Genomic DNA, 57,392 nt, shown 5'->3' with positions numbered 1-57,392 from the left:
TGCCGGACACCGCCACTGGCAATAATGCTGCCGCCAGTGACGATATTCCGCGCGCCGCTAGCGATACCAGCGCACCTGCCGAAACACCGGTAGCCGCCAGCAAGGATCTGATCCAGATCAAAACGGACGTGCTCGATCTCGCGATCGATCCACAAGGTGGTGACGTTGCTCAACTGACCTTGCCTCTGTATCCACGTCGTCAGGATCGTCCGGACGTTCCGTTCCAGCTGTTCGATAACGGCGGCGAACGCGTTTATCTGGCGCAAAGCGGTCTGATCGGCACCAACGGCCCGGACGCAAATCCGGCTGGTCGCCCGGTCTACTCCTCGGAGAAGAAGACTTATCAACTGGCTGACGGTCAGGACCAACTGGTCGTCGACCTGAAGTTCAGCAAGGACGGCGTCAATTACATCAAGCGTTTCACCCTGAAACGCGGCCTGTATGACGTAGCCGTTTCGTACATTGTGGATAACCAGAGCGCTCAGCCGTGGAATGGCGCGATGTTCGCCCAGTTGAAGCGTGATAGCAGCGCCGATCCTTCGTCCACAACCGCTACTGGCACCGCCACTTACCTGGGCGCCGCCCTGTGGACAAGTTCGGAGCCGTACAAGAAAGTGTCCATGAAGGACATGGACAAGGCCCAACTCAAAGAAACCGTTACCGGTGGTTGGGTAGCCTGGCTGCAACACTACTTCGTGACTGCATGGATTCCGGTCAAGGGCGAAAACAACATCGTCCAGACCCGTAAAGACAGCAAAGGCAACTACATCATCGGTTACACAGGTCCTACGCTGACCGCAGCACCGGGTGCCAAAGTTGAAACCAGTGCTGTGCTGTACGCCGGTCCGAAAAGCCAGGCTGTGCTGAAAGAGTTGTCCCCAGGTCTGGAACTGACCGTCGACTACGGCATTCTGTGGTTCATTGCCCAGCCAATCTTCTGGCTGCTGCAACATATCCACGCCATTGTCGGTAACTGGGGCTGGTCGATCATCTTCCTGACCATGCTGATCAAGGGTATTTTCTTCCCTCTGTCGGCTGCCAGCTACAAATCGATGGCGCGCATGCGTGCCGTTGCGCCGAAACTGGCTGCACTGAAAGAGCAACATGGCGATGACCGGCAGAAAATGTCGCAAGCCATGATGGAGCTGTACAAGAAAGAGAAGATCAATCCGCTGGGCGGCTGCTTGCCGATCCTCGTGCAGATGCCGGTTTTCCTTTCGCTGTACTGGGTTCTGCTGGAAAGCGTGGAAATGCGTCAGGCGCCGTTCATGCTTTGGATCACTGACTTGTCGATCAAGGATCCGTTCTTCATTCTGCCGATCATCATGGGCGCAACCATGTTCATCCAGCAGCAGTTGAACCCGACTCCTCCGGATCCGATGCAGGCGAAGGTCATGAAAATGATGCCAATCATCTTCACCTTCTTCTTCCTGTGGTTCCCGGCTGGTCTGGTGCTGTACTGGGTTGTGAACAACTGCCTGTCGATTGCACAACAGTGGTACATCACGCGTAAGATCGAAGCGGCGACGAAAAAAGCCGAGGCGTAACTTGCTCTGTGGATAACACCACTCAAAACGCCCCCTAGTGGGGCGTTTTGCTATCTGCCACTTTTGTATGGATTCCGGTTTATGAGCGCACCTCGTGAAACCATCGCAGCTGTTGCCACCGCCCAAGGTCGCGGAGGTGTGGGCATCGTCCGTGTTTCCGGCCCGTTGGCCAGTGTTGCTGCCAAAGCAATCAGCGGCCGCGAACTGAAACCACGCTACGCCCATTACGGCCCTTTTTTCAGCGACGATCAGCAAGTACTCGACGAAGGTCTGGCGCTGTACTTTCCTGGGCCTAATTCATTCACCGGTGAAGACGTGCTGGAACTGCAGGGTCACGGTGGCCCGATCGTTCTGGACATGTTGCTCAAGCGTTGTCTGGAACTGGGCTGCCGATTGGCGCGTCCGGGCGAGTTCAGCGAACGCGCCTTCCTCAACGACAAACTCGACCTGGCCCAGGCCGAGGCGATTGCCGATTTGATCGAAGCGAGTTCTGCACAAGCTGCGCGCAATGCCCTGCGTTCTTTGCAGGGTGCGTTTTCCCAGCGTGTGCATAACCTCACCGAACAATTGATCGGCCTGCGCATCTACGTCGAAGCGGCCATAGACTTCCCGGAGGAAGAAATCGACTTCCTCGCCGATGGCCATGTGTTGAGCATGCTCGACAAGGTGCGCGATGAATTATCCACAGTGCTACGCGAGGCCGGGCAGGGTGCTTTGCTGCGCGATGGCATGACGGTGGTCATTGCCGGTCGGCCGAATGCCGGCAAGTCCAGCCTGTTGAACGCCTTGGCCGGGCGCGAAGCGGCGATCGTTACCGAGATCGCCGGCACCACTCGCGACATCCTGCGTGAACATATCCACATCGACGGGATGCCACTGCACGTTGTCGATACCGCGGGTCTGCGCGACACCGATGATCAAGTAGAAAAGATCGGCGTCGAACGGGCACTGAAAGCCATCGGTGAAGCGGATCGAGTATTGCTGGTCGTCGATGCGACCGCGCCAGAAGCCTTGGACCCGTTCGCCTTGTGGCCGGAGTTTCTTGAAGTACGCCCGGATCCGGCGAAAGTCACCTTGATTCGTAACAAAGCTGATCTTACGGGCGAGGACATTGCCCTGGAAGTCAGCGATGACGGCCACGTGACCATCAGCCTGAGCGCCAAATCGGCAGGTGAAGGACTGGAACTACTGCGTGATCATCTCAAGGCCTGCATGGGTTACGAGCAAACGTCGGAAAGCAGTTTCAGTGCTCGTCGCCGGCATCTGGAAGCCTTGCGCCACGCCAGCGCAGCCCTGGAACATGGGCGCGCGCAGCTGACTCTGGCGGGGGCAGGTGAGCTTCTGGCCGAAGATCTGCGCCAAGCCCAGCACTCTTTGGGTGAAATCACCGGGGCCTTCAGCTCTGATGATCTGCTGGGACGGATCTTTTCCAGCTTCTGCATCGGTAAGTAACCCGCCGGTACGTTCAAACGGGCCCGTTCGTGGCCCGTTTTTGTTTCTTCTTTCTGAATATCAGCCTGAAGTGCCCGACTGACTCTCCAGTTCGAGCGGTTTCTTCGTGCCCGAAATTTATCCGATGATCGAATTTCTGTGGATTAAGCCCTGTGAATAACTGCCATTGAGGTCAGTTGATAACAGGGCCTGAAAACTGGATATAAACCCCTCTGTGGATAACCACCCCTTTCATCCACAGGCTTACACCGGTTATCCAAGGGCCTCATTGGTACATGGGCACAGGGTTTTGAATCTCTGTACATATTGAATATAAAGGCCTGTAGAGATCTATCCACAGAAAGGTAGGGCAGTAAGAATAAACATAAAAACAAAGATTCTATAAATTTCTTTCTTTTTTATTTTTTTAACCGCGAGTTCTCCACAGCTGGTTAAATTTTGTGCAAAGGGTTCTTTAGGAAGGGCGAAGTCCCTATACTTGCCGACCAGGTTCAGAAACCTGATCTCAAACTATTCCTGAATTACCTACTTAAGCAGGCACGAGGTGCGTGGTGGATTTCCCTTCCCGTTTTGAAGTGATCGTCATCGGCGGCGGTCATGCCGGTACCGAGGCAGCACTGGCGTCAGCACGTATGGGGGCAAAAACCCTGTTGCTGACGCATAACGTGGAAACCCTCGGTGCCATGAGTTGCAACCCGGCCATCGGTGGCATCGGCAAAAGCCATCTGGTCAAGGAAATCGATGCCCTCGGCGGCGCGATGGCCATGGCTACCGATAAAGGCGGCATCCAGTTTCGCGTTTTGAACAGCCGCAAAGGCCCGGCCGTACGGGCAACCCGTGCACAAGCCGACCGCATTCTTTACAAAGCTGCTGTCCGCGAAATTCTGGAAAACCAGCCGAACCTGTGGATATTTCAACAGGCTGCTGATGACCTGATCGTCGAGCAAGAACAAGTCCGTGGTGTTGTCACCCAGATGGGTCTGCGTTTCTTCGCCGATTCCGTGGTGTTGGCCACGGGTACCTTCCTCGGCGGACTTATCCACATCGGTTTGCAGAATTTTTCCGGCGGTCGCGCCGGTGATCCGCCGTCGATTGCCCTGGCTCACCGTCTGCGTGAAATGCCACTGCGTGTCGGTCGCCTGAAAACCGGTACGCCACCGCGTATCGACGGCAAGTCTGTGGATTTCTCGGTGATGACCGAGCAGCCAGGTGACACGCCGATCCCGGTGATGTCGTTCATGGGCAACAAAGAACAGCATCCACGCCAGGTCAGTTGCTGGATTACCCACACCAACGCCCGAACCCACGAAATCATTGCCGCAAACCTTGATCGCTCGCCGATGTATTCCGCTGCCGGCGAGATCGAAGGCATTGGCCCGCGTTATTGCCCGTCGATCGAAGACAAGATTCATCGCTTTGCCGACAAGGAAAGCCATCAGGTGTTCATCGAACCGGAAGGTTTGACCACCCATGAGCTGTATCCGAACGGGATATCCACCAGCTTGCCGTTCGATGTGCAATTGCAGATCGTGCAATCGATTCGGGGTATGGAAAACGCGCACATCGTGCGTCCGGGTTATGCGATCGAGTACGACTACTTCGATCCGCGCGACCTGAAGTACAGCCTCGAAACCAAAGTCATCGGCGGTCTGTTCTTCGCCGGGCAAATCAACGGCACCACCGGTTACGAAGAAGCCGGCGCCCAGGGTTTGCTCGCCGGAGCCAACGCCGCATTGCGCGCGAAGGGCAAAGAAGCCTGGTGCCCGCGCCGCGATGAAGCCTACATCGGCGTGTTGGTCGACGATCTGATCACCCTCGGTACCCAAGAGCCGTACCGAATGTTCACTTCCCGTGCCGAGTACCGCCTGATCCTGCGCGAGGACAACGCCGACCTGCGTCTGACCGAAAAAGGTCGTGAACTGGGACTGGTCGATGACGCGCGTTGGGCGGCCTTCTGCAAGAAACGCGAAAGCATCGAACTCGAAGAGCAACGCCTGAAAAGCACCTGGGTTCGCCCGAGCACGCCTCAGGGTGATGCGATTGCGGAGAAATTCGGCACGCCGCTGACCCACGAATACAACTTGCTCAACCTCTTGAGCCGTCCGGAAATCGACTACGCTGGTTTGGTCGAAGTGACCGGGAACGGCGCCGAAGATCCACAGGTCGCCGAACAGGTTGAGATCAAAACCAAGTACGCCGGTTACATCGACCGTCAACAGGACGAAATCGCCCGTCTGCGCGCCAGTGAAGACACGAAACTGCCTGTGGATATCGATTACACCAACATTTCCGGTCTCTCCAAGGAGATCCAGAGCAAGCTCGGCGCGACGCGTCCAGAGACGCTGGGCCAGGCTTCGCGGATCCCGGGCGTGACCCCGGCAGCGATTTCGCTGTTGATGATTCATTTGAAAAAACGCGGCGCGGGCCGTCAGTTGGAGCAAAGCGCTTGAGTTCTAAGGTCACTTCGCAACACGCCGAAGAGTTATCCACAGGAGCCCGCGAGCTCGGTGTCCATCTCAGCGAAACCCAGCACGAATTGCTGCTGGGTTATCTGGCCCTGTTGATCAAATGGAACCAGGCCTACAACCTGACTGCGGTTCGTGATCCGGACGAGATGGTCTCGCGTCATCTGCTCGATAGTCTGAGTGTCATGTCGTTCATCGAAAACGGTCGCTGGCTCGACGTTGGCAGCGGCGGCGGCATGCCGGGGATCCCGTTGGCGATCCTGTATCCGGACTCGCAAGTGACCTGTCTGGACAGTAACGGCAAGAAAACCCGCTTCCTGACCCAGGTAAAACTCGAACTCAAACTGGATAACCTGCAAGTTATCCACAGTCGCGTCGAAGCGTTTCAGCCCGCACAGCCATTCAACGGGATCATCTCCCGGGCGTTCAGCAGCATGGAAAACTTCACCAACTGGACTCGCCATCTGGGCGACGCCGATACGCGCTGGCTGGCAATGAAGGGCGTTCATCCGGCCGATGAGCTGGTAGCATTGCCGGCAGACTTCAAACTCGATAGCGAACACGCCCTGGCCGTACCCGGTTGCCAAGGCCAACGCCATCTGCTGATACTGCGCCGCACGGCATGATTGGGAACACAAGCAAGAATGGCTAAGGTATTCGCGATAGCGAACCAGAAGGGTGGTGTGGGCAAGACCACCACCTGCATCAACCTCGCAGCATCCCTGGTCGCGACCAAGCGTCGGGTGCTGTTGATCGATCTCGATCCACAGGGCAACGCCACCATGGGTAGCGGTGTGGATAAACATGGCCTGGAAAACTCGGTCTATGACCTGCTGATCGGCGAATGCGATCTGGCTCAGGCCATGCACTATTCCGAGCACGGCGGTTATCAATTGCTGCCGGCCAACCGCGACTTGACGGCCGCCGAAGTGGTTCTGCTGGAAATGCAGATGAAGGAAAGCCGCCTGCGCAGTGCGTTGGCGCCGATCCGTGAAAACTACGATTACATTTTGATCGACTGCCCGCCGTCGCTGTCGATGCTCACGCTGAACGCATTGGTGGCTGCTGATGGGGTGATTATCCCCATGCAGTGCGAATACTTTGCGCTGGAAGGTTTGAGCGACCTTGTGGATAACATCAAGCGTATCGCCGAACTGTTGAACCCGAACCTGAAAGTCGAAGGTTTGCTGCGGACCATGTATGACCCGCGCCTGAGCCTGATGAACGACGTTTCGGCCCAGCTCAAGGAACACTTCGGCGATCAGCTGTATGACACCGTGATCCCGCGCAACATCCGCCTGGCCGAAGCGCCGAGCTACGGCATGCCGGCGCTGGCCTACGACAAGCAATCGCGTGGCGCACTGGCCTATCTGGCCCTGGCGGGCGAGATGGTTCGTCGTCAGCGCAAAAATTCACGCATCGCCGCCGCTCAGGCAACTTAAGGAATCCCCATGGCCGTCAAGAAACGAGGTCTCGGACGTGGACTGGATGCACTGCTGAGTGGTCCGACCGTCAGCTCGCTTGAAGAACAAGCCGCGCAAGCGGATACCCGCGAGTTGCAACACCTGCCGCTGGACCTGCTCCAGCGCGGCAAGTATCAACCACGTCGGGACATGGATCCGCAGGCGCTGGAAGAGCTGGCGCAGTCGATCAAGGCACAAGGTGTCATGCAACCGATCGTGGTGCGCCCGATCGGTGGTGGCCGGTTTGAGATCATTGCCGGTGAACGTCGCTGGCGCGCTAGTCAACAAGCCGGGCAGGAAACCATCCCGGCGATGGTCCGCGATGTCCCGGATGAAACCGCAATTGCCATTGCGCTGATCGAGAACATTCAGCGCGAGGACCTCAACCCGATTGAAGAAGCGGTGGCCTTGCAGCGTTTGCAGCAGGAATTCCAGCTGACTCAGCAACAAGTCGCCGAGGCTGTTGGTAAGTCCCGCGTCACTGTGGCTAACCTGTTGCGGCTTATTGCGCTGCCGGAAGTCATCAAGACCATGCTGTCCCACGGCGACCTGGAAATGGGTCATGCCCGTGCTTTGCTCGGTCTCCCGGACAATCAGCAGGTTGAAGGGGCGCGACATGTTGTCGCACGCGGTCTTACCGTGCGCCAAACTGAGGCACTGGTTCGCCAGTGGTTGAGTGGTAAACCGGAGCCTGTAGAAGCCACCAAACCCGACCCGGATATCGCCCGCCTCGAACAGCGTCTGGCCGAGCGCCTAGGCTCTGCGGTGCAGATTCGCCACGGGAAGAAGGGAAAGGGGCAGTTGGTGATCGGTTACAACTCCCTCGATGAGCTCCAAGGTGTGCTCGCGCACATCCGCTGAAACATTTCCACATGTAGCGAGCAGTCGGAAATCACTACCTGACAGTTGAATAGGGGCAGAACCGCCCCTATACTCTGCGCGCATTTTGTCGGCACAAATTATGCCAAGTTATTGAATTCTGGCAGCCGACCATTGGAGAGCAAACGTGATGGAAACCCGCAAGCCAAACCGCCTGCCGTTCCATCGCCTGGCGGTTTTTCCGGTGTTAATGGCTCAATTTGTCATTTTGCTCATTGCCGCTTTGGCGCTCTGGCAATGGCATGGAGTCGTTGCCGGATACTCGGGACTTTGCGGAGGCCTGATAGCCTTGCTGCCCAATGTTTATTTCGCTCACAAGGCATTTCGGTTTTCCGGCGCCCGAGCAGCCCAGTCCATCGTCCGGTCTTTTTACGCCGGCGAGGCAGGCAAACTGATTTTGACGGCAGTGCTCTTTGCACTGGTGTTTGCAGGTGTGAAGCCACTGGCGCCGATAGCTGTATTCGGCGCGTTCGTGCTGACTCAGTCGGTCAGCTGGTTCGCTCCCCTGCTGATGAGAACAAGACTTTCGAGACCTTAGGGCGTTTGAGGCAACCATGGCAGAAACAACCGCTTCGGGCTATATCCAGCACCACTTGCAGAACCTGACCTTCGGTCAGCTACCTAACGGCGGCTGGGGCTTTGCCCATACCGCAGCAGAAGCCAAAGAAATGGGCTTCTGGGCTTTCCACGTCGATACCCTCGGCTGGTCGGTTGCGTTGGGTCTGATCTTCGTCCTTCTTTTCCGCATGGCGGCAAAAAAGGCAACGTCGGGTCAGCCGGGTGCTTTGCAGAACTTCGTTGAAGTATTGGTCGAATTCGTCGATGGCAGCGTGAAAGACAGCTTCCATGGCCGTAGCCCGGTGATTGCACCGCTGGCACTGACCATCTTCGTCTGGGTGTTCCTGATGAACGCAGTCGACCTGATTCCGGTCGACTGGATTCCTCAACTGGCCATCCTGATCTCCGGCGACCAGCACATCCCGTTCCGCGCCGTGTCGACTACTGACCCGAACGCGACCCTGGGCATGGCGCTCTCGGTTTTCGCACTGATCATTTTCTATAGCATCAAGGTCAAGGGCATCGGCGGCTTCATCGGCGAACTGACCCTGCACCCGTTCGGCAGCAAGAACATCTTCGTTCAGGCCCTGCTGATCCCGGTGAACTTCCTGCTGGAATTCGTGACCCTGATCGCCAAGCCGATCTCCCTGGCTCTGCGTCTGTTCGGCAACATGTATGCCGGCGAGCTGGTGTTCATTCTGATCGCTGTGATGTTCGGCAGCGGCCTGCTCTGGCTGAGCGGCCTGGGCGTTGTTCTGCAGTGGGCGTGGGCTGTGTTCCACATCCTGATCATCACACTGCAGGCGTTCATCTTCATGATGCTGACCATCGTTTACCTGTCGATGGCGCACGAAGAAAACCATTAAGACCAGTCTCGACTAGTCTGATGTCCTTCCCGGTCAAACGGGAAGGGGCTCTTCACAGGGCACCTGAAACGATTTGTTTTACCGCTTTAATCTAAAAAACCTAAACCATACGACGTAAAAGTCGGGAGGAAAGATGGAAACTGTAGTTGGTCTAACCGCTATCGCTGTTGCACTGTTGATCGGCCTGGGCGCACTGGGTACCGCAATTGGTTTCGGCCTGCTGGGCGGCAAGTTCCTGGAAGGCGCAGCGCGTCAGCCAGAAATGGTTCCAATGCTGCAAGTTAAAATGTTCATCGTTGCCGGTCTGCTCGACGCCGTAACCATGATCGGTGTTGGTATCGCTCTGTTCTTCACCTTTGCGAACCCGTTCGTTGGTCAGATCGCTGGCTAATTACCCGGAGTTTTCCGAGTAATTTGATGTGATGGACAACGTAACTGCGAGGTGTTGGCGTGAACATTAATGCGACCCTGATTGGCCAGTCCGTTGCGTTCCTGATTTTTGTACTGTTCTGCATGAAGTATGTATGGCCTCCGGTCATCGCTGCTCTGCACGAACGTCAAAAGAAGATCGCTGATGGTCTGGACGCTGCCAGCCGTGCAGCTCGCGACCTGGAGTTGGCCCAAGAAAAAGCGGGTCAGCAACTGCGCGAAGCGAAAGCTCAGGCAGCTGAAATCATCGAGCAAGCCAAGAAACGCGGTAACCAGATTGTCGAAGAGGCCGTTGAAAAGGCCCGTGTCGACGCTGACCGTGTGAAGGTTCAGGCTCAAGCCGAGATCGAACAGGAACTGAACAGTGTCAAAGACAAGCTGCGCGCCCAAGTGGGTATGCTGGCTGTCGGCGGCGCCGAGAAGATCCTGGGTGCCACAATCGATCAAAACGCGCACGCAGAGCTGGTTAACCAACTGGCTGCTGAAATCTAAGCGAGGGCGATCATGGCAGAACTGACCACGTTGGCCCGACCTTACGCTAAGGCGGCCTTCGAGCACGCTCAGGCCCACCAGCAACTGGCCAATTGGTCAGCCATGCTCGGCCTGGCTGCAGCGGTGTCGCAAAACGACACCATGCAGCGCGTGCTCAAGGCCCCGCGACTGACGAGCGCAGAAAAGGCCGCCACGTTTATTGACGTGTGCGGCGACAAGTTTGATGCCAAGGCACAGAACTTCATCAACGTCGTTGCCGAAAACGACCGTCTCCTGCTTCTGCCGGAGATCGCCGCTCTTTTCGACCTGTACAAGGCCGAACAAGAGAAATCGGTAGACGTGGAAGTAACCAGTGCATTTGCATTGAACCAAGAACAGCAAGACAAACTCGCCAAGGTTCTCAGTGCACGACTCAACCGGGAAGTGCGCCTGCAAGTTGCGGAGGATGCTGCCCTTATAGGTGGTGTCGTTATCCGCGCCGGCGACCTGGTTATCGATGGCTCGATTCGCGGCAAAATCGCGAAACTTGCCGAAGCATTGAAATCTTGAGTTTGAAGGGGCAGCAGAGCAATGCAGCAACTCAATCCTTCCGAAATAAGTGAAATTATCAAGGGCCGCATCGACAAGCTCGATGTGACCTCCCAAGCCCGTAACGAAGGCACTGTCGTCAGCGTATCTGACGGCATCGTGCGGATTCACGGTCTGGCCGACGTAATGTACGGCGAGATGATCGAGTTTCCGGGCGGCGTCTACGGTATGGCCCTCAACCTGGAGCAAGACTCCGTAGGTGCCGTTGTATTGGGCTCCTACCAGTCTCTGGCTGAAGGCATGAGCGCCAAGTGCACTGGCCGCATCCTCGAAGTTCCGGTTGGTAAGGAACTGCTGGGTCGCGTAGTCGACGCACTGGGTAACCCTGTTGACGGCAAAGGTCCACTGGGCAACACCGAGACCGACGCGGTCGAGAAAGTTGCTCCAGGCGTGATCTGGCGTAAGTCGGTAGACCAGCCTGTACAGACTGGCTACAAGGCTGTCGATGCCATGATTCCTGTCGGCCGTGGCCAGCGTGAGCTGATCATCGGTGACCGTCAGATCGGTAAAACCGCTCTGGCGATCGACGCGATCATCAACCAGAAAGACAGCGGCATTTTCTGCGTCTACGTAGCTATCGGTCAGAAGCAATCGACCATCGCCAACGTGGTTCGCAAGCTGGAAGAAAACGGCGCCCTGGCCAACACGATCATCGTGGCTGCCAGTGCTTCGGAATCTCCTGCGCTGCAATTCCTGGCACCGTACTCCGGTTGCACCATGGGTGAATTCTTCCGCGACCGCGGTGAAGACGCGCTGATCGTTTATGACGATCTGTCCAAGCAAGCAGTGGCTTACCGCCAGATTTCCCTGCTGCTGCGCCGTCCACCAGGACGTGAAGCTTACCCAGGCGACGTGTTCTATCTCCACTCCCGTCTGCTGGAGCGCGCATCCCGCGTTTCGGAAGAGTACGTAGAGAAGTTCACCAACGGCGCAGTGACCGGCAAAACCGGTTCCCTGACCGCACTGCCGATCATCGAAACCCAGGCTGGCGACGTTTCCGCGTTCGTTCCGACCAACGTGATTTCCATCACCGACGGTCAGATCTTCCTGGAATCGGCCATGTTCAACTCGGGCATCCGCCCTGCAGTGAACGCCGGTGTTTCGGTATCCCGTGTGGGTGGTGCCGCTCAGACCAAGATCATCAAGAAGCTGTCCGGTGGTATCCGTACCGCTCTGGCTCAGTACCGTGAACTGGCGGCATTCGCCCAGTTCGCTTCTGACCTGGACGAAGCGACCCGTAAGCAACTTGAGCATGGTCAGCGCGTTACCGAGCTGATGAAGCAGAAGCAATACGCACCAATGTCGATTGCTGACATGGCGCTGTCGCTGTATGCCGCTGAGCGTGGGTTCCTGACTGACATTGAAATCGCCAAGATCGGCAGCTTCGAACAAGCGCTGATCGCTTTCTTCAACCGCGATCACGCCGATTTGATGGCCAAGATCAACGTTAAAGGTGACTTCAATGACGAAATCGACGCTGGCATGAAAGCCGGTATCGAGAAGTTCAAGGCCACCCAAACCTGGTAAGCCGCAGCGGGAGCCGCGAGGCTCCCGCTTGCTAACCTGATAGGTGTTACATGGCAGGCGCAAAAGAGATTCGCAGTAAGATTGCGAGCATCAAAAGCACGCAAAAGATTACCAGCGCCATGGAAAAAGTGGCGGTAAGCAAAATGCGCAAGGCACAAATGCGCATGGCTGCTAGCCGTCCTTATGCGGAGCGTATCCGCCAGGTAATTGGGCATCTGGCCAACGCCAACCCGGAATACCGCCACCCGTTCATGATCGACCGCGAAATCAAGCGTGTTGGTTATGTCGTCGTGAGCAGTGACCGTGGTTTGTGCGGCGGCTTGAACACCAACCTGTTCAAGGCCCTGGTCAAGGACATGGCGGTAAACCGCGAAAACGGCGTCGAGATTGATCTGTGTGTCGTTGGTAGCAAGGGTGCGGCCTTTTTCCGCAACTTCGGCGGTAACGTCGTTGCAGCTATCAGCCACCTGGGTGAAGAGCCGTCGATCAATGATCTGATCGGCAGCGTCAAGGTGATGCTGGATGCCTACCTGGACGGCCGTATTGACCGCCTGTCCGTGGTGTCCAACAAGTTCATCAACACCATGACGCAACAGCCTACCGTGGAGCAGTTGATTCCATTGGTGGCGACCCCTGATCAGGATCTCAAGCACCACTGGGACTATCTCTACGAACCGGATGCCAAAGAGCTGCTTGATGGCTTGATGGTCCGTTACGTCGAGTCGCAGGTCTACCAGGCGGTGGTCGAGAACAACGCGGCTGAACAAGCTGCGCGGATGATCGCGATGAAGAACGCTACCGACAACGCCGGTGATTTGATCAGCGATTTGCAGCTGATCTACAACAAGGCGCGTCAGGCTGCGATCACCCAAGAGATCTCGGAAATCGTCGGCGGCGCTGCCGCGGTTTAACGGTTCAAATATTCAGAGGATCCAGCTATGAGTAGCGGACGTATCGTTCAAATCATCGGCGCCGTTATCGACGTGGAATTTCCACGCGACAGCGTACCGAGCATCTACAACGCGCTGACAGTTCAAAGCGCGGCCGCAACCACTCTGGAAGTTCAGCAACAGCTGGGCGACGGCGTGGTTCGCACCATTGCGATGGGTTCCACCGAGGGCTTGAAGCGCGGTCTGGAAGTTACCGACTCTGGCGCAGCCATCTCCGTACCGGTCGGTAAAGCGACTCTGGGCCGGATCATGGACGTCCTCGGTAACCCGATCGACGAAGCTGGCCCGATCGACACCGAAGAGCGTTGGGGCATTCACCGTCCAGCGCCTTCGTTCGCTGAACAGGCAGGCGGCAACGACCTGCTGGAAACCGGCATCAAGGTTATCGACCTGGTTTGCCCGTTTGCCAAAGGCGGTAAAGTCGGTCTGTTCGGTGGTGCCGGTGTAGGCAAAACCGTAAACATGATGGAACTGATCCGTAACATCGCCATCGAGCACAGCGGTTATTCCGTGTTCGCCGGTGTGGGTGAGCGTACTCGTGAGGGTAACGACTTCTACCACGAGATGAAGGACTCCAACGTTCTGGACAAAGTGGCACTGGTTTACGGTCAGATGAACGAGCCGCCGGGTAACCGTCTGCGCGTAGCACTGACCGGCCTGACCATGGCCGAGAAGTTCCGTGACGAAGGTAACGACGTTCTGCTGTTCGTCGACAACATCTATCGTTACACCCTGGCCGGTACTGAAGTATCCGCACTGCTGGGCCGTATGCCTTCGGCAGTAGGTTACCAGCCGACCCTGGCTGAAGAGATGGGCGTTCTGCAAGAACGTATCACTTCGACCAAGGAAGGTTCGATCACCTCGATCCAAGCGGTATACGTACCTGCGGACGACTTGACCGACCCGTCGCCAGCGACCACCTTCGCCCACTTGGACGCCACTGTCGTTCTGTCCCGTGACATCGCTTCCCTGGGTATCTACCCAGCAGTGGATCCACTGGACTCGACTTCGCGCCAACTGGATCCGAACGTAATCGGCCAGGACCACTACGACACCGCTCGCGGCGTCCAGTACGTTCTGCAACGTTACAAAGAGCTGAAAGACATCATCGCGATCCTGGGGATGGACGAGCTGTCGGAAGCCGACAAACAGTTGGTTAACCGTGCTCGTAAGATCCAGCGCTTCTTGTCGCAGCCGTTCTTCGTGGCTGAAGTCTTCACCGGTGCTTCGGGTAAATACGTTTCCCTGAAAGACACCATTGCTGGCTTCAAAGGCATCCTCAACGGTGACTACGACCACCTGCCAGAACAAGCGTTCTACATGGTTGGCGGCATCGAAGAAGCGATCGAGAAAGCCAAGAAACTGTAATCCCGGCGCCCGGCAACGGGCGCTAATTTAGGTTGAGGCAATCAGATGGCTATGACAGTCCATTGCGATATCGTCAGCGCGGAAGGGGAAATCTTTTCCGGCCTGGTCGAGATGGTGATTGCGCACGGTGCACTGGGTGATCTTGGTATCGCTCTGGGTCACGCGCCGCTGATCACTAATCTCAAGCCGGGTCCTATCCGCCTGATCAAGCAAGGCGGGGAAGCCGAGGTGTTCTACATCTCCGGCGGTTTCCTCGAGGTTCAGCCGAACATGGTCAAGGTTCTTGCCGACACCGTGCAACGTGCTGCAGACCTGGATGAAGCTCAGGCTCAAGCAGCTCTCAAGGCTGCCGAGAATGCCCTGAACGAAAAAGGCGCGGACTTCGATTACGGCGCCGCTGCCACACGTCTGGCCGAGGCTGCAGCTCAGCTGCGCACCGTCCAGCAGATCCGCAAGAAGTTTGGCGGTTAATCCGTCAGCCACTTGTTGTGTGATTGATAAAAAAGGGTAGCCTCGGCTACCCTTTTTTCTTTTCCGATTTTAACAACCCCGGTCGCAGTTGCTGACCACCCAGGATTGGTAGCCAGTCATGTCTCTCGAAATCGTTATCCTCGCGGCCGGTCAAGGCACTCGTATGCGCTCGGCATTGCCGAAAGTGCTACATCCGATTGCCGGCGATTCCATGCTGGGTCATGTTATCCACAGCGCCCGCCAGCTTGATCCACTGCGTATTCACGTAGTTATTGGTCACGGTGCCGATGTGGTGCGTGAACGTCTGGCGGCCGACGATTTGAATTTCGTGCTGCAGGACAAACAATTGGGCACGGGTCACGCCACTGCTCAGGCCGTGCCGTTCATTACTGCCGACACCGTGCTGATTCTTTACGGTGACGTGCCGCTGATCGAAGTCGAAACCCTGCAACGCCTGCTCAAACACGTTGTGCCAGGGCAGATGGGTTTGCTGACTGTCGAACTGGACGATCCAACGGGCTACGGCCGCATCGTCCGAGACGCTGAGGGCAAGGTCGCTGCAATCGTTGAGCATAAAGATGCCAGCGAAGCGCAACGCGCGATCACCGAAGGCAACACCGGCATTCTCGCGGTACCGGCCAATCGTCTGGACGACTGGATGAGCCGCCTGTCGAACAACAACGCACAGGGCGAGTACTACCTTACCGACGTCATCGAAATGGCGGTCAGTGACGGTCTGGTGGTAGCCACCGAGCAACCGCACGATCCGATGGAAGTGCAGGGTGCCAACGACCGCAAGCAACTGGCCGAACTGGAGCGTCATTACCAATTGCGCGCCGGTCGTCGCCTGATGGCACAAGGCGTCACTCTGCGTGACCCGGCGCGCTTCGACGTGCGCGGCGAAGTCACCGTTGGTCGCGACGTGCTGATCGATATCAACGTGATCCTCGAAGGCAATGTGGTCATTGAAGACGACGTGATCATTGGCCCTAACTGCGTGATCAAGGACAGTACCCTGCGCAAAGGCGTGGTGATCAAGGCGAATTCTCACATCGAAGGCGCGGTTCTGGGTGAGGGCAGTGATGCCGGTCCGTTTGCTCGCCTGCGTCCTGGTACTGTGCTGGATGCCCGTGCCCATGTGGGTAACTTTGTTGAGCTTAAAAACGCCCACATGGGCGAAGGCGCCAAGGCCGGACACCTGACTTACTTGGGTGACGCCGAAATCGGTGCGCGCACCAACATTGGCGCTGGCACCATCACCTGCAACTACGATGGCGCCAATAAGTGGAAAACCGTGCTGGGCGAGGATGTCTTCATTGGTTCAAACAACTCGTTGGTAGCACCTGTGGATATCTCCAACGGTGCGACCACCGCGGCCGGTTCGACCATCACCCAGAATGTGGATAACGCACAGTTGGCCGTCGGTCGCGCACGGCAGAAGAATATTGATGGCTGGAAGCGGCCTGAGAAGATCAAGAAGGGCTGAGTTATCCACAGCCGTTTAAAGATCAATAGATCGCAGCGTTCGGCAGCTCTTCAACGGAGCTGACCGGTGGCTGCGATTTTTTTTGTCTTCCGGGTTGACGATTCATAGCCGATAGGTTTTGATTGCTTCCGTTATCTTTCGAATCGAAACTTAAGCCGCCGCTATGTCGAAACGCAACACACCGCAACGCCGCCACAACATTCTCGCCTTGCTCAACGAGCAGGGCGAAGTCAGTGTGGATGAGCTGGCAAAGCGATTCGAAACCTCGGAAGTTACGATTCGCAAGGATCTCGCCGCGCTTGAGAGCCATGGTCTGTTGCTGCGCCGCTACGGCGGGGCGATCACCATGCCTCAGGAACTGGTCGCGGAGACTGCCCAAAGCGTTTCCAAGTACAAACAGGCCATCGCCCGCGCAGCGGTGAAACGCATCCGCGAACACGCGCGCATCATCATCGACAGCGGCAGCACCACCGCTGCCATGATTCCCGAACTCGGCCAGCAGCCGGGCCTGGTGGTCATGACCAACTCCCTGCATGTGGCCAATGCCTTGAGCGAACTCGAACACGAGCCCGTGCTGCTGATGACCGGCGGCACCTGGGACCCGCATTCGGAATCCTTCCAGGGCCAGGTTGCAGAGCAGGTACTACGCTCCTACGACTTCGATCAATTGTTTATCGGCGCCGATGGCATCGATCTGGTGCGCGGTACCACCACGTTCAACGAATTGCTTGGCCTGAGCCGAGTGATGGCTGAAGTGGCGCGGGAAGTGATCGTGATGGTCGAAGCCGACAAGATCGGCCGCAAGATTCCCAACCTGGAACTGCCATGGAGCAGCGTCCATACCCTCATTACCGATGATCGCCTGCCCATTGATGCACGCGATCAGATTCAGGCCCGCGGTATCAACGTGATTTGCGCGGCTGTCAGTCAGGAGAAATAAGCATGTGTGGAATTGTCGGCGCAGTTGCTGAACGTAATATCACCGCCATCCTGCTCGAAGGCCTCAAGCGCCTTGAATATCGCGGCTATGACAGCGCCGGTGTGGCGGTGTACACCAACGACGAAACCCTTGAGCGCATGCGCCGTCCGGGCAAGGTCAGCGAGTTGGAAGCGGCATTGGCCGAGCATCCGTTGGTTGGCCGTCTCGGTATTGCCCACACCCGTTGGGCAACCCACGGCGCCCCGTGCGAGCGCAACGCACACCCGCATTTTTCCGGCGACATCGCGGTGGTGCACAACGGCATCATCGAAAACCATGAAGCCCTGCGTGAGCAACTGAAAGCCTTGGGCTACGTATTCACTTCGGACACCGATACCGAAGTCATCGCCCACCTGCTCACCGAAAAACTCAAGACGCAGCCTGACCTCAGCGTCGCCCTCAAAGCCACCGTCAAAGAACTGCACGGTGCATACGGTCTGGCGGTGATCAATGCCAAGCAACCTGATCGCCTGGTCGCCGCCCGCAGCGGCAGTCCGCTGGTGATCGGTCTGGGTCTGGGTGAGAACTTCCTCGCTTCCGATCAACTGGCTCTGCGTCAGGTCACAGACCGCTTCATGTATCTGGAAGAAGGCGATATCGCCGAAATTCGCCGCGATAACGTGCAGATCTGGGACGTGAACGGCAACGCCGTAGAGCGCCAGACTGTGCAATACAACGACGGTGCTGAAGCCGCCGACAAAGGCGAATTCCGCCACTACATGCTCAAGGAAATCCACGAGCAACCGGCGGTGGTGCAGCGCACCCTTGAAGGTCGTCTGAGCAACGATCAAGTCTTGGTGCAAGCCTTCGGCCCGCAAGCCGCCGAGCTGTTCGCCAAAGTACGCAACGTGCAGATCGTCGCCTGTGGCACCAGTTACCACGCCGGCATGGTTGCGCGTTACTGGCTTGAAGAACTGGCCGGCATCCCTTGCCAGGTCGAAGTCGCCAGCGAATTCCGCTACCGCAAAGTGGTGGTGCAGCCGGACACCCTGTTCGTCACCATCTCCCAGTCCGGCGAAACCGCCGACACCCTGGCCGCGTTGCGCAACGCTAAAGAGCTGGGCTTCCTCGCCAGTCTGGCGATCTGCAACGTTGGCATCAGTTCGCTGGTGCGCGAATCCGATCTGACCCTGCTGACCCAGGCCGGTCGCGAAATCGGCGTGGCTTCAACCAAGGCCTTCACCACGCAACTGGTTGGCCTGTTGTTGCTGACCCTGTCGTTGGGCCAAGTACGTGGCAGTCTGGCAAAAGGCGTTGAAGCCACTCTGGTGGAAGAGCTACGTCGCCTGCCGACCCGTCTGGGCGAAGCGCTGGCGATGGACAGTACTGTGGAAAAAGTCGCCGAACTGTTCGCCGAGAAGAACCACACCCTGTTCCTCGGTCGCGGCGCACAATTCCCGGTGGCGATGGAAGGTGCCTTGAAACTCAAGGAGATCTCCTACATCCACGCCGAAGCCTACCCGGCGGGCGAGTTGAAACACGGCCCGCTGGCACTTGTGGATAACGACATGCCAGTAGTCACTGTGGCGCCGAACAACGAACTGTTGGAGAAGCTCAAGTCCAACCTGCAGGAAGTCCGCGCCCGTGGTGGCGAACTGATCGTGTTCGCTGACGAAAAAGCCGGGATGACCAACGGCGAAGGCACCCACGTCGTGCAAATGCCGCATATCCACAACATCCTCTCGCCGATCCTCTACACCATTCCGCTGCAACTGCTGTCGTACTACGTTGCTGTGCTCAAGGGGACGGACGTTGATCAGCCGCGTAACCTGGCGAAGTCGGTGACGGTGGAATAAGTTATCCACAGTTAAATTCGACCCAAAAAATCGCAGCTTCGGCTGCGATTTTTGTATCTGATTCGAGGTATCCATGGATCGCTTCCAGGAAATGCAGGTATTCGCCGCCGTCGCCCAGGACCAGGGTTTTTCCGCAGCCGCGCGGCGCCTCGGCCTGTCGGCCGCCAGTGTCACCCGCGCGGTAGCAGCGCTGGAGCAGCGGATCGGTACGCAGTTGCTGATCCGTACCACCCGCAGTGTGCATCTGAGCGAAGCGGGGCAGCGTTATCTGGAGGACTGTCGACGAATTCTCGCCGAGGTGCAGGAAGCCGAGGATTCCGCGGCGGGCAGTCACGCCCAGCCCCGTGGGCAATTGACGGTGACGGCGCCGGTGTTGTTCGGCGAGTTGTTCGTTACCCCGGTGATGGCGGGTTATCTGGCGCAGTATCCGGACGTTTCGATCAACGCCGTGTTGGTTGACCGGGTCGTCAGCATGGTTGAAGAGGGCATCGATGTAGCCGTGCGTATCGGCGAGCTCGCGGACAGCAATCAGCATGCGATTCGCGTGGGTGAAGTCCGGAGAGTGGTCTGTGGTTCGCCGCAATACTTGGCAGAGCACGGCCGGCCCAACCATCCCCAGGCGTTGGCCGGTTTGTCCGTGGTGGCGACTTCGGCCACCGGCCAGATGCGGAACTGGCCGTTTCTGGAACAAGGTGAACCGCTGATCGTGCGTCCCGAGCCGCGCTTGGTGGTCACCGCCAATCAGGCCGCGATCACGGCTGCGTGTCTGGGGCTGGGGCTGACTCGAGTGTTGTCCTATCAAGTGGCGAGCAAGGTCGCGGCCGGCGAACTGGAAATCGTCCTCGCGGAATTCGAACTGCCACCGCTGCCGATCCATGTGGTGTATCAGGGCGGGCGAAAGGCGCCGGCGCGGGTGCGCAGTTTTGTTGATTTCACCGTGAACGCTCTGCGTGAGCATCCGGCGCTGAAAAACACAGCGTTATTGCACGAGAAGAAATAATCGATTGCGAATGCTGGTGATTCTGTTGCTTCGAAGATAGGTGGAAGATGGCTTCCATCGGCGCTGCCACCCTCGGGCAGTGCGATCATCCAGCGGAGTCGACCATGCAAGCGATCAAACTCTACAACTTTCCCCGTTCCGGCCATGCCCACCGGGTAGAGCTGATGTTGTCCCTGTTGCAACTGCCGACCGAGCTGATCTTTGTTGATCTGGCCAAAGGTGAGCACAAACAACCGGCCTATCTCGCCATCAACAGTTTCGGTCAGGTGCCGGCCATTGATGACAATGGCGTGGTGCTGGCTGACTCCAACGCGATTCTGGTCTATCTGGCGCAAAAGTACGGTGAAGGTCGTTGGTTGCCAAGCGATCCGGTGGGTGCCGCGCGGGTACAGCGCTGGTTGTCGGCAGCGGCCGGGCCGATTGCTTTTGGCCCGGCGGCGGCGCGGTTGATCACGGTGTTCGGTGCGAAATTCAATGCTGAAGAGGTGATCTCCCGTGCACACAACCTGCTCAAGGTGATGGACGTCGAGTTGGGCAATACGCCCTATCTGGCGGGCAGCGAGCCGACCATCGCCGACGTTTCGGCCTACAGTTATATCGCCCACGCGCCGGAAGGCAATGTGTCGCTGGATGACTACGGCAATGTGCGTGCCTGGCTGGCTCGAATCGAAGCGCTGCCCGGTTTTGTCGCGATGCCGCGCACCGTCGCCGGTCTGCAAACTTCAGTCTGATGCTCGCAATTCACACTGTGCCGACGGCGCAGGGGGGAGGTCGTGATGGAACGTTCACCGTGGCACGCTGGCGAGCAACAGTTGCAGGCGCATGTCGGCGTTGCCGAACGCATGGAGGCTTTTGGGCGTAAGGTGATTCGCACCTGGATGCCGGATCAGCACCGTGAGTTCTATCAGCAACTGCCTTTCATGGTGTACGGCGCGGTCGATGCTGACGGTCGTCCTTGGGCCAGTGTGCTCGAAGGCGCGCCGGGGTTTGCCCATTCGCCCGATCCTGAGCATCTGCACTTCGCAAGTCTGCCTGCTGCCGATGATCCGGCGCAGTTGCGTAACGGCGAGCCTATCGGATTGCTCGGCATCGAACTGCACACCCGTCGGCGCAATCGCCTTAATGGCCATGTCGATCATCTCGGCACCGACGGTTTCGAGGTGAGCGTCGATCAAGCGTTCGGCAACTGCCCGCAATACATCCAGCTGCGTCAATTCCAGCGCGTCCCGCTGAGCGATCCGCAGACCCGGCCTGCTCAGCATTCCGATGCGCTTGATGACGCGGCCATCACCCTGATCGAAGGCGCCGACACGTTCTTTGTCGCCAGTTATGTGGACGCCGACGGCCAGCGTGCTGTGGACGTTTCCCACCGCGGTGGCCAGGCCGGTTTTGTCCGGGTAGAAGGCAATCGCCTGACCATCCCTGATTTTGCCGGCAACCTGCACTTCAACACCCTCGGCAATCTGCTGCTCAACCCCAAGGCTGGCCTGCTGTTCATCGACTTTTCCACAGGCGATCTGTTGCAGCTCAGCGGGCGCACCGAAATCATTCTGGAAGGGCCGCAGATCGAGGCGTTTCAAGGTGCGGAGCGGCTGTGGACATTTGAGGTGCAGAAACTGGTGCGGCGTCCGGCGGCGCTGGCCTTGCGCTGGCGCTTCGACGGCATGTCGCCCACCAGTCTGTTGACTGGCAACTGGGCCGAGGCCGACGCCCGTTTGCAGGCGCAGGCTTTGGGCAACCAGTGGCGGCCGTTGCGGGTGGCGAAGATTGAAATGGAGAGCCGCCACATCCGCTCGATTTACCTGGAGCCGGACGATGGCGCCGGTTTGCCGGTGTTTCTCGCGGGCCAGCATCTGCCACTGCGGTTTACCCTCGATGGCGAAGTACACATCCGCACTTACAGCCTGTCGAGTGCGCCATCGGATGGTTTCTATCGCATCAGTGTGAAGCGCGACGGGCGCGTGTCGAACCATCTGCATGAGCAGATCCAGGTGGGTGATGTGCTGGAGGCGCGGGCGCCGCAAGGGCATTTCACCGTGGCGCCGCTGGAGCGCCGGCCGCTGGTGTTGTTGGCGGCCGGGGTCGGTATCACGCCGATACTGTCGATGCTGCGTGAGGTGATTTATCAGGGGTTGCGCACGCGCAGGATTCGTCCGACGTGGTTGCTGCAGAGTTCGCGCAGCCTGGCCGATCAGCCGTTTCGCAAGGAACTGGATCGTCTGCTGGAAAGTGCTGGTGATGCGGTGCGGGTCCTGCGTTTGCTCAGTCAGCCGGAAGCGGATGCGCACGAGGGCGAGGATTTTGACCTGCATGGGCGCATTGATGAAGCGGTGCTGAGAAATCTGCTGGAGGTCGAGGATTACGATCAGATCGACTTTGTTCTGTGTGGCCCCGGCGCTTTCACCCAAGGCCTGTACGACAGTTTGCGCGAGTTGGATGTGCGCGACGCGCAGATTCACGCCGAAACCTTCGGCCCCTCGACGCTCAAGCGGCGTGCCGATGCGGACGCGATCGTCATTGAGCAACCACCGGCCGCCACCCAATCGGTGCCGGTGGTATTCGAACGTTCAGCCAAGGAAGCACGCTGGCAACCGGACGGCGGCAGTTTGCTGGAGCTGGCGGAAAGTCGCGGATTGCGTCCGGAGTTCAGTTGCCGCGGTGGTTCGTGCGGCACCTGCAAGACGCGGTTGGTCAGTGGCGCGGTGAATTATCCACAGGTACCGGCCGAAATACCTGAGGCGGGACATGTGCTGATTTGTTGTGCGGTGCCGGCGCAGAGTGAGCAGCCGCTGGTGCTGGATCTTTAAACCTGATCCCGTGTAGGAGCTGCCGAAGGCTGCGATCTTTTGATCCTGCTTTTCAAGATCAAAAGATCGCAGCCTTCGGCAGCTCCTACACGGTATACGTGTCTGATAGGGATCAGGCGTAGGACAGCGATTTTTCTTCGAGCAATTCCTGCTAGAGCTCTGTCCACTTGCGGCCCATTTCATCGGCTGTGAATAACTGCCGATAGCGAGCCTCCGCTTTCACCCCCATCTCTGCTGAGCGCAGCGGGTTTTCTCGCAAATCGTAGGGAATCACTCGGGTCTTGTCCTGGAGCTGCTGCAACACGTCGCTGCTGTGCAGGTAGTTCGGCGAGGCCGCGACAATGCGGTCAGCGCTAGCGAGGAAGCGGTTCATCGGCAGCAGCACCTGGCCGTCGATGCCGTGGTTGGCGCCGCTTTCGCACAACTGATAGACCACTTGTCCGATGTCGCCGACCGAACCCGGCAGGTACGTCGTGAAAAAATGAAGAACTCCCTGCGTTAAGGGCAATGCGCATGTTGCCTCGCTGGCGCCACCGGCGCTTTCAGAACATTGCGCACACTGCGTTCGGCCAGTTGCAGACTGGCTTGCCGCCAGTCGATCCACTGCCAGTCGGCGACCTCGCGAGCGGCGGGGAACTGGCCGCTGCGCTCAAAGGTGGTGACCAGATCGGCAAGGCTTTGCGGGTTCTGCAGATCGAAGTACGCCATGAACTCGCCGCCGATTTCGCGGAACACCGCGATATCGCTGCCCATCGCCGGCAAGCCACGCTGCATGGCTTCCACCAGTGGCAGGCCGAAGCCTTCAACGAAAGATGGAAATACCAGCGCACTGGACTGCGCATAGGCGAATTCGAGGCTGGTGTCGTTGAGGTCGTTGAACATGAACAGGCGCTGGTTCAGTTCTGTGTGATTGCGCACACGGGCGAGCAGGCTGTCACATTTCCAGCCGACGTGTCCGGCGATGCACAGCCGTACGTTTGAACCGGCGGCCCAGGCGCGTTCGAAGGCATCGAGCAGGTACGCATGGTTCTTGCGCGGCTCGATGGTGCTGACCATCAGGAACACCGGTTCAGGTGTGTTGAACAAAGCCTGGAGGCGCGGTTCGACTGTCGCGTCGGTGCTGCGCAGGTCCAGTTCGGAGCCGAGGTGGAAGAACTCGAACCAGCGCTTTTCCGTCTGCTCGGCGCCGAGACGCCGCTGCAATTCTGCGCGCACCTGATTGCGCACTGTGGCGGAAATAGCCATGTAGCCATCGGCTGTGCGGGTGATCCAGTCGAACCACTCGCTGAAAACCTCAGCCGGACGTGTGTCGTAAAACTGTGGATGAGTCAGTGGGATCAGGTCGTAGATCACCGCAGTCACGCCAACGCCGTCGCGTTTGAGCCGCTCAACATGGGCGAAAAAATCCGAATGCCATGACGAATCCAGCAACACCAGTTGATCGCCTGGTCGGTGTTGCAGCGGTGAACAACGTTTGAGCAGTTGCCTGCGATTGATCCGTCGAATCAGGCGCAGCGGTATGCCGAACGCGCCAAAGGTTGTCAGTCGATAGCCGACATACAAAAGCTGTTGTGCCAGTTTCGAAATGCACTGTGCGTCACGTCGCTGGTGCCATTGGCAGAAGCGATAGGCCAGGCGCTCCAGACGCTCACCGAAGTTCTCAAGCCTGTTGAGCAATGGTGTATCGAGCGGCGTCAGTTGCAGCACACGATAGAGCTGACCATAGAGCATCACTACCGGTATGCACTCGACGCCGTCGACGCTGGCGGGAAGTTGCTTGATGACGTTGCGTACCACGCGCTGAATGCCCGAGTTGACCGTCGGGTGTTTGAACACGTGGGTACATTCCACCAGCAAGCGGGTCATGGTGTACGCTCGACATGGCTGACTTCGGAATAACGGCTGACCGTGGTCTGCGCGTTGAGCCATGAACACCCGACGAAATCTTCGCGTCGATTGTTGATGACATGAAACACCAAAGCGAGATCACGCCACTCGTAGTTTCGATCCAGGTGCGAGTCCAGCCTCGACAGGCTCAGGGTCGCGAAGGTATGCCCGGCCAAATGGATGACTGTATCAGGCTGTGGTGGCCACCATTTGGTGAGGCTATGCGGATTGATGAGTTCGTAGGGCGAGGGGACAGGCAGCAGTTCCCGAGACGAATCCGACGATGCCAGACGCGACCGAATAGGTTGTCCCCCGAATCTACTCGTATCCGTGACGAACAGACGCTTTTTCAAACATCGACCCCTTGGTTTTGAACTTGCGCCGCTTTCCCACAGGCTTTGAGGGTAAGTCTGTCAGACCGATAGGAAAAAAAACCGGCAGGACGACAGGCGAAGTCTTTGTTGTAGTTGTTTGTTACCAATCTGTGCCAATTGCGCAGCAATTTCAACAGGCCATACCGTGACTGGTGAGTTCTCGTCAGCGTAGTCCGATTTTTCTCGCCGGGCGGTTCACGAACCCTCTGCGGATGTGTTTAGAATGCGCCTTGTCGCGATTACCCGGCTTCGTCGGGGCCGTCGTGCAAAGAGTTGAAACTGACCACTAAAACAAGAACAAGACGAGACCTCAGACGAAGGACGGATATCAATCCGGTTCGACGCGCGGCCGTCATAGTGTGAGGCTGCCGGGATGGCAGTTTCATCGTGGAATGCCATGAATTTCATTCTTTACTCGGACATCAACGACAGTTCCATCAGTAAGAATCTGGGGCATCCCGATTCCAGTTACTACTTTGTGCTGAAGGCCTATCGCCCGCTGCTCGAAACGCTCGGGCGAGTCCACGTGGTGGATACGGTTGCAGACGTTGATCCGGTCTACCGACAGTTGCTCGCCGCACGCCAGGAGAGTGTCTTCCTCTCGTTCACGCGGCCGCAGAAGACCCCGATCGATCTTGAGTGCCCGACAGTTTGCGTTGTCGCGTGGGAGTACGACTCGATCCCCGACGAACAGTGGGACAACGATCCGCGGCAGGACTGGACGCGCATGCTGGCCAGGCACGGGCGAGTGATCACGCTGTCCAGCCACGCGGCCAAAGCGATCCGTCGCTCCATGGGCGACGACTTCCCGGTGCTGGTGCTGCCGGCGCCCCTGTGGGAAAGCTTTGCAACGATTCGCGATCGGCATGTCAGTGCACCGGTCAATGCCGGTGCGACATTGACCGTCAAAGGCTGCATCTTTGATTCCCGCTTGATGAACCTGCACCCGGATAATCTGCTACCGGAGCCGCTCACCCCGGAGGAGCAGGCCGAAATCGAGGCTCAACTGGAGGCCTCGCGACCTCCGCCGCTGACCTTGAAGCGGCGCTTTGTGATTGCCCGGCATTTCCTGCGCCTGTGGGTACTGAATCTGGGCCACGAGCAGACGCCGCCGGTGCCTCGGGTCAGGTTTGTGCAGAACTGGTACTGGGAAGGGATTCGCGATCTGCTCTCGGACTCCGTGCATGAATGGCTGGGTAACCGCCTGCCGAATATCGCCGGCCCTATCCCTTTACCTGTGGCCGTTCAACCGCCACCGCGGGATATGCCGGACACATCGTTGCAGGTCGAAACCCACGTCGACGGTGTGGTCTACGTGTCGGTATTCCGCCCCTCAGACGGGCGCAAGAACTGGCTACAGATCCTGAGCGCTTTTTGCGCGGCGTTTCGTGACACGCCAGACGCCACACTGGTGATGAAATTCACCCAGAGCGATCTGGCGGCCGTCTATGCGCACTTGATGACACCACTGGCGCAACTGGCACCCTTTTCCTGTCGGGTAGTGATGATTCAGGGCTATCTGGATGATGCTGAATATGCGCGGCTTTACCAGGCTACGAGTTTTTACGTCAACGCTTCGCATTGTGAAGGGCTGTGCCTGCCACTGATGGAGTTCATGGCGTGCGGCAAACCGGTGATCGCTCCCGATCATACGGCGATGCAAGATTACATCGACGATTCCGTGGCGTTTGTGGTCGGCTCCAGCTTAGAGGTGTGCACTTGGCCACATGACCCGCGAATGCTCTTTCGCGCACAGCGTCATCGACCGGACTGGGGCTCATTGAAAAAGGCCTACGAAAACAGCTACCGAATGGCCAAGACACAGCCTCAGGATTATCAGCGCATGTCGCTGGCGGCAGCCGAACGCATGCGCGATTACAGCGCGATGCCGGCACTGCAAAAGCGTGTTGCGGATTTCTTCGGGCCACAGTCACAGGCGAGCAACATTGCCCCGGTTACGGATAACGCCTCATGCTGATCATCATCCATTCGGAAACCAACCAGCACACAATTACCCGCAACCTGGGGCGTTCGGAGTACAGCTATTACTTCGTCCTCAAGGAGTATCGGCCGGTGCTGGAGCGCCTCGGGCGGGTGATCGAGGTCACTGACCCGAACACTGAAGTCGATGCGTTGTACGCCGACTGCCAATCCCGTGGCGAGGCCTGTGTGTTTCTATCGTTCTCGCCACCGCACCGCACGCCGGTGCATCTGGCCTGCCCGACGTTGCCGGTATTTGCTTGGGAGTTCAGCACCATCCCCAACGAGCCGTTTAACGGTGATCCGCTAAACGACTGGCGCACGGTACTCAATGCCTGCGGGGCGGCGATCACCCATTCCAGCTATACCGTCAACGCCGTGCGCGAAGCGACGGACGTCGATTACCCGATTGTCGCCGTACCCGCCCCGGTCTGGGATCGATTCGCGGCGCGCGGCGTTCAGTTGCAGGGGCAACCTGTGGTCGATTCAGTACGATTGAAGATCAAAGGTTTGGTGGTCGACAGCCGCCGGGTCGATCTGAATGCCTTCGGCCCGGTAAATCGGCGGCGTGGCCCGGGAATCGATTTCCGGGCGCCTGTCACCGAGCAGACGTTATTACTCGAAGGCGTCGTGTACACCTCGGTGTTCAACCCCCGCGATGGACGCAAGAACTGGGAGGACATGATCAGTGCCTTCTGCGCGACGTTCCGTGAGACCGATGACGTGACGCTGGTGCTCAAGCTCACCCACCACGATGCACAAGAAGCGCTCACCGACATCCTTCATCACCTGTACAAAAATCAGCCTTATCGCTGCCGCATCGTGTTGGTCTATGGCTATCTGGCCGACGCGGATTACGAACGTCTGGTGCAGGCGACCCGTTACGTCGTCAACACGTCCTATGGCGAAGGCCAGTGCCTGCCGCTGATGGAGTTCATGTCTTGCGGTAAACCGGCGGTGGCCCCTTGCACGACGGCGATGATTGATTATCTGAACGCCGATAACGCGTTCCTGATCGAGTCAACCGAGGAGTTCACGGCCTGGCCACACGATCCGCGCTCGGCTTACCGGACCCTGCGCTACGCGACCAATTGGGCCACGATTTGCGCGGCTTATCGCGCCAGCTACGAGGTGGCTAAAAACGATCCGCAGCGTTATGCGCAGATGTCGGCGCAAGCCGTGAGCAGCCTGCAAGGGTTTTGCAGTCAGGCCGTGGCCGAGCAGCGGTTGCAGGCATTCTTTGCGCAATTGTTCGAGCGTCGCGCCGAACTTGCCATGGAGGTGACTGGAGCATGATTCGTCGATTGCTCCAGCGTTTTTTTGCCGAACCGCAACCGCCGCTGGCTGTTGAGCCTGTCGCCGAGCCGCTGGTTGAGGCGACGCCTGAACCGGAACCCTTGTTCACCTGGTCGCCGCGTGATGTGGGATTACGTGATGCAGTACTGGATGGCTGGTTTCTCAATGACAGTGGCGAATTGCTCAAGGGTTTTGCCATAACGCCTGACGACACCCTGCTCGACGTAGGTTGCGGCGAGGGTGCGGCGACGTTGTTTGCTGTACGCCAGGGCGCTTCGGTGATCTTTACCGACAGCGAACACGACAAAGTGCGCGACCTGGCTCGCCAGGTCGAAGCTCAGAGCACCAGGCCGAATCTGGGGCTGGTCAGTAACACCTTGCCATTGCCATTGGCGGATGGCTGCGCGAGCAAAGTGGTGTGCATGGAGGTTTTGGAGCACGTAGACGAGCCCGAATCGTTTATGGCCGAACTGGCGCGTATGGGACGTCCCGGTGCGTTGTACCTGCTCAGTGTACCGGCGCCGGTTGGCGAGCATTTGCAGAAAGGCATCGCCCCGCCGAGTTATTACCAGACGCCCAATCATGTGCAGATCTTTTCCCCGGAGCGCTTCGCTGCCATGGTCGAGGATGCCGGACTGGTCATCGAACATCGACAAGCCACCGGGTTTTTCTGGGTGATGGGCATGATTTTCTTCTGGGCCAGCGAAAAGGTTGCCGGTAAAGATCCTGGCGGTGCAGTGCGCGATCGCATTCATGCGCCGTTCCCCCATTTGATGGGCGGGTGGGCCAGAACCTGGGAAGAGATGCTGGACCGGCCCGACGGGCTTGCAATCAAACAGGCGCTTGACCAATTCATGCCCAAGAGCCAGGTGATCATTGCCCGTAAACCACTGGATGCCGGGAATGCGTCATGAGCAGTAAACGAATCATGGACATCGAAGTGCTGCGTGCCATAGCCGTGCTTGGGGTGCTGTTTCATCATCTATCCGGCAATCTGTTCAGCGATCCCGTGCCGCTGCTCGAATCCATTCATGCCTGGGCGCAGCCTTGGTGGGGGGTGGATCTTTTTTTTGCCATTTCCGGATTCGTCATTGCCCGCAGTCTGATCCCCGCGCTGCGCGGTTGCAGCAACCGTCAGGAGTACTGGGAGCAAACGCGTAATTTCTGGTTGCGACGAGCTTTTCGCCTGCTGCCATCGGCCTGGTTGTGGCTGGCACTGGTGCTGCTGATGTGCGTGGTTTTTAACCGCTCCGGGGCATTCGGCACACTACAGGCCAACCTTCAGGCCACGCTCGCGGGGGTGTTGCAGTACGCCAACTTCCGCTTTGCCGACGCTTTTTTTCATTACGAGTACGGCAGCAGTTTCGTCTACTGGAGTCTGGCGCTGGAGGAGCAATTTTACCTGCTGTTTCCGCTGCTGATTCTGGTCTGTCGCAGGCATCTGGTGTGGGTGTTGCTGGCGCTGGTTGCGGTGCAACTCTTCACGGTCCGTACGCCGCTGCTGATGGTCGTCAGGACCGACGCGCTGGCCCTTGGCGTGCTGTTGGCGATGTGGAGTGTGCAACCGAGCTATCGACGGTGGCAGCCGACGTTTCTCAGGAGTCCGTGGGCCGGGATTTCAGCGCTGATAGTCGTCGGGTTGCTGATGAGTTACCTGGCCACCGACCGTTTTTCCCCCACCCACTATCGCATCGGCGCCATTGCCGTACTCAGTGCAGTGCTGGTGTGGATCGCGTCTTACGACGGTAACTATCTGTTGCCCGCCGGACGCTGGCAGCGGTTGATGGCGTGGGTGGGCAGTCGTTCCTACGGCATCTACCTGATCCACGTTCCGGTGTATTTCCTGGTGCGCGAAGTGATTTTCCGTTTGCAGGGTGCAGGCCTGCCGAGCCCGGCGGGACACCCGATCGTTACCTTGCTGTTTGCATTCGGTCTGATCGTATTTCTCAGCGAATTGAATTACCGCTTCATCGAAATGCCTATGCGCAATCGCGGCGTGGCACTGGTGAAACGCCTCGGCCCGTCCCGCAGGCCTGTTCCGTCCACTGAAGCTTCTTCATGTTGAGTCTTTTGGTCCCCTGCAAGCGCGGGTGATACCCCGCTCGACGCCCGCAAGCCCGCTCCTGCAGGGTTTTGTGTAACCTTGCACTCTTGTGGTGTCCGGGATCTGGAAGGTATGCGGTTTATTGTGGGGCTGTTTTTTGGGGTCTTGCTCTCGGGTTGTGAGCGGCATGATTCACCGCCACTCGATCAGCAACTCTACGTCTGGCAACGCCAGTGGACGTCGGCCCATGAGGCGGCGTTGCGCGATAGCCGCAGTGATTTTTCCACCTTGCGGGTGCTCGCGTTGCAGGCGTTCCCGAATGCCGGGTGGAGCCGCGCGCGTATCGACCCGCAGTTGCTGAAAAGCGATGGCCGCCCGCTGATTGCGGTGATTCGTCTTGATGGCCAACTCAAGGCGCTGGGTCAGCAGCAGGTCACGGCGCAGATCCTTCAGCTCATCAATGACTGGCAGGCGCTGGGCCTGACCCTGAGTGGCGTGGAAATCGACCACGATGCCGGCAATGCGCGGCTGCCGGCCTATGCAGAATTTCTCACACATCTACGCTCGGCACTCCCGCAATCGTTGCCTCTGAGCATTACCGCGCTGCCGGCCTGGCTCGACAGTGCGCAATTGCCGAACTTGCTGGCGACAGTCGACAGCAGCGTGCTGCAAGTGCATGCCGTCAGCGACCCGCGACGCGGCTTGTTCGACGCTGAGCAGGCGCGGCGCTGGGCCGAGGCCTGGGGGGAAATCACCCGCAAACCGTTTTATCTGGCGTTGCCCGCCTACGGTGTGGCGCTGTTGCCGGATGTCGACGGCGCGCCTGTGGTGGAAAGTGAGGTGCCGCTTGAGCGTGGCGGTCAGCGCCGAGAACTGCTCGCCGATCCAGTGCAACTGAGCCAACTCGGTAAAGCGCTGCGGGACGATCCACCCGCGTATCTGGCCGGGTTGATCTGGTTTCGCTTGCCGCTGGTCAATGACCGCCGCGCCTGGAGCCTGACCACGCTGCGCGCGGTGGCGCGGGGCGATGAGTTGCACGGCCAACTCGCCCTCAGCGTCAGTGAACACAGCGGCCTCTACGACCTCCGACTCGACAATGCCGGCAACCTCGACAGCGCCTGGCCCGCACGTATCACCGTGAAGGCCAGCGACTGCGAAGGCGCCGACGCGCTCGCCGGTTATTCATTGCAACAGAGCCCGGATCTGCTTACCTTCACCCGCCTTCGCAACGGTCGCTTGCCGGCGAACGGGCAGCGCGCCATCGGTTGGGCGCGCTGTGCATTTATTGATCAAGGAGGTTCGCATGTTGACCCGTAACTGGCCCCGCCATCTGCTCTGCCTGAGCCTCTGTCTGCCGCTGGGCTCGGCGCTGGCCTGCGGCCCGGACTTCCCGATGCGCCTGCTCGACAATCGAGGGCAGACGCTGGCCGATCTGCCCGAAGGCAACTTCAACTTCGAAGTCAGCCGCTTGGGCAAAGCGATCGCCGGGCTGAAAAACCCCGCACCTGCCGCCGACAATGCGAACGCTATTTACGCCGAGCCGGCGGAACCTGCCGAGGAGCGCAACAAGGCTGAAGCCGCCGGCCTGACCGATGAACAGCAAGCACTGGTTACGCGTCTGCGCGGGCTTACCGATGCCCGCGACGCTTATACACAGGGCAGCAGTCTGCCGGCGGAAATCCGTCTGTATGTGGCGGGAGCGGTGGCCTTCAATGTCGGCGAGCATCAACTGGCGGTCGATTATTTCCGCCAACTGCTGGCGCTACCGGCGGATCAGCGCCCGTTGCGCAGTACGTGGGCAGCGTATTCCGAGGGGCGCGCGCTGTTCGCCATGAGCGCCGAGGCTGACGACATGCTCGATCCGCTGGAGCAGGCGATCTCGGCGTTTCGCCAGACCCGGCAACTGAGCATCGACGGTTTCAGCGATCCGTTGGGGCTGGGTGTCGCCAGCCTCGGGGAAGAGGCGCGAGCGTCGCGTATGGCCGGTGGCTGGGACGATGCGATCAATCTTTATGCAGCGCAGAGCGTGCACGGTTCACCGGTTGGCTACACCTCGCTGAAACAACTGGCGAACGAGTTGGCGGACATGCCTGAGCTGGAATTGGCCAAGCTGATGCAACACGAAGGGGTGCAGAAACTGGTCACCGCCTCGTTGCTCAGCCGCCTCGGCTGGTCGTTTGGCGATGAACCGCCGAACGAAAAGAAACTGGTCAAGCTTCTGCAAAACAGTACCCGTGGCACCTTCGACAACGCCGATCGATTGGCCGCGGTGAATTATCAGCAGGGCGACTACGCCAGCGCCAAAGCCTTCCTCGAACACGCTGGCGACGGTGGTCTCGCGTGGTGGCTGCGAGCGAAACTGGCAGTGCGCGACGGTGACAAGAATGCGGCGGCAGCCGCCTATGCGAAAGCCGCGCAGGCCTTCCCGCAAAACGAAGACTGGGGCTATCGACGCACGCCGGACTGGGCACTGGAAACGGTCCAGCCGAAATGCCGGGTCGAGGGCGAAAGCGCGATTCTGGCGTTGCAACGCGGTGAGTACCTGCAAGCCTTCGTCCAGCTGTATCGCAGCAACAGCATTTATTGGTTCGATGCCGCGACGGTCGCCGAACGCGTGCTGACCGTCGACGAACTCAAGCAGTATGTCGACGCCAACGTGCCGGCACCGCCGGCGCTGACCCAAGAGCAGCGTGACAATTACGTGCCGCTGCCCGTCGCCGCCAGCCTGCGCAATCTGCTGGGCCGGCGTTTGCTGCGCGAAGGGCATTACGCAGAGGCCGTCGGCTATTTCGACAATGCCGATCTGCAGAACAAGGCCCGCCTCTACGGCGAGCAAAGACTGAAAGCCGATTCCGCCTGGTGGCCAACCAAGCGTGCCAGTGCGCTGTACAACGCGGCGTGGACGGCCCGTGAGTGGGGCATGGATATCATCGGTTACGAGATGGCCCCGGATTACGCCACGTTCGGCGGCAATTACAGCCTGGAAACCGCCGAGCTGAAAATCGGTCCGTTGGTATCCGAAGCCGAGGTTCAACGCCAAAAGGCCAGTGAAGCGCAGCCCGATCAGCGTTATCACTATCGCTTTGTTGCCACCGCGCTGGCCAATCGCGCCGCCGACAACCTGCCGCACACGAGTCAGGCGTTTGCCGCCGTGCTCTGTTCCGCCGCTGGTTGGAACAGCAGCCTGGAAGATCAGAGCGCGTTGTATCAGCGTTACGTGAAGGAAGGCGCTTACGTGCCGTGGGCAGTGGATTTCGGCAATCAGTGCCCGTACCCGGATTTCGAAAACGCCGACAAGCGCTACGTCACCCAAGTCACCGACGCTGTCCGCGCGGGCCTGCGACCGTACAAGTGGCCGGTGCAGATCGGCGCGATTGTGCTGGCGGTCGGCGCGGCGTTGTTGCTGATCACTCGTCGCCAGCGCAAGACTCGCAAGGGTTAAGCCTGCTGGATGAACGTCAGGCGCACCGCGAAGCCGATCAACAGGCTGCCGAACAGCCATTGTTGAACCCGTTGCGCCGTTGGACTGTGTTGCAGCCAACGGCCCAGCGCGGCACCGGCCAGGGCGTAGATGCTGTCGAACAGCAGGCCTATGCCGACCAGCAACAGGCCGAGCAGGGCGAACTGGCTCAGCACCGGTGCGCCGTCGGTGACGATGAATTGCGGCAGCAGCACCGAGCAGAACAGCAACGCTTTGGGGTTGAGCAGATTGGTCAGCAAGCCACGGCGGATTGCTTCGCGCCATTGCCCGCGTGCCTCGGTAACATCCCCGGCATCCAGGTTCGGCACCAGCGTGCTGCGCAGGCATTGAATGCCGATCCACAGCAGATACGCCGCCCCGGCGAGGCGCACCACTTCGAACGTCCACGGCGCAGCCTTGAACAGCGCCGCCAGCCCCAACGCCGCCAATACCACGTGACATGCGCGGGCAATCGCCAAGCCTATTACGGTGGCCAGCGCCGCACCGCGGCCCTGTCGGGCGCCAGTTTGCAGCAGCAGAATCATGTCCGGCCCGGGCAACAGAAACACCACCGCCAATGCCAGGAAAAACAGCCATAGACTCGCCACGTCACACTCCTTTCGTTGTCGATTCGGTGACGTCAGTCTAGGGGCGGAGGGTGGGGCAGGTGCTTGCGTAGTCCGCTTCAAAATGCCTCTGTATTGGCATAACCTGCTTTCTTTTTGCGCTCTCGCCATCAGGATCTGCCAACTATGAAACTCGACGCCTTCGACCGCAAGATTCTCGCCGCCCTGCAACGTGACGGACGCTTGAGCAATGTCGAGCTGGCGGATGAGATCGGCCTGTCGGCGTCGCCGTGTTTGCGGCGGGTGCGGATGCTGGAAGAGGCGGGGGTGATTCGCGGCTATCAGGCCAACGTGGATCGAGATGAGGTGGGGTTGGGATTGACGGTGTTTGTCGGGGTGAAGGTCGAGCGCCACAACGACGAACAGGCCGAAGCTTTTTACGCGGCCGTCACCGCGTTGCCGGAGGTGATTTCAGCGTTTCTGGTTTCGGGGGAATCTGACTTTCTGCTGCAAGTGGTGGTGCCGGATTTGCGTGCGTATGACCGGTTTCTCAGTGGGTGCCTTTTGAAACTACCGGGGGTGAGCGATATCCGCAGCAACTTTGCGATTCACACGGTGAAGACGCCGGGAGCGTTGCCGTTGGGGCATCTTCCATCCTGAAAACCGAAAAGATCGCAGCCTTCGGTAGCTCCTACAGGGTACGCATTTCAGGTAGGAGCTGCCGGAGGCTGCGATCTTTTGATCTTCTACATCTGCGTCGCCATCCCCTCCACATTCATCGCGGCCTGGCGCAACGCCTCGGAGCGAGTCGGGTGTGGGTGACAGGTCAGGGCGATGTCCTCGGCAGAAGCGCTGAATTCCATCGCCACACAAAACTCGCCAATCATTTCGCTCACACTCGGGCCGACCAGGTGCACGCCGAGCACTTCATCCGTGCGCTCATCAGCAAGGACTTTGGCAAAACCATCAGTCTCGTGGTTGATCTTCGCCCGGCTGTTGGCGGTGAACGGAAACTTGCCGACCTTGTAGGCGCGGCCCTCAGCTTTGAGCTGCTCTTCAGTCTTGCCGACGCTGGCCAGCTCCGGTTTGGTGTAGATCACGTTGGGGATCAGGTCGTAATTGACCTCGCCGGCCTTGCCGTGGATCTGCTCGACGCAGGCCATGGCTTCGTCTTCAGCCTTGTGCGCGAGCATCGGCCCGGACGTGACGTCGCCGATCACCCAGACCCCCGGGGCTTCGGTGCGATGTTGTTTGTTGGCGAGCATGCCGCGCTTGTCGGTGCTCAGGCCGACGTTCTCCAGGCCCAGGCCTTGGGTGTAGGGGCGGCGACCGATGGCCACCAGCACGTAATCCGCTTCCAGTAACTCAGCCGTGCCGCCCGCGGCCGGTTCGACGCTGAGTTGTACGCTGTTGGCCGAAGTGGTGGCGCTGGTGACTTTCGAGCTCAATTTGAACTCGATGCCTTGCTTGCTGAGTGAGCGTTGCAGGGTTTTACCGGCCTCGCTATCGACGCCGGGGCAGATGCGGTCGAGGTATTCGACCACGGTGACCTGCGCGCCGAGACGGCGCCACACCGAACCTAATTCGAGGCCGATCACGCCGGCGCCGATCACCACCAGATGCCTAGGCACTTCGCTCAGTGACAACGCGCCGGTCGAATCGAGAATGCGCTGGTTGTCGATCTCGACCCCGGGCAGGGGCGTGGGCTCGGAACCGGTAGCAATGATGATGTCCTTGGCGGTCAGCTCGATCTTGCTGCCCTGATCGCCTGTCACGGTGACCTTGCCCGGGCCGTCGATGTGGCCCCAGCCTTTGATCCAGTCGACCTTGTTCTTGCGAAACAGAAACTCGATGCCTTTGGTCAGGCCGGTAACGCTTTCGTCTTTCTGCTTCATCATCTGCGCGAGATTGAGCGTCGGTTTGACCTCGATGCCGAGATTGGCGAATTCCGCACCCATGGCCGCATCGTAAAGCTCGGAGGCGTGCAGCAAGGCTTTGGACGGCATGCAACCGACGTTCAAGCAGGTGCCGCCGAGCGTCGCGCGACCTTCAACGCAGGCAGCCTTGAGGCCCAACTGGCCAGCGCGGATGGCCGCGTTATAGCCACCGGGGCCGCCGCCCAGAATCACTACGTCATAGTTGCTCATGCGCTTACTCCTGGTTGAGGGATGCGGATCGCTAACGGTAGTTCTTGAGTAAAATTACGAGCGTAATATGTGCGATCCCGAACATTTCGGTCAAGGCTTCAGGCAAGCGACAGCTTGGGCGTTCTTAGATAAGCGCAATTTGTGGACGAATATTTCACGTATTTCGTTATATCGTAACGATATGAGATGAGAGCCGATGGCGTTGGGGTGATATGCAGGTCGATCTGGAGGTTGATGGCACGCAAGTGGCCGGATTGCCGCGCTTTCAGCAGGCGGTTACGCAGGGCCGCCGATTGCGACGGCTGGCAATTTCGTTGGGGGGATTGGCCGGGGCAGGGTGGGTGCTGGCGTTTTTTGTCGCACTGTTTGCGCCGCAATCGTTGTGGGTTCCGCTACTGATCAACCAGAGCGCGGCGTTGCTGGTGCTGGTTGCCGGGTTGCAATCGGCTTGGTGGGTGACGCGATGGCGGGCACGAGTGATCAATCCTGTCGTACCGAATCCTGCGCCGATGGAGCAGCCTGGCGCGCCGGATGGCTGGTACGAACGGCTGCTGGATCGACTGAGTCAACGCAGCCTGCACCTACTAAGTCTGATCGGTGCGGCGACGTTATGGCTGGGCGCTTGGGCAGTGCTGGTGGTGATCAGCATTGAGCAGGTGTGGAACCTTGCCTTACCGCCCGCCGCTGTTGGGGCGTCTGCCACCGTCGGCGCGGCATTGGCCCTGTTGTTGGCGTTTGGTTTGCTGGTGCTGGAGCGGCAATTGGCTCAGCAAACCCCGGCGCAATGGCCTGAAGCGAGTTCGCTGGCGCAACTGTCGCGAGTCGCGATCATCAGCCTGTTGGTGGGGGCGCTGTGTTTGTTGTTCGCCAGCGAGACCGCCCTATGGCCGGTTCGCCTTGCAGTGCTGATCGGCATCTTGCCGGGATTGGTCGCGATTGAGTTGCTATTGCGTGCCGTTCTTTCGATATTCAGCCCGCGCCGCGATCAGCTTGAACCGACGCTACTGGCGCGCAGTTTTGTCGCCGACCTGCTGCGTTGGCCGCCTCAACCACTGCTCGCGCTGCAGCACGAATTGCACAACCGCTTCGGCATCGATCTGCGCCAGATCTGGGCGTTCAGTTACATGCGTCGTGCGTTTCTTCCGGTGTTGGCACTGGTCGCGGCGTTCGGCTGGTTGCTGACCGGTATCCACGAAATTCCCCTGCAAGGTCGTGGCATCTACGAACGTTTCGGCAAACCGGTGCAGGTGTTCGGCCCCGGTTTGCACGCCGGTTTGCCATGGCCACTGGGTCGAGTGTTGAACGTCGAAAACGGCGTGGTCCATGAACTGGCGACCAGCGTCGGCGAAAACCCGGCACCGCTGCAATTCGATCCCGCCGAAGGCCCAGCACCGATTACAGCAAATCGCCTGTGGGACGCCAGTCATGTGAACGATAAATCCCAAGTCATCGCCAGCAGTCGGGGCGAGCAACAGAGCTTTCAAATCGTCAACATGGACGTGCGCTTCGTCTACCGCATCGGTCTGAGTGATCAGGCAGCGCTGGCTGCAACCTACAACAGCGCCGACGTGCCGACTCTCATCCGCAGCACCGCCAGCCGAATTCTCGTCCACGACTTTGCCTCACGCACCCTCGACGGTTTGCTCGGTGCGGACAGGGTAGGGCTGGCGGAAGAGATCGGCCGTGCGGTGCAAAATGATCTGCAAACACTCGACAGTGGCGTGGAGATTCTCGCCACGGTGGTTGAGGCGATTCACCCGCCGGCCGGCGCCGCGAACGCCTATCACAGTGTGCAAGCGGCGCAGATCGGTGCGCAGGCGTTGATCTCCCGCGAGCGCGGTGCTGCTGCCGAAGCGAGCAACCAGGCGCAGTTGCAAGCCAGCCTTGCTCGCGATCAGGCCAGCGCCAACGCCCGCGAAATCGGCGCAGCCGCACAGGCCGCTGATTTGAAATTCAGTGCCGAACAAAAAGCCTACGCCAGCGCCGGCCAGGCATTTGTGCTGGAGCAGTACCTCAGTCAGCTCAGCCAAGGCCTGAGTAAAGCCAAATTGCTGATCCTCGACCATCGCCTGGGCGGCAGCAGTAACGCGCCGACCATCGACTTGCGCACGTTCACGCTGCCGGCTGACCCGACGCCCGCGCGTACCACCGCTCAGCCAGGAGTTGCCCATTGAGCCAGTCGCATACACACGATCATCATGACCACGGCGGCCACGATCACGGCCACGGCGGGCATCACCATCATCACGGTCACCACCACCACGGTGCGCCGGAGGAGGCGGGGCCATTCCCCTGGCGGCGTATGGGTTGGGCGGCGTTGCTGGTGGCGTTCGCCATCGCCGCAGCGAGTCTGGTGCAAGTGCGCTCCGGTGAAGCGACTGTCATTACCCGTTTCGGTAACCCGTCGCGAGTTCTGCTCGAGCCGGGGTTGAGCTGGCGCTGGCCGGCGCCGTTCGAAGCGGCGATCCCGGTGGACTTGCGCCTGCGCACCACCTCCAGCGGTTTGCAGGATGTTGGCACCCGCGACGGTTTGCGCATCATCGTCCAGGCTTACGTTGCCTGGCAGGTGCAGGGTGACCCGGACAATGTGCAGCGCTTCATGCGTGCGGTGCAGAACCAACCCGACGAAGCGGCGCGGCAGATTCGCACGTTTGTCGGCTCTGCCCTGGAGACCACCGCCAGCAGTTTCGACTTGGCCAACTTGGTGAACACCGATGCCAGTCAGGTGCGGATTGCCGATTTCGAAGCACAACTACGTCAGCAGCTCGATCAGCAATTGCTCGCCACTTATGGCGTGCGCGTGGTGCAGGTCGGTATCGAACGGCTGACGCTGCCCTCAGTGACACTCACTGCCACGGTTGATCGCATGCGCGCCGAGCGTGAAACAATTGCCACCGAACGCACTGCAATCGGCAAGCGTGAAGCGGCGCAAATTCGCTCTGCCGCCGAACGCGATGCGCGGATTGTGCAGGCGGATGCCACAGTGAAAGCCGCCGATATCGAAGCGCAATCTCGCGTTGAGGCCGCGCAGATTTATGGTCGCGCCTACGCGGGTTCGCCGCAGCTGTACAACCTGCTGCGCTCACTGGATACCCTCGGCACCATCGTCACCCCAGACACCAAACTGATCCTGCGCACCGATGCCGCGCCGTTCCGCGTGCTGGTCGATGGCCCGCCAAATCTCGACAGCAAATCCGGATCGCAGCCATGAATGAAGAAGTTCCACGTGGAACACATTCGTTGAGCAGTCCGTGGATTCAGGCGGGACGCTTGGCATTTTTTGCCTTGTACGCGGTGACGGTGTTGGCCGCATTGGCCTGGGCGTTTTCCAATGTGCGGCAGATTGATCCGCAGAATCGCGCCGTGGTTTTGCACTTTGGTGCGCTGGATCGCATCCAGAACGCCGGCCTGTTATTGGCCTGGCCACAGCCGTTCGAGCAGGTAGTTCTGCTGCCAGCGGCGGATCGTGTGATCGAGCGTCGAGTGGAGAATCTGCTGCGCAGTGACGAAGCGCTGAAAGCTGAACGGGTCGCTTCATTCGCCACACCGATCAGCGATGCGTTGGCCGGATCTGGTTATTTATTGACCGGTGATGCCGGTGTGGTGCAGCTGGATGTGCGGGTGTTTTACAAGGTCACTGACCCCTATGACTTTGTGCTTCAGGGCGAGCATGTGGTGCCGGCGCTGGATCGTTTGGTCACGCGCAGCGCCGTGGCACTGACGGCCGCTCGGGATCTGGACACCATTCTGGTTGCCCGACCGGAACTGATCGGCGCCGACAATCAGGCCGCCGAGCGCCGCGAAAGACTGCGTGGCGATCTGGTGCAAGGCATCAATAAACGTTTGTCCGAACTGAAGGCGAGCGGTCAGGGCATCGGTGTCGAAGTGACGCGGGTCGATGTGCAATCGAGTCTGCCCGATCCTGCCGTCAGTGCCTTCAACGCCGTTTTGACCGCCAGCCAGCAAGCCGACAAAGCCGTAGCCAACGCGCGCACCGATGCCGAGAAACTCACCCAGACCGCCAACGAACAAGCTGACCGCACGCTGCAAGTCGCCCACGCTCAGGCGGGTGAGCGCTTGGCCAAAGCATCTGCCGACACTGCGACGGTGTTGCGCCTGGCCAAAGCCCAACAACAAGGCACCGACCCGCAATTGCTCTTGCGTCTGTACCGCGAACGCATGCCGAAGATCCTCGGCCAAGCCGGATCGGTGACCACAGTCGATCCGAAAGACGATTCCCGCCTGATCATTCAGGGAGCCAGTCAATGAGCGCGACCACCCCAGCACCGAGCCTGTTGTCCTCGGCCGAACAACGTCGTGCGGCGAGGCAATTGACCTCGGCGATGCTCGCCCTGGGCTTGCTTGGCCTCGGCTTGATCTGGCGTTGGCTGGCGCCGGAGCAAACCGGTGTCAGCCAGTTGCTGCTCGGTTTTGCTTCTTTATTAGTGGCGGTGCCGGTGATGCGTTCGGCGTGGTACAGCCTGCGTTATCCAAGTCTGCACGGCATCACTGATCAACTCATTGCTTTGGCGATGCTCGGCGCTTGGGCGACGGGTGATCTGCTGACTGCGGCTTTGCTGCCGATCATCATGATCTTCGGTCATGTGCTGGAGGAGCGCAGCGTCATTGGTTCCCAAGAAGCGATTCATGCACTCGGCCAATTGACCCGCAGCCATGCACGAAAGATTCAGGCTGACGGCTCGATCATTGAAGTGGACAACGGCATGCTGAAACCGGGCGATACCGTTGAGGTGCGTGCCGGCGATCGGGTGCCGGCTGACGGTCGAGTTCTCTCTGGCCAGGCCAGCCTCGACACCGCTTCTATTACTGGAGAGTCGGTTCCGGTAGAAGCTGCAGTGGGCATGACGGTGTTCGGCGGCGCGATCAATCTAGACGGCCTGCTGCGAATCGAAGTGAGCCGCACCGGAGACGAATCGACGCTCGGCAAAGTTATCGCTCTGATGCAAAACGCCGAACGTTCCAAACCGCCAATCACTCGATTGCTTGAACGCTATGCCGGCAGTTACATGGTGCTGGTGTTGCTGCTGGCGGCGGTCACCTGGTTCATCACCAACAACGCGCAAGCGATGCTTGCGGTGTTGGTGGCGGCGTGCCCTTGCGCCTTGGTGTTGTCGGCGCCAGCCACGGCGATTGCCGGTGTAGCGGTTGCGGCGCGGCATGGGATTCTGATCCGCAGTTCGGCGTTCCTCGAAGAACTGGCCGACCTCACATCGCTGGTGGTCGACAAGACCGGCACTCTGACTTACGGCACCTTGCGCTTGCAGTCGATCAACAGTTCGCGCGCGGATCAATCGACGGTCATGGCGCTCGCCGCCAGCCTCGGCGCGGCGAGCAGTCACCCGGTCAGTCGGGCACTGGCAGGCTTGGTCAGTCAGGAAAGCTATCTGCCGCTGAGCGAAATCCACGAGCGGCAGGGACTCGGTATCGTCGCAATGACCGCGCAGGGCGAAGCAGCGCTTGGTCGGCCAGAGTTGTTCGCCCAATTGAAAATCGCCACGACGAGTATTCCCGAGCATGACGGCCCCATTGCCGGCCTGGCCCTGAACGGTGAATTTCTCGCTTGGCTGTTGTTGGCCGACAGCGTCAAACCGGAAGCCCGGTTTGCTCTCAATGAATTGCGCGAACTGGGCCTCGGGCGGCAACTGTTGCTGACTGGCGACCGACAAAGTGTCGCCCAGACATTGGCGCAAGAAGTCGGCTTGCACGAGGTACAAGCCCAGGCCTTGCCCGAGGACAAACTCAATCGCGTACTCAAGGAAATCGACAACGGCTTCCGGCCTATGGTGGTCGGTGACGGCATCAACGATTCGCTGGCACTTAAGGCGGGCGTAGTCGGTGTGGCGATGGGTGCGGGCGGGGCAGACATCGCCTTGGCGTCGGCGGACATCGTTCTGATAGGCAGCGACCTGCGCCGGCTCGGCACTTGCGTGCGGCTGAGTCGTCAGTGTCGTCGCACCTTGCAGGTTAACGTGATCATCGGTCTGGGCTGGACGCTGGCCATCGTGGTATTCGCCGCGTTCGGCTGGTTGGGCGCCGCCGGGGCGATGATCGCCGCGTTGTTGCATAACCTCAGTACGTTGCTGGTACTGGGCAACGCTGGGCGTTTGCTGCGTTTTCAGGAGCCGCTGCTCAAGCTCAAGGAATAAATCTGAATATTTTTTCTGACACCTCTGTAACGCCGTCGGGACCGCTCTCTCTAGTGCTATGTCGTGACTGAACACACCGTCCAGCCGACACACCTGATGATTACCGAGGATAAGAAAAATGACTATCAAGACCGCTGCTGCTGGTGCCGCTCTCGCTTTGGCTGCCGCTACCCTGTTTGCCGGTGTCGCAACCAACGCGATGGCCGCTGATGCCAACGTTCACTGCTACGGCGTGACTGCCTGCAAAGGCCAGAACGACTGCAAAACCAAAGACCACGCTTGCAAAGGCTTGGGCTCCTGCAAAGGCCAGGGTTTCAAAGCCATGACTCAAGCGGCTTGCGAAAAAGCAGGTGGCAAGGTCGGCGAATAACTGGCCGGCAAGTGCCGCCGCAGTGGCTCACGCCACTGCGGCCACTTTTAATCAGGAGTCTGCACATGTCCGCCTCTGTTCCCTTCCTCGGCTACGGCTTGGGATTGCGTAGCGCTTATTACCAGCAGATCCTCGAACAGTCGCCGGACGTGGACTGGTTTGAAGTGGTCTCCGAAAATTTCATGGTGCAGGGCGGCAAAGCCCTGTATTACCTGGACGCCATCGCCGAGCGCTATCCGCTGGTGATGCATGGCGTTTCCCTCTCCATCGGCGGGCCGCATGCCCTCGATGCGGACTATCTGAAACAACTCAAGCAACTGGCCGAACGGGTCAACCCGGCGTGGATCTCCGATCACTTGTGCTGGAGCCGCGGCAACGCCCATCAGTTGCACGATTTGCTGCCTCTGCCTTACACCCAAGAAAGTCTTGAGTACATTGCCCAGCGAGTGCGCCACGTTCAGGATGTTTTGCAGCGTCCGTTGGTGCTGGAGAACGTCTCCAGCTATGTCCGAGCCGCTTCAGATGATTTCACTGAATGGGAGTTTCTTGCTGCCCTGAGCCGGGAAAGCGGCTGCCAGTTGCTGCTGGACGTCAACAATGTCTACGTCAGCTCACGCAATCACGGCTTCGATCCGTGGACATTCATTCAAAGCCTGCCGGCGGACAAGTTGCGTCAACTGCACCTGGCGGGCCATAGCGATTACGGCGATTACGTCATCGATACCCATGACCAACCAGTGAGCGACCCCGTCTGGGCGCTGTATCAACGTACATTGGAGCACTTCGGGCCGGTGGCTACTTTGCTGGAACGTGATGATCATTTTCCGCCTTTTGAAGAGTTGCTCGATGAACTGCAGAAAGCCCGGCAGTCAGGTGACACGGTTCTGGCCGGGAGACAGCAATGCGCCTGAAAGAATGGCAATCTGCATTTGAGTCGTTTTTGCTGGATGAGGGGGCAACAGCCCATGCGCTATTGAGCACCAGCCTGATCGGCGGGCCGACACTGGATGTCGGCACCGGTCTGGCGATCTATCACAACGCCTATCTAGCGCGGTTACTGGAGGTGTTGCGCAACGATTTTCCAGCCATCTGGCACTGGATGGGCGACGAGGAATTTGACGCGCTCGCTACCGCGTACCTGCGCCAATTCCCGTCTGCGCATTACAGTCTGCGTTGGCTGGGCAAAGGCTTCGAAGGGTTTATTCGCGAGCATCTGGTGCCTGAGCAAAGTGCTCCTTTGGCTGAAATGGCAGTAGTCGAATGGGCATTCACGTTGGCTTTCGATGCGCCAGCGGGTGAGCCGTTAACCCTCGAAACAATGACGACACTGTCCGCGCAAGAATGGCCAGCGCTGCGAGTCAAACAGGCGTCTTGCGTTCAGTGGCTGGAATGCCGGTTCAATAGCTTTGCCCTGTGGCGCTCAGTCAAGGAAGAAACCGATTTCCCTCCCAGCCAGCCACTTCAAATCCCCCAGATCTACCTGATCTGGCGCAACGGTCTGAGCTGTCATTACCGCAGTCTGGAATCTGCCGAAGCCAATGCCCTGAATGGCTTGGTAAACGAAGGTTGGAGTTTCGCCGAACTGTGCGCCGAGTTAGCAGTCATCTATGGAGAGGGCGCTCCACTTCAGGCCGTGACCTGGTTGAAACAGTGGGTGCAGGAGGGCCTGCTAGAGCGTCTGCAACGATAGATAAGGCTAATTAAATCGATAGCCTGCTAATTTTCCAGGATGGTCTACCCTCAGATTGGACGTCTGAAACATGGGGGATTTTCCATGCTCGTGCAACTTCCACCGGCCTTACAGAACCTGCAGCTTCCGCTTCGCCTGCGGCTCTGGGACGGCCACGAGTACAATCTGGGCCCGGCGCCCAGTGTCACCATCGTGGTCAAGGACCCGCAGATGGTCAGCCAGTTCACCCATCCAAGCCTGAACGCGCTGGGGGCGGCGTTCGTTGAAGGCAAGCTTGAACTGGAGGGCTCGATCAGCGAGGTCATCCGGGTCTGCGACGAACTGAGCAACGCTTTGCTCAATGAAGACGAAGACAATCAGCCTGTGCGGACCTTGCACGACAAGGAAACCGACGCCAAAGCCATTTCCTACCACTACGACCTGTCCAACGCGTTCTACCAGCTCTGGCTGGACAGCGACATGGCGTATTCCTGTGCCTATTTCGAGACTGGCAGCGAGTCGCTCGAACAGGCGCAGCAAGCCAAATTCCGTCATCTGTGCCGCAAGCTGCGTTTGCAGCCGGGCGATTATCTGCTGGATGTCGGTTGTGGCTGGGGCGGATTGGCGCGTTACGCTGCGCGGGAATTCGGTGCCAAGGTCTTCGGCATCACACTGAGCAAGGAACAACTCGAACTGGCGCGCGAGCGCGTCAAGGCCGAAGGTCTGGAAGACCAGATCGAACTGCAATTGCTCGACTACCGCGATCTGCCGCAGGACGGCCGTTTCGATAAAGTCGTCAGCGTCGGCATGTTTGAACACGTTGGCCACGCCAACTTGGCCGAGTACTGCAAGACCCTGTTCGGCGCGGTGAAGGAGGGCGGTCTGGTGATGAACCATGGGATTACCGCCAAGCACATCGATGGCCGTCCGGTCGGGCGTGGCGCCGGGGAGTTCATCGAGAAATACGTATTCCCCAACGGTGAGTTGCCGCATCTGTCGATGATTTCCGCCGAGATCAGCGAAGTAGGCCTGGAGATTGTCGACGTCGAAAGTCTGCGCCTGCATTACGCCCGTACGCTGGATCACTGGAGTGAGCGGCTGGAGGACAACCTCGAAGCGGCCGGCAAACTGGTGCCCGATCAGGCGCTACGGATCTGGCGGCTGTACTTGGCCGGTTGTGCTTACGCGTTCGCGCACGGCTGGATCAATCTGCACCAGATCCTTGCGGTGAAAGCACACGCCGATGGCAGCCATGAACTGCCATGGACACGCGACGATATCTACCATCCTTGATGGTTTTTCAGAGAATCGGCGAGATCAGCCGGGCGATCCGCATGCCGACCTGTTGCAGGCGGTGGACCTCCCGGCTTTCTTCTTTGGCGATCTCGTAGGCTTGCTCGAAATCCTGTTTGAGCATGTGTTCCACGCTGGCAGCGAAGTCGCTGTCGACGGTCAGCAGCATCACTTCGAAATTCAGCCGGAACGAACGATTGTCCAGATTGGCGCTGCCGATCGCGCTGATCTCGCTGTCGATCAACACCACTTTCTGATGCAGGAAACCGTGCTCGTAACGGAACACCCTCACGCCTGCACGCACAGCCTCAAAGGCATATAGGCTGGACGCGGCGTAGACGATGCGGTGATCGGGGCGCGACGGCAGCAACAGGCGCACATCGACACCGCGCAACACCGCCAGACGCAACGCCGCAAACACGGCTTCATCCGGAATGAAGTAAGGGCTGGTGATCCACACCCGCTCTGTCGCTGCGTGAATGGCTTCGACAAAGAACAGCGAACAGGTTTCGTAGGCGTCTGCAGGGCCAGTGGCGAGCAATTGGCAGAGCACGCCGTCGTCCGGGTATTCGTCCGGCAGGATCAGCGGCGGCAACGTGCGCGCGGCCCAGAACCAGTCTTCGGCAAAGGATTCCTGCATGCACGCTACTACCGGGCCGCGCACTTTTACGTGAGTGTCGCGCCACGGTGCCAGCGGCGGTTTCTCGCCCATGTATTCATCGCCGACGTTGTGCCCGCCGACAAACCCGACTACGCCATCGACCACGACGATTTTGCGGTGATTGCGGAAGTTGACCTGGAAGCGATTGAGCCAGCCGCTGCGCGTGGCGAACGCTTTGACCTCGACGCCGCCATCACGCAGCGCCTGCACATAACTGTGGGGCAGGGCGTGGCTGCCGATACGGTCGTAGAGCAGGTGAATCGTCACGCCTTCGGCAGCTTTCTTCAGCAACAAGTCACGCAGGCGTTGGCCAAGGCGATCGTCATGGATGATGAAGAACTGGATCAGCACTGCTTCCTTCGCTTGATCGATGGCCTGGAAAATCGCGTTGAACGTCTCGGTGCCGTTCACCAGCAACTGGACTTCGTTGTTCGCCAGACACGGCATGCGCCCCAGTTTCGGCATCGCACGCAAGGAAGCGTAGGCATTCGAGGCGCGCGCGGTCAGGGCTTCTTCCACCCACGGGCGCCAGTTCAGCTCGGAAATGGCCAGGCGCATCTGCTCGTTGGCCTGGCGGCGCGCCTTGATGTAGCCATCGAAGGTGCTGCGACCGAACACCAGGTACGGAATAAGCGTCAGGTATGGAATGAAGATCAGCGACAATGCCCAGGCGATCGAGCCTTGAGCCGTGCGCACCGTCAGCACCGCATGTATGGCAGCGATCAAGCCGAGGGTGTGTATCAGGGCGATCAAATAACCGAAAATGTGCGGTCCAAAATAATCCATGGGGCAGCCTTGCTCCGCAAGATTTTGATGCCTTAACAGACCATGTTCTGTGGCGAATGTCGCTATTTAATTGGCGCATGAACCGAAGCAATCGGCCGACGTCTAACGGCCACTACTGATCAGGAGTTTCTCGATGAACGTTCGTCTGCTGGGTTTGGCGTTGGGCCTGGGTTTGGCATTGCCGGTGATTGCGCAGGCGCAAATGCTGCAGCCGGGGTTGTGGGAAATGACGTCGAGTAATGTGAAAGTCGATGACCAGCCAATGGATGTGCAATCGATCCTGGGTCAGCTTCAAGGCCAGATGACGCCGCAGCAACGGGCGGCGCTGGAGAAAAACGGCATCAATATCGGCGGCAAGGGCATCCGCGCCTGCCTGACTCCACAGCAAGTGGCGACCAATGATATTCCGTTGGCCGATCCACAATCGGGCTGTAAACAGCAGATTACCGAGCGCAGCGGTAACCAGTGGAAATTCCGCTTCAGTTGCCCGAAAGCTCAGGGTACCGGTGTGGCGACGTTCCTCAGTGATCGTGAGTTCACCACGGTTGCCAACGGTACGTTCAATGCCATTGGCATCAACCAGAAGGGCAGCCTGGAAACCCGTGCAGTGTGGCTGGGACAGGATTGCGGCACGGTCAAACCAAGAGCTTGAAAGCTTCGCGAGCAGGCTCGCTCCCACCGGTAGTGCGCTGTACTTGTGGGAGCGAGCCTGCTCGCGAAGGCATCAGCGCATAAACCGCAGCGGCAATCCCCGACACCCCTCATTCACCTGGCCCTCGTGCCAGGCAATCTGCCCTGACACCAACGTCGTCCTTACCCGATGCCGAAAGCTTCGACCGGCAAACGGCGTCCATCCACACTGCGACAGAACCGGTTGCCGCGACACATCCAGCATCTCTGGTTTAACCAATACCAGATCCGCCCAATACCCCTCACGCAGATAACCCCGATCCGGAATCGCAAACAGATCCGCCACTCGGTGGCTGATCTTCGCCACCAGCGTGGTGATCGGCAGCACACCCTCCGCCACGAGTTCCAGCAACGCCGGCAGGGCGTGCTGCACCAACGGCAACCCCGAAGGCGCTTCGGCATAGGGACGCTGCTTTTCGTCCCACGTATGGGGGGCATGATCACTGCCGATCACATCCAGTCGATTGCTGTTTAACGCTTCACGCAATGCATCGCGGTCGGCCTGAGTCTTGATCGCCGGATTGCATTTGATCAGGTTGCCGAGGCTTGAGTAGTCGCGATCATCGAACAACAAATGGTGCAGGCAGACCTCGGCAGTGATGCGTTTTTGCGCCAGGGGTTTGTCCTCGAACAGTTCCAGTTCACGGGCGGTAGTCAGATGTAAAACATGCAGGCGCGTGCCGTGACGTCTCGCCAGATCCACGGCCAGTGAGGAGGAGCGATAACACGCCTCGGCATTGCGAATCAGTGCATGAGCCGCAGGAGGCAGATGAATACCAAACCGCTCACGCAGGTTGGCCGCGTTGGCGTCGATACTCGGCGTGTGCTCGCAGTGGGCCAATAGAATCGTCGGTACCTCGGCGAACAGTCGTTCAAGAATCTTCGGATCATCCACCAGCATGTTGCCTGTAGACGCACCCATGAACACTTTGACCCCGGCCACTTCACAAGGATTGAGCGCGGCAACGGTGTCGAGATTGTCCTGGCTCACGCCAAAGTGAAAAGCGTAATTGGCCACCGAACTGATTGCCGCACGGCGCTTCTTATCCGCCAGCGCTTGGAGGGTGAGGGTGGCCGGATTGGTGTTGGGCATGTCCATGAAACTGGTGATGCCACCCGCGACCGCCGCGCGGGATTCGCTATGTATGCTGCCCTTGGCCGGTGCGCCGGGTTCGCGAAAATGCACTTGGTCATCGATCATGCCCGGCAGCAGCCATTGGCCGTTGGCGTCGATTTCCACGCGCGCGGTTTCACCTTCGATGCTGCGGGCAATCTTGACGATGCGGCCATTGCTGACCAGCAAATCTGCGTCGAACTCACGCCCCTCGTTGACCAGTCTGGCGTTGCGAATCAGCACGCTGCTCATGGTTCAGAACTCGTTCTGCAAGGCTTTGTAGCCGCGCACCAGATCGACGTTGGTCCGCGCCACATCTTCGGAAAACTCCGAAGCGCTGACGCTCACCGGCGGGAATAACGAAAGGTCGGTGTTCGGCCCGATCCGGGTAGTCGAGGGCACGTAGAACGCGTCCGGCAAATCACGGCCGTCGACCACCGAATTATGCCGCACCACGCAGCCGTCGCCGACCACGCAATTGAACAACACGCTGTTGAAGCCGATGAACACCCGGTCGCCGACCACGCAGGGGCCATGGACGATCGAGCGGTGGGCGATGGAGCTGAATTCGCCGATGGTCACCGCCGCACCGGATTTGGAGTGGATCACCACGCCGTCCTGGATATTCGAATTGGCGCCGATGGTGATCGGCTCCATGTTGCCCGAAGCGTCCACTTCGTCAGCGCGGATGACTGCGTAAGGACCGACGAAGACGTTTTCGCCAATCACTACTTTGCCGCAGATGATCGCGGTTTTATCGACATAGGCCGACTCGGCAATTTGCGGCAGATCGCCTGAAGGATTCTTGCGGATCATGGTTGGCTCAGCGCGTTGTAAAGGGTGTTGAGGTTGTATTCGAACAGCCCGGTGAAGGTGCTGGCCGGGCCGCTCGCGGCGAGGGCATCCGAGTAGAGCGTGCCGCCGATGTGGGCATCGCTCTCGTCGGCGATCTGTTTGAGCAGTCGTGCGTCCTTGATGTTTTCCATGAACACCGCTTTGACTTTGGCTTGGCGGATTTGGGTGATCAGCGCAGCGACTTCTGCAGCGGAAGGGTCGCGTTCTGTGGACAGTCCCTGCGGGGCTATGAAGTCGATGCCGTAAGCCTGACCGAGATAACCGAACGCATCGTGGCTGGTGACAATTTTGCGGTTGCCTGCTGGCAGCGATCCGAGCTTGGCCTTGGCTTCGGCGAGCAGGGCGTAGATTTGTTTCAGGTAGGTTTTACTGTTGCGCTCGTAGTCGGCCTTATTCGTCGGATCAGCGGCGACCAGTGCCTTGGTGATGTTGGCGACGTACAACTCGGCGTTGGCCAGATTGTGCCAGGCGTGCGGGTCGGGAATGGTTTCACCGTCCTCATCGAGTGAACGTGGAATCACGCCATGGCTGGCACTGATGACTGTGGCTTGGGTGTCGGTGCTGTTCACCAGGCGATCCAGCCACGGCTCGAAACCCAAGCCGTTCTTGATGATCAGTTTGGCTTTGAGCAGCGCTTTGGCGTCGTCCGGGGTCGGCTCATAGGTGTGAGCGTCAGCGTCAGGCCCGACCATGTTGATGATCTGAATATGCTCGCCGCCGACCTGATGAACCATGTCGGCGAGGATGCTGAAACTGGTGACCACCGGCATTTTCTCCGCCGCCGATAAGGACATCGACAGCATCAGACTGAACAGCACGAGTAGAGCGCGCATCGGGAAACACCTCATTGTGATGTGAGCAAAGGCGGGCGGCGCAGCAGGCCATGGACCGGCCCGAACACCACGGACAGCAGATAACCCGTGCCAGCGACCAGCACGATGGCCGGGCCGCTAGGGAGCGAGTAATAGAAAGAGACGAGCAAGCCGAACCACACCGAGACGCAACCGATGATCGCCGCGATGGCAATCAGGTTCGGCAATCGGCGGCTCCAGAATCGAGAAGCGGCAGCGGGCAGCATCATCAGGCCGACCACCATCAACGCGCCGATCGCCTGGAAACCGATCACCAGATTCAGCACAACCAGGGTCAGGAATACGCCGTGGGCGAGAGGACCGAGGCGGCTCACGGTTCTTAAAAACAATGGGTCGAGGGTGTCGAGCAATAGGGGTTTGTAGATCAGCATCATCGCGATCAGGCTGAATGCCGAGACCCACAACATGCCATTGAGGGTTGGTCCGTCGACGGCCAATGCCGAGCCGAACAGTAGATGCAAGAGGTCGAGGCGTTTGCCGGCGATGCCGAGAATCAACACGCCACTGGCCAGCGATATGGGATAGATCGCCGCGAGGCTGGCATCTTCGCGCAGGCCTGTGCGGCGGGTAATCCAGGCGGCGAGGCCGGCCATGCTCATACCTGCGGCGAGACCGCCAAAGGTCAACGCGGGCAGACTCAGCCCGGCGAACCAGAAGCCCAATGCGGCGCCGGGAAGGATGCCGTGGGCCACGGCGTCGCCGATCAGACTCATGCGCCGCAGGATCAGAAACACACCCAGTGGCGCGGTGCTGCAGGCCAATACCAGGCCCCCGAGGAGGGCGCGGCGCATGAAGAGGAACTCGGTGAACGGTTGCCAGAAGTGAGCGAAGGTGAGCATCAGGCCACCTGAGTGTGAGGTGACTGCTGGATGAGTTCTGCGCTGGCGCCAAATACGCAATCGCCGTTTTTAATTAACAGCGTTTTTGGGATGTGTTGGCGGACGGCGGCGAGGTCATGGCAAACCACGACCAATGTTCGACCTTCGCCATGCCATGCGTGGATGTGTTGCCATAGCAGCCGTTGGCCTAGCTCATCAAGTGCAGCATGGGGCTCGTCGAGCAGCAGCACAGGGGAGTCGGTCAGACTCAATCGAGCGAGCAGGGCACGTTGTAATTCTCCGCCGGACAGGGCCATCAGCGGACGATCTTCGAGTCCACTCAGGTGCCAGTTTTCCAGTGCCGCAGCGAGGCGTTGAGCGCGCAATTGCGTGGACAGTCGTCGTCCCCAGAAACCAGCGGCTACCAAATCTTGGAGACTGATGGGGAACTGGCGATCCAGATGCTGTTGCTGGGGGAGGAAGGACAATCCGCTTTGGCGTGGAACACTCAGGGTGACGTTGCCTGCCAATGGCTTTTGCAGTCCGGCGATGACTTTCAGCAGGCTGCTTTTGCCACAGCCGTTCGCCCCGATGATTGCCGTGAGACTACCGCTGTCGAGTTCGAGACTGAGGGGGGATGTCAGCGGTTGACCGGGTGCGCCCCAACTCAATGATTGGCAGCGAATCATGCGTGCTCCCGATGCCAATGGCTTTCAGCAACGGCATCGTGTGCGTGCAAGCTTTCGGCGTGGATCACCCGCAGATGAAAAGCACTGACGCCGGGGGAGCGACGCAGTGCCAGATTCAGTCGACGCGCGGCGTCCTCGCAGAACATCAGATTCTGTCCATTGGCGAGTGCGAAGGCTTGTTCGTCAGCGCGTTTTACCGCGGTTTGGACGGCTGTTCCGAGTGCTGCTTCGGCGTCATTGATGAGCGCACTCAGCGGCAACTCATCGATGAATTCATCTAGATGAACATGCAGTTGTGCGGTGCTGCGTTGGCTGTGGGGCGTGGCGATGATGCCCTGGGTCGAACCGAGCCAAGTTAAAACGTCGGCGTGTCGTAGCGGCTTGTTTGCGAAGTCGTCGATGAATTGTTGCTGGATCAATTGTCTTGCGAGGGCTGCAGAACAAGGGCACGTCGAAGAGTAGGGCACATCGATTTTGAGTTCCACGTGGAACATTTCGTTTTTCAGACTGGCTGAAATGGTCGCTTGATACGATTTCCAACCGGCCAAAGGACTGACCAGTGCAGGCCTTTTCAGCAGAATCTCTGTGTGGATATTCAGGTACGCGTTGTTGGATAAACCTTCATGGCTAACGACGAAACGCTGGAGTACGTAACGCAGCAAAGTAGGGCAAAGGTTGTCCCGCTCAAGGGTTTCCAGTGCCAGATACAGTCGTGACATATGAATGCCGCGAGCATCGCCGTCATCAAGGCTTACACCTGCATCGACTTTGGCATTCAGCCGTTGGCTCTCTAACAAGACTGGCAAAGCGATGCCGCGCATGCCCACCCATTCGAGTGTTAACGCTTGGCGCGCAGCCTGCGCAGCGATATCCGGAAGTGTCAGCGAATTCATGTTCGGGACCATCGTGTTGATTGAATTTGATGTTACATTATAACAATTCAAATCACGACGCATTTTTCATGAACAGGCTTTCATATTCACAGATGCCACTTGCTCAATCTGATCCTCGCCGCCGTGTTCGCTTTACCTTTCACTGTCTCAGCCGCAAAGACAAAGATCCGCAACGTGAGACTTTGGCGCTCGGCGACACGATGATTCGTTCGAACAATCAGGCACTTCCGATACTAGAGGTTCCACGTGAAACACCTGGGGATAGACTCATCCGAAGAGCGACATCGGCGACTGCGCGTTTCATGGCACAGCGAGAGAACGGTGCGGATCTGCTCGGTGCGACCAGTTTGCTAAATCTGAAGGACAAGGATCCGATGCTCGCCGGTGTGATTTTCGACATCTCAATGAACGCTACCATCGCCGTGAGTTTGCAACTGGGAAGTACGATTCTCCGCAGTCTGGCCGGCATCACCACACTGCATCAGAAGCGCGTGGAACAGCATTTCTACGCAATTTTCATCACATTTCCCAAGCGCTGCACTGATGGCAGCTTCTGACTCTTTATCTCTAAGGGGCAAGAGCAAGGCTGGCTAATTTATGTTGTTATACTATAACATTAATTTGAGCTAAGCCTGATTCAGCCGATTTCAAGCGTTTACCTTCTACGAACCGTCGTATGAAGCCCAGAACGTCACGCGCTACGCAAAAGTGCAGATCGGCTGCTACCTGAAGAGGATTACCCAATGTCAGCCGAACTGCCCGTCACCGTTCTTTCCGGATTTCTCGGCGCTGGAAAAAGTACACTTTTGAATTACGTACTACGTAATCGCAAGGGATTGCGCGTAGCGGTCATCGTCAACGATATGAGCGAGATCAACATTGATGGCAGCGAAGTTCAGCGCGATGTCAGCCTGAACCGCGCCCAAGAGAAACTCGTGGAAATGAGTAACGGTTGTATCTGCTGTACGTTACGCGAAGACTTGCTCGAAGAAGTCAGCAAGCTCGCTCGCGATGGTCGCTTCGATTACTTGCTGATCGAGTCCACCGGTATCTCCGAGCCACTGCCGGTGGCAGAGACCTTCACCTTTCGCGATGAACAGGGACAAAGCCTCGCCGACATCGCGCGCCTGGACACCATGGTCACTGTCGTCGACGGCGTGAATTTCCTGCTCGACTACCAGGCTGCCGAAAGCCTCGCCTCTCGCGGTGAAACCCTAGGCGAAGAGGACGAACGCTCCATCACCGATTTGCTGATCGAGCAGATCGAGTTTGCCGATGTACTGCTCATCAGCAAGATCGATCTGATCAGCCAACATGAGCGTGAAGAGCTGATCGCCATCCTCAAACGTCTCAACGCACACGCCGAAATCATCCCGATGGTGATGGGCGAAGTGCCGCTGGAAAAGATCCTCAACACCGGCCGTTTCGACTTCGAGAAAGCCGCGCAAGCGCCCGGTTGGTTGCAGGAATTGCGCGGCGAGCACGTCGCGGAAACCGAGGAGTACGGCATAGCTTCCACCGCCTACCGCGCGCGCCGGCCCTTTCACCCGCAGCGTTTCTTCAGCTTCATCGACCGCCCATGGCTGAACGGGAAATTGCTGCGCTCCAAAGGTTTTTTCTGGCTGGCGAGCAAGCCCACGGATGCAGGCAGTTGGTCGCAGGCCGGCGGTTTGATGCGCCACGGTTTTGCCGGACGCTGGTGGCGTTTCGTGCCGAAAAACCAGTGGCCGCAGGATCAGGAAAGTACCCAGGTGATCATGGAAAACTGGACGTCGAGTGTCGGAGATTGTCGTCAGGAACTGGTCTTCATCGGCCAAAACATCAATTTCCTACAGCTCTCTGCCGAACTGGATGGTTGTCTGCTGACCGACGATGAAATGGCGATCGGTGTTGAAGGCTGGCGATTGCTGCCGGATCCGTTCGGCCCTTGGCACGAAGAGGCCGCCTGATGCTCGCATTGAAACTCCAGCAAAACCGCACACGCCATCAGCATCAAGGCCCGACGCCCGAGGTGCTGACACGAATCCTTGAGGACGACACCAACCTCGCCGTCTGGCAGCGACAACTGCCGCTGCACATCGCCGATTTCGCTCACTTGCTGCTGTCACTCAACGAGCCTCTGGCCGAGTCGCTGTGCCTGCAGTTATCCGACGAGGAGGCAGAGCCGGATCTTACCGGGCTGGCCTTGGGGTTTCGCGATCTGCAAGGCTATGACGGCTTTATCGCTGATGTGAAATGGCTCGTGAGCGCCTTCGCGTGCCTGCTCGGCGCCCGGCGGATCGGCCTGCGCCTGCGGGTGTTGGATAAAGCCATGTGCCCACGCTTTCACGTCGATCATGTACCGGTGCGCCTGATCACCACCTACGCGGGAGTCGGCAGCCAGTGGCTCAGGGAAGGCGCAATGGATCGTCAGCAACTGGGCCAGGCCAATGCCGAGCCTCAGGAAGCAGGGCAGATCCAGCAGCTCAAAAGCGCTGATGTGGCGTTATTGAAAGGCGAAAAATGGCACGGCAATGAAGGCTTCGGCCTGATCCATCGCTCGCCGCAACTCGCTCACGATGAGCGTCGACTGATCCTGACCCTCGACTGGCTCGGCTAACGGCTAACGGCTAGCGGCTAGCGGCTCAAGGCTTGAGCCAAGCACCCTGGCTCTGGCCTTCGCAGTAAGGTTTCAGATACGCGGCATCGGTGGCAACGCCGTAATAGTGGATGTCTTGGCGATAGGGCATATTGGCGACTTGCGCGTTGCTGCACACGCCGAAAGCTCCGGTCGGGCATTGATTGACGTACTGCACGTCGACTTTCTGCCCGGCCAGTGTGGGCTGGCAAAAGCCGTCGTTGAACAGTTTTTCCGGGATGTTGCGGTTTTGCTGGCAGACTTTGACGTCGAGCCGCTCGCCCTGACTGTGCACCACGCAGGCCTGGGCCAACACTTCGCTCGACATCACCATCAACAGCAACGACCATCCCATACAACGCATCTTCAACCACCTCAGAAGCATTCCTCAGAAAATACCCACCATGTTGCAGAACATTCCTACTCATGTCATTGCAGGCCCGTTAGGCGCCGGCAAGACCAGCCTGATCCGCCATCTCATGGCGCAACGACCGGAAGGCGAGCGCTGGGCGGTGCTGATTAATGAGTTCGGCCAGATCGGCCTCGACGCCGCACTGCTGACCCGCGACGGCGATGGTATCGCACTGGGCGAAGTGGCCGGGGGCTGCTTGTGTTGCGTCAATGGCGCGCCGTTTCAGATCGGCCTCGGGCGGTTGCTGCGCAAGGCCAGGCCGGATCGGCTGTTTATCGAGCCATCCGGGTTGGGCCATCCGGCGCAATTACTCAAGCTACTGAGTGAAGCGCCATGGCAGGGCGTACTCGCCATACAGCCGTGTGTGCTGGTGTTAGATGCCCAGTCGCTCAACGCGGGGAAAGCGCTGCCGGCTGCGCAACAGCAAGCGATGGCCAGCGCCGGCTTGTTGTTGCTTAACAAGGCTGAAAACCTGGATGAGGTCGCTCTACAGAAAATATCCAGTCAGTTGCCACCCGTCAGGCTGATCTGGACGCAACAGGCGCAACTGTCCTTGAGCGAACTGCCAGGTCTGGCCATTCAAGCGGTGGCGGGTGTGGATAACTGGGT

The 57,392-nt window shown here is 58.8% G+C and carries 51 protein-coding genes and 3 pseudogenes (2 of these 54 running past the window's edge); 41 read left to right on the top strand and 13 right to left on the bottom strand.

Translation table 11 applies throughout. The features are described 5' to 3' along the window. From yidC to ACA043_RS29520, 21 genes are all read left to right on the top strand, one after another. Positions 1–1,547: the 3' portion of a membrane protein insertase YidC gene (gene yidC, locus ACA043_RS29620; protein ID WP_187677234.1), read on the top strand. The gene continues 136 nt to the left of window position 1, outside the view; 1,547 of the gene's 1,683 nt are visible here — the last part of the coding sequence; its start codon lies beyond the left edge, outside the window; its stop codon occupies positions 1,545–1,547. Between the two features lie 81 nt (positions 1,548–1,628). After that, entirely contained in the window at positions 1,629–2,999 is a 1,371-nt protein-coding gene (mnmE, locus tag ACA043_RS29615) for a tRNA uridine-5-carboxymethylaminomethyl(34) synthesis GTPase MnmE (protein WP_497658385.1), read from the top strand. 551 nt (positions 3,000–3,550) lie between these two features. Next, positions 3,551–5,449, top strand: coding sequence for a tRNA uridine-5-carboxymethylaminomethyl(34) synthesis enzyme MnmG (gene mnmG / locus ACA043_RS29610; protein WP_497658384.1), 1,899 nt, complete (start codon positions 3,551–3,553; stop codon positions 5,447–5,449). Continuing rightward, a complete protein-coding gene (rsmG, locus tag ACA043_RS29605; RefSeq protein WP_187677231.1) occupies positions 5,446–6,090 on the top strand; it encodes a 16S rRNA (guanine(527)-N(7))-methyltransferase RsmG in 645 nt (214 codons plus the stop codon). The genes mnmG and rsmG overlap by 4 nt, the downstream gene beginning before the upstream one ends. An 18-nt stretch (positions 6,091–6,108) precedes the next feature. After that, positions 6,109–6,906 carry a ParA family protein gene (locus tag ACA043_RS29600; RefSeq protein ID WP_008084406.1) on the top strand — a complete coding sequence of 266 codons (798 nt, stop codon included), beginning with the start codon at positions 6,109–6,111 and terminating at the stop codon, positions 6,904–6,906. A 9-nt stretch (positions 6,907–6,915) separates the two neighbouring features. Beyond that, positions 6,916–7,788 (top strand): ParB/RepB/Spo0J family partition protein, encoded by an 873-nt coding sequence (locus tag ACA043_RS29595; protein ID WP_401272288.1) that lies wholly within the window; start codon positions 6,916–6,918, stop codon positions 7,786–7,788. Positions 7,789–7,936: 148 nt separating this feature from the next. Next, on the top strand, positions 7,937–8,344 hold the full coding sequence (locus tag ACA043_RS29590) for a F0F1 ATP synthase subunit I (protein WP_003229783.1): 408 nt from the start codon (positions 7,937–7,939) through the stop codon (positions 8,342–8,344). A 16-nt stretch (positions 8,345–8,360) separates the two neighbouring features. Further along, positions 8,361–9,230 carry a F0F1 ATP synthase subunit A gene (gene atpB / locus ACA043_RS29585; protein ID WP_095188717.1) on the top strand — a complete coding sequence of 290 codons (870 nt, stop codon included), beginning with the start codon at positions 8,361–8,363 and terminating at the stop codon, positions 9,228–9,230. A gap of 133 nt (positions 9,231–9,363) precedes the next feature. After that, positions 9,364–9,621, top strand: coding sequence for a F0F1 ATP synthase subunit C (atpE, locus tag ACA043_RS29580; RefSeq protein WP_003097235.1), 258 nt, complete (start codon positions 9,364–9,366; stop codon positions 9,619–9,621). A 59-nt stretch (positions 9,622–9,680) separates the two neighbouring features. Further along, positions 9,681–10,151: a F0F1 ATP synthase subunit B gene (locus ACA043_RS29575; protein WP_064116541.1), complete on the top strand. Its 471-nt coding sequence runs from the start codon at positions 9,681–9,683 to the stop codon at positions 10,149–10,151. 12 nt (positions 10,152–10,163) lie between these two features. Next, complete coding sequence (locus tag ACA043_RS29570; RefSeq protein WP_497658383.1) at positions 10,164–10,700, top strand: F0F1 ATP synthase subunit delta; 537 nt, start codon at positions 10,164–10,166, stop codon at positions 10,698–10,700. Between the two features lie 21 nt (positions 10,701–10,721). Further along, on the top strand, positions 10,722–12,266 hold the full coding sequence (gene atpA / locus ACA043_RS29565; RefSeq protein ID WP_103302851.1) for a F0F1 ATP synthase subunit alpha: 1,545 nt from the start codon (positions 10,722–10,724) through the stop codon (positions 12,264–12,266). A gap of 50 nt (positions 12,267–12,316) precedes the next feature. Beyond that, positions 12,317–13,177 (top strand): F0F1 ATP synthase subunit gamma, encoded by an 861-nt coding sequence (atpG, locus tag ACA043_RS29560; RefSeq protein WP_007911960.1) that lies wholly within the window; start codon positions 12,317–12,319, stop codon positions 13,175–13,177. A 27-nt stretch (positions 13,178–13,204) separates the two neighbouring features. Next, positions 13,205–14,584 carry a F0F1 ATP synthase subunit beta gene (gene atpD, locus ACA043_RS29555; protein ID WP_025112247.1) on the top strand — a complete coding sequence of 460 codons (1,380 nt, stop codon included), beginning with the start codon at positions 13,205–13,207 and terminating at the stop codon, positions 14,582–14,584. 45 nt (positions 14,585–14,629) lie between these two features. After that, positions 14,630–15,055, top strand: a complete 426-nt coding sequence (locus ACA043_RS29550; protein WP_016772407.1) for a F0F1 ATP synthase subunit epsilon — start codon at positions 14,630–14,632, stop codon at positions 15,053–15,055. Between the two features lie 118 nt (positions 15,056–15,173). Then, complete coding sequence (gene glmU, locus ACA043_RS29545; RefSeq protein WP_497658382.1) at positions 15,174–16,541, top strand: bifunctional UDP-N-acetylglucosamine diphosphorylase/glucosamine-1-phosphate N-acetyltransferase GlmU; 1,368 nt, start codon at positions 15,174–15,176, stop codon at positions 16,539–16,541. 163 nt (positions 16,542–16,704) lie between these two features. After that, complete coding sequence (locus ACA043_RS29540) at positions 16,705–17,481, top strand: DeoR/GlpR family DNA-binding transcription regulator (protein WP_497658381.1); 777 nt, start codon at positions 16,705–16,707, stop codon at positions 17,479–17,481. A 2-nt stretch (positions 17,482–17,483) separates the two neighbouring features. After that, positions 17,484–19,316, top strand: coding sequence for a glutamine--fructose-6-phosphate transaminase (isomerizing) (glmS, locus tag ACA043_RS29535; RefSeq protein ID WP_497658380.1), 1,833 nt, complete (start codon positions 17,484–17,486; stop codon positions 19,314–19,316). 73 nt (positions 19,317–19,389) lie between these two features. Then, positions 19,390–20,316: a LysR family transcriptional regulator gene (locus ACA043_RS29530; RefSeq protein ID WP_489880163.1), complete on the top strand. Its 927-nt coding sequence runs from the start codon at positions 19,390–19,392 to the stop codon at positions 20,314–20,316. A gap of 104 nt (positions 20,317–20,420) precedes the next feature. After that, positions 20,421–21,047 carry a glutathione S-transferase family protein gene (locus ACA043_RS29525; RefSeq protein ID WP_401266777.1) on the top strand — a complete coding sequence of 209 codons (627 nt, stop codon included), beginning with the start codon at positions 20,421–20,423 and terminating at the stop codon, positions 21,045–21,047. 45 nt (positions 21,048–21,092) lie between these two features. Next, positions 21,093–23,123 carry a pyridoxamine 5'-phosphate oxidase family protein gene (locus tag ACA043_RS29520; protein ID WP_497658379.1) on the top strand — a complete coding sequence of 677 codons (2,031 nt, stop codon included), beginning with the start codon at positions 21,093–21,095 and terminating at the stop codon, positions 23,121–23,123. Positions 23,124–23,379: 256 nt separating this feature from the next. Here ACA043_RS29520 and ACA043_RS29515 read toward each other — a convergent pair. From ACA043_RS29515 to ACA043_RS29505, 3 genes and pseudogenes are all read right to left on the bottom strand, one after another. Continuing rightward, positions 23,380–23,631, bottom strand: a pseudogene (locus tag ACA043_RS29515) (hypothetical protein); the annotation flags it as partial. Beyond that, positions 23,622–24,989, bottom strand: coding sequence for a glycosyltransferase family 4 protein (locus tag ACA043_RS29510; RefSeq protein WP_497658378.1), 1,368 nt, complete (start codon positions 24,987–24,989; stop codon positions 23,622–23,624). The gene ACA043_RS29510 and the pseudogene ACA043_RS29515, both read right to left, overlap by 10 nt. Then, positions 24,986–25,180: pseudogene (locus tag ACA043_RS29505) on the bottom strand (ABC transporter ATP-binding protein); the annotation flags it as partial. The gene ACA043_RS29510 and the pseudogene ACA043_RS29505, both read right to left, overlap by 4 nt. A 601-nt stretch (positions 25,181–25,781) precedes the next feature. On the opposite strand from ACA043_RS29505, the gene ACA043_RS29500 reads away from it, so the two are divergent. From ACA043_RS29500 to ACA043_RS29475, 6 genes are all read left to right on the top strand, one after another. After that, a complete protein-coding gene (locus ACA043_RS29500) occupies positions 25,782–27,362 on the top strand; it encodes a glycosyltransferase family 4 protein (protein ID WP_497658377.1) in 1,581 nt (526 codons plus the stop codon). Then, entirely contained in the window at positions 27,356–28,660 is a 1,305-nt protein-coding gene (locus ACA043_RS29495; protein WP_497615725.1) for a glycosyltransferase, read from the top strand. The genes ACA043_RS29500 and ACA043_RS29495 overlap by 7 nt, the downstream gene beginning before the upstream one ends. Next, entirely contained in the window at positions 28,657–29,574 is a 918-nt protein-coding gene (locus ACA043_RS29490) for a class I SAM-dependent methyltransferase (protein ID WP_489880169.1), read from the top strand. The genes ACA043_RS29495 and ACA043_RS29490 overlap by 4 nt, the downstream gene beginning before the upstream one ends. Further along, positions 29,571–30,725 (top strand): acyltransferase family protein, encoded by a 1,155-nt coding sequence (locus tag ACA043_RS29485; protein WP_497658376.1) that lies wholly within the window; start codon positions 29,571–29,573, stop codon positions 30,723–30,725. Before ACA043_RS29490 ends, ACA043_RS29485 begins: the two co-directional genes overlap by 4 nt. 111 nt (positions 30,726–30,836) lie before the next feature. Beyond that, complete coding sequence (locus ACA043_RS29480; protein WP_497658375.1) at positions 30,837–32,021, top strand: DUF3142 domain-containing protein; 1,185 nt, start codon at positions 30,837–30,839, stop codon at positions 32,019–32,021. Further along, positions 32,008–34,146 (top strand): hypothetical protein, encoded by a 2,139-nt coding sequence (locus ACA043_RS29475; protein ID WP_497658374.1) that lies wholly within the window; start codon positions 32,008–32,010, stop codon positions 34,144–34,146. The genes ACA043_RS29480 and ACA043_RS29475 overlap by 14 nt, the downstream gene beginning before the upstream one ends. On the opposite strand, the gene ACA043_RS29470 is transcribed toward ACA043_RS29475, so the two are convergent. Continuing rightward, positions 34,143–34,772 (bottom strand): LysE family translocator, encoded by a 630-nt coding sequence (locus ACA043_RS29470; protein WP_497658373.1) that lies wholly within the window; start codon positions 34,770–34,772, stop codon positions 34,143–34,145. The genes ACA043_RS29475 and ACA043_RS29470 overlap by 4 nt on opposite strands. Before the next feature lie 144 nt (positions 34,773–34,916). Between ACA043_RS29470 and ACA043_RS29465 the strand changes: the two genes are divergently transcribed. Beyond that, positions 34,917–35,390: an Lrp/AsnC family transcriptional regulator gene (locus tag ACA043_RS29465; RefSeq protein WP_187677209.1), complete on the top strand. Its 474-nt coding sequence runs from the start codon at positions 34,917–34,919 to the stop codon at positions 35,388–35,390. A gap of 86 nt (positions 35,391–35,476) precedes the next feature. Here the strand turns inward: ACA043_RS29465 and lpdA are convergent, their stop codons facing one another. Next, the gene (gene lpdA, locus ACA043_RS29460; protein WP_497658372.1) at positions 35,477–36,877 is read right to left on the bottom strand and encodes a dihydrolipoyl dehydrogenase; all 1,401 of its coding nucleotides are present in this window, start codon (positions 36,875–36,877) and stop codon (positions 35,477–35,479) included. A gap of 212 nt (positions 36,878–37,089) precedes the next feature. Between lpdA and hflK (ACA043_RS29455) the strand changes: the two genes are divergently transcribed. From hflK (ACA043_RS29455) to cfaB, 8 genes are all read left to right on the top strand, one after another. Further along, a complete protein-coding gene (gene hflK / locus ACA043_RS29455; RefSeq protein WP_497658371.1) occupies positions 37,090–39,051 on the top strand; it encodes a protease modulator HflK in 1,962 nt (653 codons plus the stop codon). Further along, positions 39,048–40,088, top strand: a complete 1,041-nt coding sequence (gene hflC, locus ACA043_RS29450; protein WP_497658370.1) for a protease modulator HflC — start codon at positions 39,048–39,050, stop codon at positions 40,086–40,088. The genes hflK (ACA043_RS29455) and hflC overlap by 4 nt, the downstream gene beginning before the upstream one ends. Next, on the top strand, positions 40,085–41,146 hold the full coding sequence (gene hflK, locus ACA043_RS29445; RefSeq protein ID WP_497658369.1) for a protease modulator HflK: 1,062 nt from the start codon (positions 40,085–40,087) through the stop codon (positions 41,144–41,146). The genes hflC and hflK (ACA043_RS29445) overlap by 4 nt, the downstream gene beginning before the upstream one ends. Continuing rightward, positions 41,143–43,044, top strand: a complete 1,902-nt coding sequence (locus ACA043_RS29440; protein WP_497658368.1) for a heavy metal translocating P-type ATPase — start codon at positions 41,143–41,145, stop codon at positions 43,042–43,044. Before hflK (ACA043_RS29445) ends, ACA043_RS29440 begins: the two co-directional genes overlap by 4 nt. Before the next feature lie 118 nt (positions 43,045–43,162). Continuing rightward, a complete protein-coding gene (bufA2, locus tag ACA043_RS29435) occupies positions 43,163–43,414 on the top strand; it encodes a BufA2 family periplasmic bufferin-type metallophore (protein ID WP_401266721.1) in 252 nt (83 codons plus the stop codon). 65 nt (positions 43,415–43,479) lie between these two features. Next, the gene (bufB, locus tag ACA043_RS29430) at positions 43,480–44,325 is read left to right on the top strand and encodes an MNIO family bufferin maturase (RefSeq protein ID WP_187677202.1); all 846 of its coding nucleotides are present in this window, start codon (positions 43,480–43,482) and stop codon (positions 44,323–44,325) included. Further along, positions 44,316–45,104, top strand: a complete 789-nt coding sequence (locus tag ACA043_RS29425) for an HvfC/BufC family peptide modification chaperone (protein WP_497658367.1) — start codon at positions 44,316–44,318, stop codon at positions 45,102–45,104. The genes bufB and ACA043_RS29425 overlap by 10 nt, the downstream gene beginning before the upstream one ends. A gap of 84 nt (positions 45,105–45,188) precedes the next feature. Then, complete coding sequence (gene cfaB / locus ACA043_RS29420) at positions 45,189–46,376, top strand: C17 cyclopropane fatty acid synthase CfaB (RefSeq protein WP_497658366.1); 1,188 nt, start codon at positions 45,189–45,191, stop codon at positions 46,374–46,376. A gap of 7 nt (positions 46,377–46,383) precedes the next feature. Here cfaB and cls read toward each other — a convergent pair whose 3' ends face one another. Continuing rightward, a complete protein-coding gene (cls, locus tag ACA043_RS29415; protein ID WP_497658365.1) occupies positions 46,384–47,823 on the bottom strand; it encodes a cardiolipin synthase in 1,440 nt (479 codons plus the stop codon). Between the two features lie 133 nt (positions 47,824–47,956). On the opposite strand from cls, the gene ACA043_RS29410 reads away from it, so the two are divergent. Then, positions 47,957–48,475: a DUF3617 domain-containing protein gene (locus tag ACA043_RS29410; protein WP_187677198.1), complete on the top strand. Its 519-nt coding sequence runs from the start codon at positions 47,957–47,959 to the stop codon at positions 48,473–48,475. Positions 48,476–48,547: 72 nt separating this feature from the next. Here the strand turns inward: ACA043_RS29410 and ACA043_RS29405 are convergent, their stop codons facing one another. Genes ACA043_RS29405 through folE2 form a run of 6 tightly spaced genes read right to left on the bottom strand, consistent with a single transcriptional unit; the run spans position 48,548 to position 53,754 of the window. Beyond that, positions 48,548–49,879 carry a dihydroorotase gene (locus tag ACA043_RS29405; RefSeq protein ID WP_497658364.1) on the bottom strand — a complete coding sequence of 444 codons (1,332 nt, stop codon included), beginning with the start codon at positions 49,877–49,879 and terminating at the stop codon, positions 48,548–48,550. Between the two features lie 3 nt (positions 49,880–49,882). After that, positions 49,883–50,443, bottom strand: coding sequence for a gamma carbonic anhydrase family protein (locus tag ACA043_RS29400; RefSeq protein WP_187677196.1), 561 nt, complete (start codon positions 50,441–50,443; stop codon positions 49,883–49,885). Further along, on the bottom strand, positions 50,440–51,315 hold the full coding sequence (locus ACA043_RS29395; protein WP_497658363.1) for a metal ABC transporter substrate-binding protein: 876 nt from the start codon (positions 51,313–51,315) through the stop codon (positions 50,440–50,442). Before ACA043_RS29395 ends, ACA043_RS29400 begins: the two co-directional genes overlap by 4 nt. A gap of 11 nt (positions 51,316–51,326) precedes the next feature. After that, on the bottom strand, positions 51,327–52,193 hold the full coding sequence (locus tag ACA043_RS29390) for a metal ABC transporter permease (protein WP_497658362.1): 867 nt from the start codon (positions 52,191–52,193) through the stop codon (positions 51,327–51,329). Continuing rightward, complete coding sequence (locus ACA043_RS29385; protein WP_187677193.1) at positions 52,193–52,861, bottom strand: metal ABC transporter ATP-binding protein; 669 nt, start codon at positions 52,859–52,861, stop codon at positions 52,193–52,195. The genes ACA043_RS29390 and ACA043_RS29385 overlap by 1 nt, the downstream gene beginning before the upstream one ends. After that, positions 52,858–53,754, bottom strand: a complete 897-nt coding sequence (gene folE2 / locus ACA043_RS29380) for a GTP cyclohydrolase FolE2 (protein ID WP_497658361.1) — start codon at positions 53,752–53,754, stop codon at positions 52,858–52,860. Before folE2 ends, ACA043_RS29385 begins: the two co-directional genes overlap by 4 nt. Positions 53,755–54,032: 278 nt before the next feature. Here folE2 and ACA043_RS29375 point away from each other — a divergent pair. The 3 genes and pseudogenes from ACA043_RS29375 to ACA043_RS29365 all read left to right on the top strand — a co-directional run. Then, positions 54,033–54,269, top strand: a pseudogene (locus ACA043_RS29375) (N-acetylmuramoyl-L-alanine amidase); the annotation flags it as partial. A 228-nt stretch (positions 54,270–54,497) separates the two neighbouring features. Then, positions 54,498–55,703: a zinc metallochaperone GTPase ZigA gene (gene zigA / locus ACA043_RS29370; protein WP_497658360.1), complete on the top strand. Its 1,206-nt coding sequence runs from the start codon at positions 54,498–54,500 to the stop codon at positions 55,701–55,703. Then, complete coding sequence (locus ACA043_RS29365) at positions 55,703–56,353, top strand: DUF1826 domain-containing protein (RefSeq protein WP_497658359.1); 651 nt, start codon at positions 55,703–55,705, stop codon at positions 56,351–56,353. The genes zigA and ACA043_RS29365 overlap by 1 nt, the downstream gene beginning before the upstream one ends. Positions 56,354–56,378: 25 nt before the next feature. On the opposite strand, the gene ACA043_RS29360 is transcribed toward ACA043_RS29365, so the two are convergent. Continuing rightward, positions 56,379–56,735 carry an NADH:ubiquinone oxidoreductase gene (locus ACA043_RS29360; protein ID WP_489880187.1) on the bottom strand — a complete coding sequence of 119 codons (357 nt, stop codon included), beginning with the start codon at positions 56,733–56,735 and terminating at the stop codon, positions 56,379–56,381. 40 nt (positions 56,736–56,775) lie between these two features. Here ACA043_RS29360 and ACA043_RS29355 point away from each other — a divergent pair, with 40 nt between their 5' ends. Next, positions 56,776–57,392 carry the 5' portion of a CobW family GTP-binding protein gene (locus ACA043_RS29355; protein WP_497658358.1) on the top strand. Its footprint extends 355 nt past the window's final position, so the window shows 617 of its 972 coding nt (coding positions 1–617); its start codon is at positions 56,776–56,778; the stop codon falls past the right edge of the window.

It is taken from the genome of Pseudomonas sp. LBUM1648 (assembly GCF_059716145.1).
The sequence above is the reverse complement of the archived record's forward strand: the minus strand, read 5'-3'. Positions and strand labels throughout refer to the sequence as shown.

Excerpts from the sequence above, each read along its gene's own strand:
- mnmE (WP_497658385.1), top strand. The coding sequence starts at position 1,629 with ATGAGCGCACCTCGTGAAACCATCGCAGCTGTTGCCACCGCCCAAGGT.
- ACA043_RS29600 (WP_008084406.1), top strand. The coding sequence starts at position 6,109 with ATGGCTAAGGTATTCGCGATAGCGAACCAGAAGGGTGGTGTGGGCAAG.
- ACA043_RS29595 (WP_401272288.1), top strand. The coding sequence starts at position 6,916 with ATGGCCGTCAAGAAACGAGGTCTCGGACGTGGACTGGATGCACTGCTG.
- ACA043_RS29590 (WP_003229783.1), top strand. The coding sequence starts at position 7,937 with ATGGAAACCCGCAAGCCAAACCGCCTGCCGTTCCATCGCCTGGCGGTT.
- atpB (WP_095188717.1), top strand. The coding sequence starts at position 8,361 with ATGGCAGAAACAACCGCTTCGGGCTATATCCAGCACCACTTGCAGAAC.
- atpE (WP_003097235.1), top strand. The coding sequence starts at position 9,364 with ATGGAAACTGTAGTTGGTCTAACCGCTATCGCTGTTGCACTGTTGATC.
- ACA043_RS29570 (WP_497658383.1), top strand. The coding sequence starts at position 10,164 with ATGGCAGAACTGACCACGTTGGCCCGACCTTACGCTAAGGCGGCCTTC.
- atpA (WP_103302851.1), top strand. The coding sequence starts at position 10,722 with ATGCAGCAACTCAATCCTTCCGAAATAAGTGAAATTATCAAGGGCCGC.
- atpG (WP_007911960.1), top strand. The coding sequence starts at position 12,317 with ATGGCAGGCGCAAAAGAGATTCGCAGTAAGATTGCGAGCATCAAAAGC.
- atpD (WP_025112247.1), top strand. The coding sequence starts at position 13,205 with ATGAGTAGCGGACGTATCGTTCAAATCATCGGCGCCGTTATCGACGTG.
- ACA043_RS29550 (WP_016772407.1), top strand. The coding sequence starts at position 14,630 with ATGGCTATGACAGTCCATTGCGATATCGTCAGCGCGGAAGGGGAAATC.
- glmU (WP_497658382.1), top strand. The coding sequence starts at position 15,174 with ATGTCTCTCGAAATCGTTATCCTCGCGGCCGGTCAAGGCACTCGTATG.
- ACA043_RS29540 (WP_497658381.1), top strand. The coding sequence starts at position 16,705 with ATGTCGAAACGCAACACACCGCAACGCCGCCACAACATTCTCGCCTTG.
- glmS (WP_497658380.1), top strand. The coding sequence starts at position 17,484 with ATGTGTGGAATTGTCGGCGCAGTTGCTGAACGTAATATCACCGCCATC.
- ACA043_RS29530 (WP_489880163.1), top strand. The coding sequence starts at position 19,390 with ATGGATCGCTTCCAGGAAATGCAGGTATTCGCCGCCGTCGCCCAGGAC.
- ACA043_RS29525 (WP_401266777.1), top strand. The coding sequence starts at position 20,421 with ATGCAAGCGATCAAACTCTACAACTTTCCCCGTTCCGGCCATGCCCAC.
- ACA043_RS29520 (WP_497658379.1), top strand. The coding sequence starts at position 21,093 with ATGGAACGTTCACCGTGGCACGCTGGCGAGCAACAGTTGCAGGCGCAT.
- ACA043_RS29510 (WP_497658378.1), bottom strand. The coding sequence starts at position 24,989 with ATGACCCGCTTGCTGGTGGAATGTACCCACGTGTTCAAACACCCGACG.
- ACA043_RS29500 (WP_497658377.1), top strand. The coding sequence starts at position 25,782 with ATGAATTTCATTCTTTACTCGGACATCAACGACAGTTCCATCAGTAAG.
- ACA043_RS29495 (WP_497615725.1), top strand. The coding sequence starts at position 27,356 with ATGCTGATCATCATCCATTCGGAAACCAACCAGCACACAATTACCCGC.
- ACA043_RS29490 (WP_489880169.1), top strand. The coding sequence starts at position 28,657 with ATGATTCGTCGATTGCTCCAGCGTTTTTTTGCCGAACCGCAACCGCCG.
- ACA043_RS29485 (WP_497658376.1), top strand. The coding sequence starts at position 29,571 with ATGAGCAGTAAACGAATCATGGACATCGAAGTGCTGCGTGCCATAGCC.
- ACA043_RS29480 (WP_497658375.1), top strand. The coding sequence starts at position 30,837 with ATGCGGTTTATTGTGGGGCTGTTTTTTGGGGTCTTGCTCTCGGGTTGT.
- ACA043_RS29475 (WP_497658374.1), top strand. The coding sequence starts at position 32,008 with ATGTTGACCCGTAACTGGCCCCGCCATCTGCTCTGCCTGAGCCTCTGT.
- ACA043_RS29465 (WP_187677209.1), top strand. The coding sequence starts at position 34,917 with ATGAAACTCGACGCCTTCGACCGCAAGATTCTCGCCGCCCTGCAACGT.
- lpdA (WP_497658372.1), bottom strand. The coding sequence starts at position 36,877 with ATGAGCAACTATGACGTAGTGATTCTGGGCGGCGGCCCCGGTGGCTAT.
- hflK (WP_497658371.1), top strand. The coding sequence starts at position 37,090 with ATGCAGGTCGATCTGGAGGTTGATGGCACGCAAGTGGCCGGATTGCCG.
- hflK (WP_497658369.1), top strand. The coding sequence starts at position 40,085 with ATGAATGAAGAAGTTCCACGTGGAACACATTCGTTGAGCAGTCCGTGG.
- ACA043_RS29440 (WP_497658368.1), top strand. The coding sequence starts at position 41,143 with ATGAGCGCGACCACCCCAGCACCGAGCCTGTTGTCCTCGGCCGAACAA.
- bufA2 (WP_401266721.1), top strand. The coding sequence starts at position 43,163 with ATGACTATCAAGACCGCTGCTGCTGGTGCCGCTCTCGCTTTGGCTGCC.
- bufB (WP_187677202.1), top strand. The coding sequence starts at position 43,480 with ATGTCCGCCTCTGTTCCCTTCCTCGGCTACGGCTTGGGATTGCGTAGC.
- ACA043_RS29425 (WP_497658367.1), top strand. The coding sequence starts at position 44,316 with ATGCGCCTGAAAGAATGGCAATCTGCATTTGAGTCGTTTTTGCTGGAT.
- cfaB (WP_497658366.1), top strand. The coding sequence starts at position 45,189 with ATGCTCGTGCAACTTCCACCGGCCTTACAGAACCTGCAGCTTCCGCTT.
- cls (WP_497658365.1), bottom strand. The coding sequence starts at position 47,823 with ATGGATTATTTTGGACCGCACATTTTCGGTTATTTGATCGCCCTGATA.
- ACA043_RS29410 (WP_187677198.1), top strand. The coding sequence starts at position 47,957 with ATGAACGTTCGTCTGCTGGGTTTGGCGTTGGGCCTGGGTTTGGCATTG.
- ACA043_RS29405 (WP_497658364.1), bottom strand. The coding sequence starts at position 49,879 with ATGAGCAGCGTGCTGATTCGCAACGCCAGACTGGTCAACGAGGGGCGT.
- ACA043_RS29400 (WP_187677196.1), bottom strand. The coding sequence starts at position 50,443 with ATGATCCGCAAGAATCCTTCAGGCGATCTGCCGCAAATTGCCGAGTCG.
- ACA043_RS29395 (WP_497658363.1), bottom strand. The coding sequence starts at position 51,315 with ATGCGCGCTCTACTCGTGCTGTTCAGTCTGATGCTGTCGATGTCCTTA.
- ACA043_RS29390 (WP_497658362.1), bottom strand. The coding sequence starts at position 52,193 with ATGCTCACCTTCGCTCACTTCTGGCAACCGTTCACCGAGTTCCTCTTC.
- ACA043_RS29385 (WP_187677193.1), bottom strand. The coding sequence starts at position 52,861 with ATGATTCGCTGCCAATCATTGAGTTGGGGCGCACCCGGTCAACCGCTG.
- folE2 (WP_497658361.1), bottom strand. The coding sequence starts at position 53,754 with ATGAATTCGCTGACACTTCCGGATATCGCTGCGCAGGCTGCGCGCCAA.
- zigA (WP_497658360.1), top strand. The coding sequence starts at position 54,498 with ATGTCAGCCGAACTGCCCGTCACCGTTCTTTCCGGATTTCTCGGCGCT.
- ACA043_RS29365 (WP_497658359.1), top strand. The coding sequence starts at position 55,703 with ATGCTCGCATTGAAACTCCAGCAAAACCGCACACGCCATCAGCATCAA.
- ACA043_RS29360 (WP_489880187.1), bottom strand. The coding sequence starts at position 56,735 with ATGCGTTGTATGGGATGGTCGTTGCTGTTGATGGTGATGTCGAGCGAA.